The 56400-nt window shown below is 60.5% G+C and carries 55 protein-coding genes and 3 pseudogenes (1 of these 58 running past the window's edge); 26 read left to right on the top strand and 32 right to left on the bottom strand.

Translation table 11 applies throughout. The features are described 5' to 3' along the window. Positions 1 to 95 precede the first annotated feature (95 nt). The 5 genes from KGA81_RS04090 to ppx all read left to right on the top strand — a co-directional run bounded on the left by KGA81_RS04090 (position 96) and on the right by ppx (position 4554). Positions 96 to 881 (top strand): transporter substrate-binding domain-containing protein, encoded by a 786-nt coding sequence (locus tag KGA81_RS04090; protein ID WP_223544681.1) that lies wholly within the window; start codon positions 96 to 98, stop codon positions 879 to 881. 22 nt (positions 882 to 903) lie between these two features. Beyond that, a complete protein-coding gene (locus KGA81_RS04095) occupies positions 904 to 1572 on the top strand; it encodes an amino acid ABC transporter permease (RefSeq protein ID WP_223544682.1) in 669 nt (222 codons plus the stop codon). Beyond that, the gene (locus tag KGA81_RS04100; protein WP_108217176.1) at positions 1569 to 2219 is read left to right on the top strand and encodes an amino acid ABC transporter permease; all 651 of its coding nucleotides are present in this window, start codon (positions 1569 to 1571) and stop codon (positions 2217 to 2219) included. Before KGA81_RS04095 ends, KGA81_RS04100 begins: the two co-directional genes overlap by 4 nt. Beyond that, positions 2206 to 2943: an amino acid ABC transporter ATP-binding protein gene (locus tag KGA81_RS04105; protein ID WP_204929655.1), complete on the top strand. Its 738-nt coding sequence runs from the start codon at positions 2206 to 2208 to the stop codon at positions 2941 to 2943. The genes KGA81_RS04100 and KGA81_RS04105 overlap by 14 nt, the downstream gene beginning before the upstream one ends. A gap of 108 nt (positions 2944 to 3051) precedes the next feature. Further along, positions 3052 to 4554 (top strand): exopolyphosphatase, encoded by a 1503-nt coding sequence (ppx, locus tag KGA81_RS04110; protein ID WP_223544683.1) that lies wholly within the window; start codon positions 3052 to 3054, stop codon positions 4552 to 4554. 163 nt (positions 4555 to 4717) lie between these two features. Here the strand turns inward: ppx and ppk1 are convergent, their stop codons facing one another. Both ppk1 and hemB read right to left on the bottom strand, forming a co-directional pair. Beyond that, positions 4718 to 6946: a polyphosphate kinase 1 gene (gene ppk1, locus KGA81_RS04115; RefSeq protein WP_223544684.1), complete on the bottom strand. Its 2229-nt coding sequence runs from the start codon at positions 6944 to 6946 to the stop codon at positions 4718 to 4720. Positions 6947 to 6964: 18 nt separating this feature from the next. Then, positions 6965 to 7978: a porphobilinogen synthase gene (gene hemB, locus KGA81_RS04120; RefSeq protein ID WP_223544685.1), complete on the bottom strand. Its 1014-nt coding sequence runs from the start codon at positions 7976 to 7978 to the stop codon at positions 6965 to 6967. A 205-nt stretch (positions 7979 to 8183) separates the two neighbouring features. On the opposite strand from hemB, the gene KGA81_RS04125 reads away from it, so the two are divergent. Then, positions 8184 to 8819 (top strand): DedA family protein, encoded by a 636-nt coding sequence (locus KGA81_RS04125; protein WP_223544686.1) that lies wholly within the window; start codon positions 8184 to 8186, stop codon positions 8817 to 8819. Here the strand turns inward: KGA81_RS04125 and KGA81_RS04130 are convergent. Further along, complete coding sequence (locus KGA81_RS04130) at positions 8800 to 10035, bottom strand: sterol desaturase family protein (RefSeq protein ID WP_223544687.1); 1236 nt, start codon at positions 10033 to 10035, stop codon at positions 8800 to 8802. The two genes, KGA81_RS04125 and KGA81_RS04130, sit on opposite strands and share 20 nt — an antisense overlap. A 115-nt stretch (positions 10036 to 10150) precedes the next feature. Between KGA81_RS04130 and elbB the strand changes: the two genes are divergently transcribed. Beyond that, on the top strand, positions 10151 to 10819 hold the full coding sequence (gene elbB / locus KGA81_RS04135) for an isoprenoid biosynthesis glyoxalase ElbB (RefSeq protein WP_108217183.1): 669 nt from the start codon (positions 10151 to 10153) through the stop codon (positions 10817 to 10819). A gap of 119 nt (positions 10820 to 10938) precedes the next feature. Here elbB and KGA81_RS04140 read toward each other — a convergent pair whose 3' ends face one another. The 5 genes from KGA81_RS04140 to KGA81_RS04160 all read right to left on the bottom strand — a co-directional run bounded on the left by KGA81_RS04140 (position 10939) and on the right by KGA81_RS04160 (position 16900). After that, positions 10939 to 11394 carry a YaiI/YqxD family protein gene (locus tag KGA81_RS04140; protein ID WP_008048660.1) on the bottom strand — a complete coding sequence of 152 codons (456 nt, stop codon included), beginning with the start codon at positions 11392 to 11394 and terminating at the stop codon, positions 10939 to 10941. Positions 11395 to 11517: 123 nt separating this feature from the next. After that, the gene (locus tag KGA81_RS04145) at positions 11518 to 13416 is read right to left on the bottom strand and encodes a cytochrome c/FTR1 family iron permease (RefSeq protein WP_223544688.1); all 1899 of its coding nucleotides are present in this window, start codon (positions 13414 to 13416) and stop codon (positions 11518 to 11520) included. A 162-nt stretch (positions 13417 to 13578) separates the two neighbouring features. Then, positions 13579 to 14211, bottom strand: a complete 633-nt coding sequence (gene rhtB, locus KGA81_RS04150; protein ID WP_223544689.1) for a homoserine/homoserine lactone efflux protein — start codon at positions 14209 to 14211, stop codon at positions 13579 to 13581. 197 nt (positions 14212 to 14408) lie between these two features. Continuing rightward, positions 14409 to 14990, bottom strand: coding sequence for a mechanosensitive ion channel family protein (locus KGA81_RS04155; protein WP_223544690.1), 582 nt, complete (start codon positions 14988 to 14990; stop codon positions 14409 to 14411). Then, positions 14990 to 16900 (bottom strand): ATP-binding cassette domain-containing protein, encoded by a 1911-nt coding sequence (locus tag KGA81_RS04160; RefSeq protein WP_223544691.1) that lies wholly within the window; start codon positions 16898 to 16900, stop codon positions 14990 to 14992. Before KGA81_RS04160 ends, KGA81_RS04155 begins: the two co-directional genes overlap by 1 nt. Positions 16901 to 16950: 50 nt before the next feature. Between KGA81_RS04160 and KGA81_RS04165 the strand changes: the two genes are divergently transcribed. After that, positions 16951 to 17415 carry a TIGR02444 family protein gene (locus KGA81_RS04165; RefSeq protein ID WP_223544692.1) on the top strand — a complete coding sequence of 155 codons (465 nt, stop codon included), beginning with the start codon at positions 16951 to 16953 and terminating at the stop codon, positions 17413 to 17415. Here the strand turns inward: KGA81_RS04165 and KGA81_RS04170 are convergent. After that, positions 17412 to 18491, bottom strand: a complete 1080-nt coding sequence (locus KGA81_RS04170; protein WP_223544693.1) for an AlgP family protein — start codon at positions 18489 to 18491, stop codon at positions 17412 to 17414. The genes KGA81_RS04165 and KGA81_RS04170 overlap by 4 nt on opposite strands. Before the next feature lie 192 nt (positions 18492 to 18683). On the opposite strand from KGA81_RS04170, the gene KGA81_RS04175 reads away from it, so the two are divergent. Beyond that, positions 18684 to 19349: an FKBP-type peptidyl-prolyl cis-trans isomerase gene (locus tag KGA81_RS04175; RefSeq protein WP_223544694.1), complete on the top strand. Its 666-nt coding sequence runs from the start codon at positions 18684 to 18686 to the stop codon at positions 19347 to 19349. A gap of 60 nt (positions 19350 to 19409) precedes the next feature. Here KGA81_RS04175 and rsd read toward each other — a convergent pair whose 3' ends face one another. The 8 genes and pseudogenes from rsd to KGA81_RS30170 all read right to left on the bottom strand — a co-directional run. Continuing rightward, a complete protein-coding gene (gene rsd, locus KGA81_RS04180; protein ID WP_223544695.1) occupies positions 19410 to 19868 on the bottom strand; it encodes a sigma D regulator in 459 nt (152 codons plus the stop codon). Positions 19869 to 20046: 178 nt separating this feature from the next. Further along, the gene (locus KGA81_RS04185; RefSeq protein WP_223544696.1) at positions 20047 to 20598 is read right to left on the bottom strand and encodes a disulfide bond formation protein B; all 552 of its coding nucleotides are present in this window, start codon (positions 20596 to 20598) and stop codon (positions 20047 to 20049) included. Positions 20599 to 20861: 263 nt separating this feature from the next. Then, a complete protein-coding gene (locus tag KGA81_RS04190) occupies positions 20862 to 22100 on the bottom strand; it encodes a heme biosynthesis protein HemY (RefSeq protein ID WP_223544697.1) in 1239 nt (412 codons plus the stop codon). Beyond that, a complete protein-coding gene (locus tag KGA81_RS04195; RefSeq protein ID WP_223544698.1) occupies positions 22097 to 23260 on the bottom strand; it encodes a uroporphyrinogen-III C-methyltransferase in 1164 nt (387 codons plus the stop codon). Before KGA81_RS04195 ends, KGA81_RS04190 begins: the two co-directional genes overlap by 4 nt. A 16-nt stretch (positions 23261 to 23276) precedes the next feature. Next, a complete protein-coding gene (locus KGA81_RS04200; protein ID WP_223544699.1) occupies positions 23277 to 24044 on the bottom strand; it encodes a uroporphyrinogen-III synthase in 768 nt (255 codons plus the stop codon). Beyond that, positions 24041 to 24982, bottom strand: a complete 942-nt coding sequence (gene hemC / locus KGA81_RS04205) for a hydroxymethylbilane synthase (RefSeq protein WP_223544700.1) — start codon at positions 24980 to 24982, stop codon at positions 24041 to 24043. The genes KGA81_RS04200 and hemC overlap by 4 nt, the downstream gene beginning before the upstream one ends. A gap of 138 nt (positions 24983 to 25120) precedes the next feature. Next, on the bottom strand, positions 25121 to 25867 hold the full coding sequence (locus KGA81_RS04210; protein WP_108217198.1) for a LytR/AlgR family response regulator transcription factor: 747 nt from the start codon (positions 25865 to 25867) through the stop codon (positions 25121 to 25123). After that, positions 25864 to 25986: pseudogene (locus KGA81_RS30170) on the bottom strand (sensor histidine kinase); the annotation flags it as partial. The pseudogene KGA81_RS30170 and the gene KGA81_RS04210, both read right to left, overlap by 4 nt. 341 nt (positions 25987 to 26327) lie before the next feature. Between KGA81_RS30170 and argH the strand changes: the two are divergent. Then, on the top strand, positions 26328 to 27722 hold the full coding sequence (argH, locus tag KGA81_RS04215) for an argininosuccinate lyase (protein WP_223544701.1): 1395 nt from the start codon (positions 26328 to 26330) through the stop codon (positions 27720 to 27722). Between the two features lie 77 nt (positions 27723 to 27799). Here argH and KGA81_RS04220 read toward each other — a convergent pair whose 3' ends face one another. Further along, on the bottom strand, positions 27800 to 28459 hold the full coding sequence (locus KGA81_RS04220) for a glutathione S-transferase (RefSeq protein WP_223544702.1): 660 nt from the start codon (positions 28457 to 28459) through the stop codon (positions 27800 to 27802). A gap of 124 nt (positions 28460 to 28583) precedes the next feature. Here KGA81_RS04220 and KGA81_RS04225 point away from each other — a divergent pair, with 124 nt between their 5' ends. The 3 genes from KGA81_RS04225 (at position 28584) to KGA81_RS04235 (ending at position 32385) form a co-directional block, all read left to right on the top strand. Further along, positions 28584 to 28868 carry a hypothetical protein gene (locus tag KGA81_RS04225; protein ID WP_223544703.1) on the top strand — a complete coding sequence of 95 codons (285 nt, stop codon included), beginning with the start codon at positions 28584 to 28586 and terminating at the stop codon, positions 28866 to 28868. 238 nt (positions 28869 to 29106) lie between these two features. After that, on the top strand, positions 29107 to 29352 hold the full coding sequence (locus tag KGA81_RS04230; RefSeq protein WP_223544704.1) for a TIGR02647 family protein: 246 nt from the start codon (positions 29107 to 29109) through the stop codon (positions 29350 to 29352). 189 nt (positions 29353 to 29541) lie between these two features. Next, the gene (locus KGA81_RS04235; protein ID WP_223544705.1) at positions 29542 to 32385 is read left to right on the top strand and encodes a class I adenylate cyclase; all 2844 of its coding nucleotides are present in this window, start codon (positions 29542 to 29544) and stop codon (positions 32383 to 32385) included. Between the two features lie 7 nt (positions 32386 to 32392). On the opposite strand, the gene rnk is transcribed toward KGA81_RS04235, so the two are convergent. From rnk to cyaY, 3 genes are all read right to left on the bottom strand, one after another. Then, a complete protein-coding gene (rnk, locus tag KGA81_RS04240) occupies positions 32393 to 32803 on the bottom strand; it encodes a nucleoside diphosphate kinase regulator (RefSeq protein WP_007992229.1) in 411 nt (136 codons plus the stop codon). Between the two features lie 110 nt (positions 32804 to 32913). Beyond that, positions 32914 to 33165, bottom strand: coding sequence for a DUF1289 domain-containing protein (locus KGA81_RS04245; RefSeq protein WP_223544706.1), 252 nt, complete (start codon positions 33163 to 33165; stop codon positions 32914 to 32916). A gap of 4 nt (positions 33166 to 33169) precedes the next feature. Continuing rightward, positions 33170 to 33502, bottom strand: a complete 333-nt coding sequence (gene cyaY, locus KGA81_RS04250; protein WP_223544707.1) for an iron donor protein CyaY — start codon at positions 33500 to 33502, stop codon at positions 33170 to 33172. A gap of 211 nt (positions 33503 to 33713) precedes the next feature. Here cyaY and lptM point away from each other — a divergent pair, with 211 nt between their 5' ends. From lptM to KGA81_RS04280, 6 genes are read left to right on the top strand one after another with little or no spacing between them, the layout of a single operon-like run. Next, positions 33714 to 33890 carry an LPS translocon maturation chaperone LptM gene (gene lptM, locus KGA81_RS04255; protein ID WP_223544708.1) on the top strand — a complete coding sequence of 59 codons (177 nt, stop codon included), beginning with the start codon at positions 33714 to 33716 and terminating at the stop codon, positions 33888 to 33890. 9 nt (positions 33891 to 33899) lie between these two features. Next, on the top strand, positions 33900 to 35147 hold the full coding sequence (gene lysA, locus KGA81_RS04260; RefSeq protein ID WP_223544709.1) for a diaminopimelate decarboxylase: 1248 nt from the start codon (positions 33900 to 33902) through the stop codon (positions 35145 to 35147). Positions 35148 to 35151: 4 nt separating this feature from the next. After that, entirely contained in the window at positions 35152 to 35982 is an 831-nt protein-coding gene (gene dapF / locus KGA81_RS04265; protein WP_218431712.1) for a diaminopimelate epimerase, read from the top strand. A 13-nt stretch (positions 35983 to 35995) separates the two neighbouring features. Beyond that, complete coding sequence (locus KGA81_RS04270) at positions 35996 to 36721, top strand: DUF484 family protein (RefSeq protein ID WP_223544710.1); 726 nt, start codon at positions 35996 to 35998, stop codon at positions 36719 to 36721. A 2-nt stretch (positions 36722 to 36723) separates the two neighbouring features. Beyond that, on the top strand, positions 36724 to 37623 hold the full coding sequence (xerC, locus tag KGA81_RS04275) for a tyrosine recombinase XerC (RefSeq protein WP_223544711.1): 900 nt from the start codon (positions 36724 to 36726) through the stop codon (positions 37621 to 37623). Further along, on the top strand, positions 37620 to 38327 hold the full coding sequence (locus KGA81_RS04280) for an HAD family hydrolase (RefSeq protein WP_223544712.1): 708 nt from the start codon (positions 37620 to 37622) through the stop codon (positions 38325 to 38327). The genes xerC and KGA81_RS04280 overlap by 4 nt, the downstream gene beginning before the upstream one ends. A gap of 185 nt (positions 38328 to 38512) precedes the next feature. Here KGA81_RS04280 and sutA read toward each other — a convergent pair whose 3' ends face one another. The 4 genes from sutA to glnK all read right to left on the bottom strand — a co-directional run bounded on the left by sutA (position 38513) and on the right by glnK (position 41289). Then, positions 38513 to 38836, bottom strand: a complete 324-nt coding sequence (sutA, locus tag KGA81_RS04285; protein WP_223544713.1) for a transcriptional regulator SutA — start codon at positions 38834 to 38836, stop codon at positions 38513 to 38515. Between the two features lie 101 nt (positions 38837 to 38937). Further along, positions 38938 to 39363, bottom strand: coding sequence for a secondary thiamine-phosphate synthase enzyme YjbQ (locus KGA81_RS04290; RefSeq protein WP_008015517.1), 426 nt, complete (start codon positions 39361 to 39363; stop codon positions 38938 to 38940). Between the two features lie 214 nt (positions 39364 to 39577). Continuing rightward, complete coding sequence (locus KGA81_RS04295; RefSeq protein ID WP_223544714.1) at positions 39578 to 40915, bottom strand: ammonium transporter; 1338 nt, start codon at positions 40913 to 40915, stop codon at positions 39578 to 39580. Between the two features lie 35 nt (positions 40916 to 40950). Beyond that, entirely contained in the window at positions 40951 to 41289 is a 339-nt protein-coding gene (gene glnK / locus KGA81_RS04300; RefSeq protein ID WP_002555808.1) for a P-II family nitrogen regulator, read from the bottom strand. A gap of 408 nt (positions 41290 to 41697) precedes the next feature. Here glnK and KGA81_RS04305 point away from each other — a divergent pair, with 408 nt between their 5' ends. Beyond that, complete coding sequence (locus tag KGA81_RS04305; protein WP_008015521.1) at positions 41698 to 41958, top strand: accessory factor UbiK family protein; 261 nt, start codon at positions 41698 to 41700, stop codon at positions 41956 to 41958. A 434-nt stretch (positions 41959 to 42392) separates the two neighbouring features. Further along, the gene (locus KGA81_RS04310; protein WP_223544715.1) at positions 42393 to 42911 is read left to right on the top strand and encodes a Bro-N domain-containing protein; all 519 of its coding nucleotides are present in this window, start codon (positions 42393 to 42395) and stop codon (positions 42909 to 42911) included. A gap of 11 nt (positions 42912 to 42922) precedes the next feature. Here KGA81_RS04310 and KGA81_RS04315 read toward each other — a convergent pair. Beyond that, positions 42923 to 43021, bottom strand: a pseudogene (locus KGA81_RS04315) (addiction module antidote protein, HigA family); the annotation flags it as partial. Positions 43022 to 43092: 71 nt separating this feature from the next. On the opposite strand from KGA81_RS04315, the gene KGA81_RS04320 reads away from it, so the two are divergent. Further along, positions 43093 to 43263, top strand: a complete 171-nt coding sequence (locus KGA81_RS04320) for a hypothetical protein (protein ID WP_223544716.1) — start codon at positions 43093 to 43095, stop codon at positions 43261 to 43263. 127 nt (positions 43264 to 43390) lie between these two features. After that, positions 43391 to 44650, top strand: a pseudogene (locus KGA81_RS04325) (YifB family Mg chelatase-like AAA ATPase); the annotation flags it as partial. Between the two features lie 57 nt (positions 44651 to 44707). On the opposite strand, the gene KGA81_RS04330 reads toward KGA81_RS04325, so the two are convergent. Both KGA81_RS04330 and KGA81_RS04335 read right to left on the bottom strand, forming a co-directional pair. Continuing rightward, positions 44708 to 45922: an aldose 1-epimerase family protein gene (locus tag KGA81_RS04330; protein ID WP_223544717.1), complete on the bottom strand. Its 1215-nt coding sequence runs from the start codon at positions 45920 to 45922 to the stop codon at positions 44708 to 44710. A 104-nt stretch (positions 45923 to 46026) separates the two neighbouring features. Beyond that, on the bottom strand, positions 46027 to 46947 hold the full coding sequence (locus KGA81_RS04335) for a LysR substrate-binding domain-containing protein (protein ID WP_223544718.1): 921 nt from the start codon (positions 46945 to 46947) through the stop codon (positions 46027 to 46029). 157 nt (positions 46948 to 47104) lie between these two features. On the opposite strand from KGA81_RS04335, the gene KGA81_RS04340 reads away from it, so the two are divergent. Further along, entirely contained in the window at positions 47105 to 48502 is a 1398-nt protein-coding gene (locus KGA81_RS04340) for a NorM family multidrug efflux MATE transporter (protein ID WP_223544719.1), read from the top strand. Between the two features lie 27 nt (positions 48503 to 48529). Here the strand turns inward: KGA81_RS04340 and KGA81_RS04345 are convergent, their stop codons facing one another. Then, a complete protein-coding gene (locus tag KGA81_RS04345; RefSeq protein ID WP_223544720.1) occupies positions 48530 to 50203 on the bottom strand; it encodes a putative bifunctional diguanylate cyclase/phosphodiesterase in 1674 nt (557 codons plus the stop codon). Between the two features lie 264 nt (positions 50204 to 50467). On the opposite strand from KGA81_RS04345, the gene rep reads away from it, so the two are divergent. Beyond that, positions 50468 to 52477, top strand: a complete 2010-nt coding sequence (gene rep, locus KGA81_RS04350) for a DNA helicase Rep (RefSeq protein ID WP_007975144.1) — start codon at positions 50468 to 50470, stop codon at positions 52475 to 52477. 55 nt (positions 52478 to 52532) lie between these two features. Continuing rightward, positions 52533 to 53105 carry a xanthine phosphoribosyltransferase gene (locus tag KGA81_RS04355; protein WP_223544721.1) on the top strand — a complete coding sequence of 191 codons (573 nt, stop codon included), beginning with the start codon at positions 52533 to 52535 and terminating at the stop codon, positions 53103 to 53105. 104 nt (positions 53106 to 53209) lie between these two features. Here KGA81_RS04355 and KGA81_RS04360 read toward each other — a convergent pair whose 3' ends face one another. From KGA81_RS04360 to KGA81_RS04370, 3 genes are all read right to left on the bottom strand, one after another. After that, positions 53210 to 55135 (bottom strand): acetyl-CoA hydrolase/transferase C-terminal domain-containing protein, encoded by a 1926-nt coding sequence (locus tag KGA81_RS04360; RefSeq protein WP_223544722.1) that lies wholly within the window; start codon positions 55133 to 55135, stop codon positions 53210 to 53212. A gap of 249 nt (positions 55136 to 55384) precedes the next feature. Continuing rightward, the gene (locus tag KGA81_RS04365) at positions 55385 to 55807 is read right to left on the bottom strand and encodes a c-type cytochrome (protein ID WP_108217220.1); all 423 of its coding nucleotides are present in this window, start codon (positions 55805 to 55807) and stop codon (positions 55385 to 55387) included. 182 nt (positions 55808 to 55989) lie between these two features. After that, positions 55990 to 56400: the 3' portion of a cupin domain-containing protein gene (locus tag KGA81_RS04370; protein WP_008023455.1), read on the bottom strand. 138 nt of this gene lie beyond the right edge of the window; the window shows 411 of its 549 coding nt (coding positions 139–549); the start codon falls outside the window, past its right edge; its stop codon occupies positions 55990 to 55992.

Below are 56400 nucleotides of genomic sequence, written 5' to 3' on the forward strand. Positions count from 1 at the left end.
AAAACCGCGCCCTGGCATCCTCAAAACCCCATGTTGGCATGGCCCATGCTCTGTCGATCCGCAGAAATCACTTCTTGCCGATTCGGAGATTTGCCATGACCCAGCGTTACAGCGCCCTCCTCGCAGCCTTGTTCGCCAGCCTGATGCTGAGCCAGGCACCCGCCCACGCCGACGGCCTGGAGGATGTGGTCAAGCGCGGCGTCCTCAAAGTCGCTGTGCCCCAGGACTTCCCGCCCTTCGGTTCGGTCGGCCCGGACATGCAGCCCCGCGGCCTCGATATCGACACCGCGAAACTGTTGGCCGACCAGCTCAAGGTCAAACTCGAACTGACCCCGGTCAACAGCACCAACCGCATCCCCTTCCTCACCACCGGCAAGGTCGACCTGGTGATCTCCAGTCTCGGCAAGAATCCGGAACGCGAAAAGGTCATCGACTTCTCCCGCGCCTACGCGCCGTTCTACCTCGCCGTGTTCGGCCCACCAGACGCCGCCATCAAGACCCTGGACGACCTCAAGGGCAAAACCATCAGCGTCACCCGCGGCGCCATCGAAGACATCGAACTGACCAAAGTCGCCCCCGAAGGCGTGACCATCAAGCGTTTCGAAGACAACAACTCGACCATTGCCGCGTACCTGGCCGGGCAAGTCGACCTGATCGCCAGCGGCAACGTGGTGATGGTGGCGATCTCCGAGAAGAGCCCTAAGCGCGTGCCTGCGTTGAAAGTGAAGCTCAAGGATTCGCCGGTCTACGTCGGCGTGAACAAGAACGAGCCGGCGCTGCTGGACAAGGTCAACCAGATCCTCGTGACCGCCAAAAGTGACGGCGCACTGGAAAAGAACGCCCTGACCTGGCTGAAAGAACCGTTGCCGGCCGATCTCTGATTCGGCGCGCTGGAGACGTTTTATGGCTTATCAGTTCGATTTCCTGCCGGTGGTGAACAACACCGACCTGTTGCTGCGCGGTGCGCTGTTCACCCTTGAGCTGACCGCCATCGGCGCCGTGCTCGGCGTGGGGCTGGGCATCGTCGGGGCGCTGGTGCGGGCGTGGAATATCCGGCCTTTCGCGGGTTTTTTTGCGGTCTACGTCGAGTTGATCCGCAACACGCCATTTCTGGTGCAGTTGTTTTTCATCTTCTTCGGCTTGCCGTCCCTGGGCGTGCAGATTTCCGAATGGCAGGCGGCGGTGCTGGCGATGGTCATCAACCTCGGTGCCTATTCGACCGAGATTATCCGCGCGGGTATCCAGGCAATCCCCCGGGGTCAATTGGAAGCCGCGGCGGCGTTGGCGATGACACGTTTCGAAGCCTTCCGTCACGTGGTGCTGCTGCCGGCGCTGGGTAAGGTCTGGCCAGCCCTGAGCAGCCAGATCATCATCGTGATGCTCGGCTCGGCGGTGTGTTCACAGATTGCTACTGAAGAGCTGAGCTTCGCGGCCAACTTCATTCAATCGCGCAACTTCCGCGCTTTTGAAACCTACGCCCTGACCACGCTGCTGTACCTGTGCATGGCGCTACTGATCCGCCAGTTGCTGAACTGGATCGGGCATCGGTTTATCGCGAGGGACAGCCAATGAGCGATTTCACCTTCTGGGACATCGTGCGCAACCTGCTCACCGGCCTGCAATGGACGCTGGCGCTGTCGCTGGTGGCGTTCATTGGCGGCGGGCTGATCGGCTTGCTGATCATGGTCATGCGCATCTCGGATAAATCCCTGCCGCGCAGTTTCGCTCGCACTTACATCGAACTGTTCCAGGGCACGCCGCTGTTGATGCAGCTGTTCCTGGTGTTTTTTGGCGTGGCTCTGGCCGGGGTGGAGATTTCGCCGTGGATGGCGGCGGCAATCGCACTGACGCTGTTCACCAGCGCTTACCTGGCGGAGATCTGGCGCGGTTGCGTCGAGTCGATTCCCAACGGCCAGTGGGAAGCCTCATCAAGCCTGGCACTGAACCCGCTGGAGCAACTGCGCTACGTGATCTTGCCGCAAGCCCTGCGTATCGCCGTGGCGCCGACCGTGGGCTTCTCCGTGCAGGTGGTCAAAGGCACCGCCGTCACCTCGATCATCGGTTTCACCGAACTTACCAAGACTGGCGGCATGCTCGCCAACGCCACCTTCGAACCCTTCATGGTCTACGGCCTCGTCGCTCTCGGCTATTTCCTGCTCTGTTATCCCTTGTCGCTCAGTGCGCGCTACCTGGAAAGGAGACTGCATGCCTCTGCTTAGAATTTCCGCCCTGCATAAATACTACGGCGATCACCATGTGCTCAAAGGCATCGACCTGAGTGTCGAGGAAGGCCAGGTGGTGGCGATCATCGGCCGCAGCGGTTCGGGCAAATCGACCTTGCTGCGCACCCTCAACGGCCTGGAGTCGATCAACGACGGCGTGATCGAAGTCGACGGCGAGTACCTCGACGCCGCCCGCGCCGACCTGCGCAGCCTGCGGCAGAAGGTCGGGATGGTGTTTCAGCAGTTCAACCTGTTCCCGCACCTGACCGTGGGCGAGAACGTCATGCTCGCGCCGCAAGTGGTGCAGAAAGCACCAAAAGCCAAGGCCGCCGAACTGGCGCGGCAGATGCTGGAGCGGGTCGGGCTGGGGGAGAAGTTCGATGCCTTCCCGGATCGGCTGTCCGGTGGTCAGCAACAGCGGGTGGCGATTGCCCGTGCTCTGGCGATGTCACCGAAAGTGCTGCTGTGCGATGAAATCACCTCGGCCCTGGACCCGGAGCTGGTCAATGAGGTGCTGAGCGTGGTCCGACAACTGGCCAGGGAAGGCATGACGCTGATCATGGTCACCCACGAAATGCGCTTCGCCCGGGAAGTGGGGGACAAGCTGGTGTTCATGCACCAGGGCAAGGTGCATGAAACAGGCGATCCGAAGGTGTTGTTCGCCAATCCGCAGACGGCGGAGCTGGCGAATTTCATCGGGACGGTTGAGGCGGCGGGCTGACCCCCCCCCGCCACAGGGTTGTGTTGGATCAAGGCTTTGAACACTGCGCGTTGGCGCCAGCCTTTGATCGTGGCACGATGTCGGGGTTATCGACCGAGACTCCTGACCATGCCGCAATCCCAAGCCAAGAATCTGTCCCTGATCGCCGCAATCGACCTGGGCTCCAACAGCTTTCACATGGTCGTGGCCAAGGCCCAGAACGGTGAAATCCGTATTCTCGAACGTCTCGGGGAGAAGGTTCAGCTGGCCGCCGGCATCGACGAAGAGCGCCATCTCAATGAAGAATCGATGCAGCGCGGGCTCGACTGCCTCAAGCGCTTCGCCCAACTGATCAGCGGTATGCCCACCGGCGCCGTTCGCATCGTCGGCACCAACGCCTTGCGTGAAGCCCGCAACCGCGCCGAATTCATCCGTCGCGCGGAAGAAATCCTCGGCCACCCGGTGGAAGTCATTTCCGGTCGTGAGGAAGCGCGCCTGATCTACCTCGGCGTGTCCCACACCCTCGCCGATACCCCGGGCAAGCGCCTGGTGGCCGACATCGGCGGCGGCAGTACCGAATTCATCATTGGCCAGCGCTTCGAACCGCTGCTGCGCGAAAGCCTGCAGATGGGCTGCGTCAGCTACACCCAGCGCTATTTCAAGGACGGCAAGATCACCCCGGCCCGTTACGCCCAGGCGTACACCGCGGCGCGACTGGAGATCATGAGCATCGAACACGCCCTGCACCGCCTGACCTGGGATGAAGCCATCGGCTCCTCGGGCACCATCCGCGCCATCGGTCTGGCGCTGAAGGCTGGCGGTCACGGCACCGGCGAGGTCAATGCCGAAGGCCTGGCCTGGCTCAAGCGCAAACTGATCAAGCTCGGCGATGTCGAGAAAATCGATTTCGAAGGAATCAAACCGGATCGCCGGGCGATTTTCCCGGCCGGCCTGGCAATCCTCGAAGCGATCTTCGACGCCCTCGAACTGCAACGCATGGATCACTGCGAAGGCGCCCTGCGCGAAGGCGTGCTCTATGACCTGTTGGGCCGTCATCATCACGAAGACGTGCGCGAGCGCACCCTCACTTCGCTGATGGAGCGCTACCACGTCGATCAAGAACAAGCGGTACGGGTCGAGCGCAAGGCCCTGCATGCGTTCGATCAGGTGGCCGCAGACTGGGATCTGGAAGACGGCGTCTGGCGCGAACTGCTCGGCTGGGCGGCCAAGGTCCATGAAGTGGGCCTGGACATTGCTCACTATCAGTACCACAAGCACGGCGCCTACCTGATCGAGCACTCCGACCTCGCCGGGTTCTCCCGCGAAGACCAGTTGATGCTCGCGCTACTGGTGCGTGGCCATCGTCGCAATATTCCCAAGGACAAGTTCGCCGAGTTCGGCGACGACGGCATCAAGCTGATTCGCCTGTGCGTGCTGCTGCGCTTTGCGATCCTGTTCCACCACATCCGTGGCACCCAGCAAATGCCACAGGTGGAACTGAACGCCTATGGCAATAGCCTGGAAGTGGTATTCCCGGAGAACTGGCTGGACGAAAACCAACTGACCCAGGCCGACTTCGAAATCGAAGCGCAATGGCTGACCCGGGTCGACATCGTGTTGAGCGCTCGCTGAAATTGAAAAAGGCCTTCTTCCGAAGGCCTTTTTTGTCTGCGATTCTGCAATCGCCACTAACCCTGTGGGAGCGAGCTTGCTCGCGATGGCGGCCGGTCAATCAACACATCATTGCCTGACACTCCGTCATCGCGAGCAAGCTCGCTCCCACAGGTTGCAGCCGTTACCGGACAGCCAGAATCGGGCTGCCCAAACGCTCCAGTAACGTAGCCTGGGCGCTGCGCGGGTTCTGGTTGCCGGTCGGTGTGTTACGGATGTAGCGACCGTCCGACTGCAGGCTCCAGCTATGGGTGTTATCGGTCAGATACAACTCCAGCTCTTTCTTGACCCGCATGATCAGCTTCTTGCCTTCCACCGGGAAGCAAGTCTCGACGCGCTTGTCGAGGTTGCGCTCCATCCAGTCGGCACTGGACAGGAACATCTGCTCCTCGCCACCGTTGAGGAAGTAGAAGACCCGGGTGTGTTCCAGGAAGCGGCCGATGGTCGAACGCACATGGATGTTGTGGGAGACCCCGGCGATGCCCGGCCGCAGGCAGCACATGCCACGCACCACCAGATCGATGCGCACACCTGACTGGCTGGCCTTGTACAGTGCACGGATGATCTTCGGATCGGTCAGCGAGTTGAACTTGGCGATGATGTGCGCCGGTTTGCCATCGAGGGCGAACTGGGTTTCACGGGCAATCATGTCGAGCATGCCCTTCTTCAGCGTGAACGGCGCGTGCAGCAATTTCTTCATGCGCAGCGTCTTGCCCATGCCGATCAACTGGCTGAACAGTTTGCCGACGTCTTCGCACAAGGCATCGTCGGAGGTCAGCAGGCTGTAGTCGGTGTACAGGCGGGCGTTGCCGGCGTGGTAGTTACCCGTGCCGAGGTGCGCGTAACGCACGATTTCACCCGCCTCGCGACGCAGGATCAACATCATCTTGGCGTGGGTCTTGAAGCCCACCACGCCGTAGATCACCACCGCACCGGCCGCTTGCAGACGGCTGGCCAGTTGCAGGTTGGACTCTTCGTCGAACCGCGCACGCAATTCGATCACCGCCGTGACCTCTTTGCCGTTACGCGCCGCATCCACCAGCGCATCGACGATTTCCGAGTTGGCACCGGAACGGTACAGCGTCTGGCGCACCGCCAGTACGTGCGGATCCTTGGCGGCCTGGCGCAGCAGGTCAACCACCGGGGTGAACGACTCGAACGGGTGCAGCAGCAGGATGTCCTGCTTGCTGATCACGCTGAAAATGTTCTCGCTGTTCTGCAGCAGTTTCGGAATCTGCGGGGTGAACGGCAGGTATTGCAGTTCGCGCTGGCTGTCGAGGCCGGTGATGCTGAACAGCCGCGTCAGGTTCACCGGACCGTTGACCTGATACAACTCCGACTCGCTCAGGTTGAATTGCTTGAGCAGATAGTCGGACAGGTGTTTCGGGCAGGTGTCAGCCACTTCCAGACGCACTGCGTCACCGTAACGACGGGAGAACAACTCGCCGCGCAAGGCACGGGCCAGGTCTTCTACATCTTCGGAGTCCAGCGCCAGGTCGGCGTTCCGGGTCAGGCGGAACTGGTAGCAGCCCTTGACCTTCATACCCTGGAACAGGTCATCGGCGTGGGCGTGGATCATCGACGACAGGAACACATAGTTGTCGCCTGCGCCGCCGACTTCTTCCGGCACCTTGATGATGCGCGGCAGCAGGCGTGGCGCCGGGATGATCGCCAGACCGGAGTCGCGACCGAAGGCGTCGATACCTTCGAGCTCGACGATGAAGTTCAGACTCTTGTTCACCAGCAACGGGAACGGGTGCGTCGGGTCGAGGCCGATCGGGGTGATGATCGGCGCGATCTCGTCGCGGAAATAGCGGCGGACCCAGGTTTTGAGCTTGGTCGTCCAATTACGGCGACGGATGAAGCGGACCTGATGTTTCTCCAGCTCCGGCAACAGAATGTCGTTGAGGATCGCGTACTGACGGTCGACGTGACCGTGCACCAGTTCGCTGATGCGCGCCAATGCCTGATGCGGTTGCAGTCCGTCGGCACCGGCCTGTTCACGGGCGAACGTGATCTGCTTCTTCAGGCCGGCGACACGAATTTCGAAGAACTCGTCCAGGTTGCTGGAGAAGATCAGCAAAAACTTCAGCCGCTCCAGCAATGGGTAGGACTCGTCCAGCGCCTGTTCCAGCACGCGGATGTTGAACTGCAGTTGCGAGAGCTCGCGGTGGATGTACAGGCTGCTGTCATCCAGACCGGGAATGGCCACCACTGGCGCTGGCGCTGGCGCAGCGGTTTCGACGACCGGTGCAGGCGGAGCTGGCTCCAGCTCCGGCGGGGTCTCGTCGACTTGCTCCACCACAGGTTGAGCGTCTTTTACGGCAACTTCAGTGAGTACTTCGGTATTCATCGAATGTTCCTGGGAGGGCTATTTTTGCTCTCGTAACAATTGAGCGGCACGAACGGCAAAGTACGTCAGGATGCCATCAGCCCCTGCACGTTTGAAAGCGGTCAGGGACTCGAGGATAACCCCTTCGCTCAACCAGCCATTCTGGATCGCCGCCATGTGCATGGCGTATTCGCCGCTGACTTGATAAACAAACGTCGGCACTTTGAATTCTTCTTTTACCCGGCACAGGATGTCCAGGTACGGCATGCCTGGCTTGACCATGACCATGTCTGCACCTTCTGACAAGTCCGCCGCCACTTCGTGCAGGGCTTCGTTGCTGTTGGCCGGGTCCATCTGATAGGAGGCCTTGTTGGCCTTGCCCAGGTTCAGCGCCGAACCGACCGCATCGCGGAACGGGCCGTAATAGGCGCTGGCGTACTTGGCCGAGTAGGCCATGATCCGCACGTTGACGTGACCGGCCAGCTCGAGGGCTTCGCGGATCGCCTGGATGCGGCCGTCCATCATGTCCGATGGCGCCACGACCTGGGCGCCGGCTTCGGCGTGGGACAGCGCTTGCCTGACCAGTGCGTCGACGGTGATGTCGTTCTGCACGTAGCCTTCTTCATCAAGGATGCCGTCCTGGCCGTGGGTGGTGAACGGGTCCAGGGCGACGTCGGTGATCACACCCAGCTCAGGGAATTGCGCTCGCAGCGCACGGGTGGCGCGCTGGGCGATGCCTTGCGGGTTCCACGCTTCTGCGGCGTCCAGGGACTTGAGTTCCGCTGGCGTCACCGGAAACAGTGCCAGCGCCGGAATCCCCAATTCGACCCACTTGGCTGCTTCTTCCAGCAACAGGTCGATGGTCAGGCGTTCGACGCCCGGCATCGAAGCCACCGATTCACGACGGTTTTCACCGTCCAGTACGAATACCGGCAGGATCAAGTCATCGACGGTCAGGACGTTTTCACGGACCAGACGACGTGAGAAATCGTCACGACGGTTGCGGCGCAGGCGGGTTGCGGGGAACAAACGGTTGGCGGGGGTAAAGCTCACGGCAGACTCCTGAGCCCGCAGACGTGCGAGCGTGACAGTTATAAGCGGCCATTATGACGAACGTATGACAGTTATGTGCACGCTGCGACAGGTAGCCGCATTCCATTGTCGTTGTAGGAAATGTTCACGTCGAGACACATTTGGACACTTTCCTGAATGTGTCCGAAGGGGTAGGCTGCGCGTTCATTTCGCCAGCACCCAGACAATGCTCCAACAATTTCTGCATGACTTCGGCTATTTTGCCCTTTTCCTAGGCACGTTCTTCGAAGGCGAAACCATTCTGGTGCTCGCGGGTTTCCTCGCGTTCCGTGGATACATGGACATCAATCTGGTGGTGGTCGTGGCCTTCTTCGGCAGCTATGCCGGCGACCAACTGTGGTACTTCCTGGGACGCAAGCATGGTCGCAAGCTGCTGGCGCGCAAACCGCGCTGGCAATTGATGGGCGACCGGGCGCTGGAACACATTCGCAAGCATCCCGACATCTGGGTGCTGAGCTTCCGCTTCGTCTACGGTTTGCGCACGGTCATGCCGGTGGCCATCGGGTTGTCGGGTTATCCGCCGGGCCGCTACCTGCTGCTCAACGGAATTGGCGCGGCGATCTGGGCCGCCGCATTGGCGGCGGCCGCGTACCATTTCGGCGCCGTGCTCGAAGGTATGCTCGGCAGTGTGAAGAAGTACGAACTCTGGGTGCTCGGCGCCCTGCTGGTCCTGGGATTCGTGCTATGGCTGCGCCGGCGCTTCAAGAATGCCCGCCTGGCCAGGCAGGTCTACGCCGACGAGCAAGCAGCCATGAAGGCCGAACGCGCCAAAATCGAAGACCCTACGACGCCAATCGAGTAATGCGGTTTCTGCAACAGTAGAGACCGATGCCGCTCAACAGGCTGTAACTGAGCAGGCCGACCCAGCCCACCGCGCTGGCTGGCCACAACCCCACCATCGGGGCCAGCCATACCAAGGGCAGATTCGACGCCAGCCGCATCCACTCCAGCTTCAACGCCCACGGGCGATTCTCCAGGGCCACGCCCAGCACAAACAGACCGAACGCCACCGCTCCCCAGCCCAACACCAGGGCAGTGACCGGCAGCTTCGGCTCAAGATTCATCAAGTAGCTGCCCAGCGCGATGTAGACGCAGAACTGCAACAAGACGTAGCGCTGCTGACGCCCGTCCAGCGGCACCTCGAATTTGCGGAACTGGCTCAGGTCCGGCTTGTTCATCGGGTATTTGGCCGCCACGTCCGCCGGGCGCCAGCCGGTACGCATAAACCAGATCCGCAGCTTGTCCCGGGTACTTTCGGTACGCCGTGCATCTGCCCACAACTGCGCGTAGAACTGCACGTTTGCCCACACGGGATTCCAGCTCGCCAGCGGTGTGGTCACACCGAAGATCACCGGCTCGTTGTCGTCTTCCTCCTGGAACGAGCCGAACAGTCGGTCCCAGATAATGAACACGCCACCGTAGTTGCGATCCATGTAGAGAGCGTTCTGTGCGTGGTGAGCCCGATGATTGGACGGCGTGACAAAGAACCATTCGAACCAGCCAAGCTTGGGAATGTGCCGGGTGTGCACCCAGAACTGGTAGAGCAGGTTCAGCGCCGCGACGCTGACGAACATCAGCAGCGGCACGCCGAACACGGCCATCGGCAGATAGAAGATCCAGCTCAACAGGAATCCGGTACTGGTCTGGCGCAACGCCGTGGACAGGTTGTAGTCCTCACTCTGGTGATGCACCGAATGGGCGGCCCAGAGGATATTGCGCTCATGGCCCATGCGATGCAGCCAGTAGTAGCACAAGTCATAGAAGACAAAGGCGAACACCCAGACCCACACGCTGTCGACCGACAGTTCGAACAGCGCCAGGTACTTGAGGGCGAACGCGTAGGTCACCAGCCCCACGCCTTTGGTCAGCAGCCCTGTGGTGGTCGACAGCACGCCGGTGCTGATGCTGTTGATCGCGTCCGCCACCCGATAATTACTGACCCCGCGCCAACGGTCGGCCAGCAGTTCGATGGCGATCAGCACAAAGAAAAACGGCACTGCATACAGAATGAAGTCCATGACGCGCCCTGACCGGAATCTTGAGGACAGATGCTATGTGTAGCCGTGAATTAACCCTATGGCAACGAGTGACAAATTAGTGGACATTTAACGCCATGAATCTGGAGAAAAGCCCATGAGCAAAAAAGTTGCAGTGATCCTTTCCGGTTGTGGCGTGTACGACGGCGCCGAGCTCCACGAGAGCGTCATCACCCTGTTGCGCCTGGACCAGCGTGGTGCCCAGGTGCAGTGTTTCGCACCGAACATTGCGCAGTTGCATGTGATCAATCACCTGACCGGCGAAGAAATGCCTGAATCGCGCAACGTGCTGGTGGAGTCGGCACGGATAGCCCGGGGCAACATCAAGGATATCCGTGATGCGAACGTCGATGAGTTCGATGCGCTGATCGTGCCCGGCGGCTTCGGCTCGGCCAAGAACCTGTCCAATTTCGCCATCGAGGGCGCTGGCTGCACCGTTCAACCGGATGTCCTGGCACTGACCGAAGCCTTCGCCGAGGCCGGAAAACCGGTGGGGTTGATGTGTATATCCCCTGCCCTGGCGGCAAAGATCTACGGCCCAGGCGTCACCTGCACCATCGGCAATGACACCGACACCGCTGCCGCGATGAACAAGATGGGCGCCACCCATGCCGATTGCGCGGTCAGTGACATCGTCGAGGACAAGGCACGCAAACTGGTGAGCACACCGGCTTACATGCTGGCGCAGAGCATCAGCGAAGCCGCATCGGGGATCAACAAGCTGGTCGACCGGGTACTGGAACTGACCCACGAAGACGACGCCTGACACTATTCAAAACTGTGGGAGCGAGCTTGCTCGCGATGGGGCCAGCACATTCAACATAGATGTTGCCTGTAAGGCCGCTATCGCGAGCAAGCTCGCTCCCACAGGGTTCGCCACTGGTCTTAAGAATTGCGGGCCAGCCGTGTGAGGATCCGGTCCAGCGCATTGGCAAACGCCTGCTTCTCACGGTCGCCGAACGGCGCTGGCCCCCCACCCATTTGCCCCTGTTCGCGCAAATCGGTGAACAGGTTGCGCACCGCCAGCCGCTCTCCCATGTTCTGCGCATCAAACTCCTTGCCCCGCGGATCGAGCGCCGCCACGCCCTTCTTCACCAGACGATCGGCCAGCGGCACATCGCTGCAAATCACCAGCTCACCGGGCACCGCGTGTTCCACCAGATAATCGTCCGCCGCATCCGGACCGCTCGGCACCACGATCAACTTGACCAGTGCCAGCCCCGGTTTGGTCTGCGGCTGTCCCGCCACCAGCACCACTTCGAACTGGCGCTTGAGGGCGAACTTCACCACCAGATCCTTGGCTGCCCGCGGACAGGCATCGGCATCGATCCACACACGCATTGAATTTTCCTCTGTTGAAAAGCATCGTCGGAACGCCGCCCGGGGCAAGCCACGCTCCCACAGGTTAACGCTAAACCTGTGGGAGCGTGGCTTGCCCGCGAAAGTGGGCGCAGCGAATGCTCTTTAAGAAACCTGCACCCGCTGCCTATCAACCACCCGGCTACGACCATACAACACGACAATCGCAATGATCGCCACAGCCTGGGCACTCAGCGAATACGCATCGGCATGGATCCCCAACCATTCAAAGTCAAAGAACGGCACCGGTCGAGTGCCGAAGATCCCGGCCTCTTGCAGCGCTTTGACGCCATGCCCGGCAAACACCACCGACAAGGCGCACAAAAGACCGGCGTTGATGCTGAAGAACAGCGCCAGCGGCAGTTTCGCCGAACCGCGCAAAATCACCCAGGCCAGGCCGACCAGCAGCACCAGCGCCGTGGCCGCACCGGCCAGCACCGCGTTATGCCCCGCGGGCCCCGCCTGCAACCACAGGGTTTCGTAGAACAGAATCACTTCGAACAGTTCGCGATACACCGAGAAAAACGCCAGGGTCGCAAAGCCGAAACGCCCACCGCCACCCACCAGGCTGGTCTTGATGTAATCCTGCCAGGCCGCCGCGTGACGACGGTCATGCATCCACACGCCCAGCCACAACACCATGACACTGGCAAACAAGGCTGTCGCGCCTTCCAGCAATTCGCGCTGCGAACCGCTGACATCGATCACATAGGCTGCCAGCGCCCAGGTACCCAGCCCCGCCACAAACGCCAGCCCCCAACCGGCGTTGACGCTGCGCACCGCCGCCTGTTGACCCGTGTTGCGCAGGAAAGCCAGGATCGCCGCCAGCACCAGAATCGCTTCCAGACCTTCACGCAGTAGAATCAGCAGGCCGGAAATGTAACTCAGCGACCAGCTCAAACCCTCGTTGCCCAACAGGCCGGCCGATGCCCTCAACTTGTCCTTGGCCACGTCCAGGCGCTGCTCGACCTCGCTCATCGGCAGGCCATCCTGCAATGACTGACGGTAGGCCATCAGGGACTTCTCAGCGTCTTTGCGCACGTTGGCGTCAATGTTATCCAGCGAGCTCTCAACCAGCTCGAAGCCTTCCAGATACGCCGCTACCGACAAGTCATAGGCCTGATCATGCTCACCGGCACGATATGCCGCGATGCTCTTGTCCAGCGTGGCTGCGGTGTAGTCGAGCAGTTGCGCCGGGCCACGCTTGACCTGTGGCGGTTGCGCGCGCTGGGCACGGAAGGTCGCGGCGGCTTGCGGGCCTTCGGCGGCCTGTACTTCGGCCGGGGTCTGACGAGCCAGGTCGGCGATGTTGTAGGTCTTTTCAGCCTTGGCCGTCGCCGGGTCGACACTGAAGCTGGCGATATAGGTGGCCAGGTCCCAACGCTGACGATCATCGAGTTGATCGGCAAAGGTCGGCATGTCAGTCCCTTCGACGCCCAGGCCCAAGGTGCTGTAGACCGCGTAGAGGCTCAACCGATCCAGTCGTGTGGCATCACGCAAGTTGGATGGCGGTGGCGTCATGCCGACACCTGCCGGGCCGTCGCCAGCTCCTGCATCGCCATGGCAGACCGAGCAATGCTGAGCGTACAGCGGCGCGCCACGCGCCGGGTCCGGCGTAATCACCGGGGCCTGACTGACTTCATAGGCCACAGCCAGCTTCGCCCCCAGTTGCCGGGCCTGGCGAGTGACCTCGGTACCCTCCTGACGGGCGTCGATGGAATTTCCCAACGCAGCCAGGCTTTGCTCCAGCGCGGCTTTTTCCGGCTTGGCCGGCAGGGCTGCAATCAGACTTCCCAGCGTCTTGAGCGATTCTTGCTGCGCGCGAAATCCGGCCTGGTCCGTGATGCTGCCCGCCTGCACTGTGTCCGGGTAATCCGCGCCGATGTAATCGAGCAAGTGCAGCGCCTGCGGCGCACCTTCGGCAGGGGCGGCCAGCAGTTGAACGCTGCACGCCGCGAACAGTGGCAGCAACAGCCAGGCCAGGAAACGGGAGGGGGCAATCATGAATGAATCTCAGTTTGAAAAACGAAGTTACATATTGTTAACGCCCAACAGGTTTCGCTCAAGCTTTGTTGGGGCTTCCTGCGAAATCGCGGGCTCTCCAAGTGACTGATACCCCAATGAAAAAGGCGACCTCATGGGTCGCCTTCCTGGATTTCCGTCGGATCAGACTGCGGCTTTTCGCAGCGTCGCCATGAACGCGGCCGCCCCGATGAACAACCCGGCAAAGGTCCGGTTCATGCGTTTTTGCTGTTTCGGTGTACGCAACAGGCGCAGCACCCTGGACGCCAGACCGGTGTAGCCAGCCATGACGATCAAGTCGACGCAGATCATGGTCACGCCGATCACCAGATACTGAATCAACAGCGGAGCATGGGGATCGATGAACTGCGGCAACACCGCCAGCATGAACACCAGCGCCTTGGGGTTACTGATGTTCACCAGGAAACCACGGAACACCAGGGCCATCGGCTTGCCGATCTGACGCACTGCCGCGTCATCGCTCATATCGCTAGGCAGCGCACGCCATTGCTTGATCGCGAGGTAGACCAGGTACGCTACGCCGAACCATTTGATCGCATAGAAGGCTGTGGCCGACGCCGTCAGAATCGCGCCCACACCCGCGCCGACAATGGCGATCTGCACTGCAAGGCCCAATTGCAGACCCAGGGCGTTCCAGTAGCCGCGCCAGAATCCGTATTGCAGACCGCTGGACATCGACGCAATGGCGCCGGCACCGGGGGACAGGCTGATCACCCAGCAGGCGGCAAAAAAAGCCAGCCATGTTTGAAGCTCCATTGCACACCTCGACTCAGACTCGTGACAGACGTCTAAGCTAATGCGGCTTTGACTGGATGACTACCGATTTTTTACAGGAGATGGCGATTGCCAACAGCCAAAAGCAAAGATCGCAGCCTTCGGCAGCTCCTACATTGGAATGCGTTTCCCTGTAGGAGCTGCCGAAGGCTGCGATCTTTAAATCTTGAACTGGCTTACTACTTTTCAAACCCGCTGGAAGGAAACACATCCGTGCCGCGCCAGCGCCGAACAGAACGCTGGAAGAACAGGCTGTTGGGCACCTGGACCATCGCACTGCCGGTGCCGAGCTCTTCGGCCTCGATCAATGTGGTGTAAAGCAGGTTGATCGCCACCACCCGACCTTTGACACCGGGCTTGTCGGTGGTGTCCACCAGCTCGACCACGTCGCCGATACGGAACGGGCCGACGGTAAAGATCAGGATCGCGCACAGCAGGTTCGACAGCACGCTCCACATGGCGAAAAACGCCACCGCCGCGACCGCAACGAAACCGGACAACGCGGTCCAGAGCACCGTGGCCGATACACCGAGTCGCTCCAGCACGAAAATCAACGCACTGCCCATGATCAGCCAGCGCAGGCCCCCGCGCAGCGGCATCAGCAACTGCGGCGGAAACGGGTAGCGCTCACCGAGACGAGTCAGGCATTTGGCAACAAAGCGCTGGGCGATGTAACCGGCGAACAGGATCAGCAGGATTTGCACGCCAAGCCAGATCGGCTCGACCCACACCGCCGGCAACGGCAGCTTGAAGGCGTCCATCAGGACAGCGCCTCCAGCTCCGCCTGCATGCTTTCCAGCAATTCCAGAGCTTCCATCCACGCTTCTTCCAGTTGCGCCTCACGCACCTTCAACTTGGCCTGTTCGGCCAGCAGATCACGCAAGTCGTTCTTGCGTGCCGGTTCGTAGATGTCACTGTCGCCGAGGCTGGCATCGATTTTCGCCAGCTTTTCGTGAAGCTTGCCCAGCTCGGTTTCAAGCTTGTCAGCTTCACGCTTGTGCGGCGCCAGTTGCTGGCGCAACGCAGCAGCGGCCTGACGCTGGGCTTTCTTGTCGGTCTTGTCCGGGTTGGCTGGGGTGTTGCTGACCGGTGCATTGCGCTGACGGTAGTCCACCAGCCAACGGGTGTAGTCCTCCAGGTCACCGTCGAACTCCTCGACCTTGCCGTCCGCCACCAGATAGAAATTGTCGGTGGTGCTTTTGAGCAAATGCCGGTCGTGGGAGACCACCAGCACCGCACCACTGAATTCCTGCAGCGCCATGGTCAGCGCCAGACGCATTTCCAGGTCCAGGTGGTTGGTCGGTTCGTCGAGCAGCAGCAGGTTCGGCCGGTCCCAGGCAATCAATGCCAAAGCCAGACGCGCCTTCTCGCCACCGGAGAAGTTCAGTACCGGCTCGTCGATTCGCGCACCACGGAAGTCGAAACCGCCGAGAAAGTCGCGCAAGGTCTGCTCACGCTCGGTCGGTGCCAGGCGCTGCAAGTGCAGCAACGGGCTGGCCTTGGAATCCAGAGAATCGAGTTGATGCTGGGCGAAGTAACCGACCACGGTGTTCTCGCCACGGGTCAAGCGGCCGGCCAATGGCGAGAGCTCACCGGCAAGGTTCTTGATCAGGGTCGATTTACCCGCGCCGTTAGGTCCGAGCAGACCGATTCGCGCACCCGGCGTCAGTTGCAGCTTGACCTTCTCCAGCACGGCTTTGTCGCCGTAACCCAGGCGGGCATCAGACAAGTCGATCAGCGGGCTGGAGATTTTCTGCGATTCACGGAAGACGAAGTCGAACGGCGAATCGACGTGGGCAGCAGTCAGCTCTTCCATCCGCTCCAGCGCCTTGATCCGGCTCTGGGCCTGACGGGCCTTGGTGGCCTGGGCCTTGAAGCGGGCGATGTAGCTTTCCATGTGCGCACGCTGTACTTGCTGCTTCTCGTAGGCCTGCTGTTGCTGGGCCAGACGTTCGGCACGGGCGCGCTCGAAGGCGCTGTAGCCACCGCGGTACAGGGTGATCTTGCGCTGATCGACGTGGGCCACGTGATCGACCACGGCATCGAGGAAGTCGCGGTCGTGGGAAATCAGCATCAAGGTGCCCGGATAGCTCTTGAGCCATTCCTCAAGCCAGATGATGGCGTCGAGGTCCAGGTGGTTGGTCGGTTCGTCGAGCAGCAGCAGGTCCGATGGGCACATCAAGGCCTGCGCCAGGTTCAGACGCATCCGCCAGCCACCGGAGAAATCCCCGACCTGACGATCCATCTGCTCATTGGTGAACCCGAGACCGGCCAGCAACTTGCGCGCCCGGGCGTCGGCGGTGTAACCGTCGGCGCTGTCGAGTTCGGAGTGCAGGCGGGCCTGTGCGGCACCGTCATGGGCCGCTTCGGCTGCCGCCAGGTCGCGTTGCACCTGGCGCAGGCGCAGGTCGCCATCGAGCACGTAGTCGACCGCCAGGCGTTCGAGGGTGTCGACCTCCTGGCGCATGTGGGCGATACGCCAGTCGGCCGGCAGGAAGCAATCACCCGAGTCTGGGTGCAGCTCGCCCCGAAGCAAGGCGAACAGGCTCGATTTGCCGGCGCCGTTGGCACCGATGAGGCCGGCTTTCTGGCCGGCGTGCAGGGTCAGCTCGGCGTCTTCTAGCAGACGTTGCGGGCCACGCTGTAAAGTCAGGTTCTGAAGTCGAATCATAATGGCGGCGGAGTCTACCAGCTTCGCTCGCAACTGGCGCGAGTAGCACTATGTCCTCTGACCTGTGGAGCTTTTCCCTGACCATTTACACCCGCCCTGGCGTTGAGCAGGCATGCCTGCAATTGCAGTCGGCGGGGGTCAATGTGTGCCTGTTGCTGTGTGGTGCGTGGCTGGGACAGCGAGGTGTGGCCTGCGATGAACAGCGCTTGCAGCAACTGCGCAGCGTGGCCGTCTCGTGGGACACCGATGTCGTGCGGCCGCTACGGGCCTTGCGTACACAATGGAAAACCGCGGCCACGGAAGACGCTGACTTGCATACGCTGCGTGAACAAGTGAAGGCACTGGAGCTGGAAGCCGAACGGCATCTGTTGTTGCGGCTGGAGAGAGCGGCGCAGAGTTGGCCGCAAGGTGCCGAGACCGATCTATCGGCCTGGCTGGAAGGTGCGACGGCGGAGGCCGCCCACCTGCACCGCGACGCGCTGCATCAGCTGCGCGTCGCGGTAACCGGCACTTAGGAAGCGCTGGCCGGGGTAGTTACAGCACTCGAAGTTGCGGCAGGTGTAGGTGCTGGCGCGACTGTCGAGGTAGTGGCTGCCGGAGCAGGTGCTGCTGGCGCAGCCGGAGCGACTGGCTTGGCAACCGATGCGGTGGCTGGCTTGGCGGCAACCGGCTTTTTCGCTGCAGGCTTGGTCGCTGGTTTTGCAGCGGGTTTTGCAGCAGCCGGTTTGGCAGCAACTGGCTTGGCTGCGGCCGCTGGTTTCGCTGCAGCTGGTTTTGCAGCTGGTTTAACCGCAGGTTTGGCAGCCGCTTTTACCGCAGGTTTTGCCGCTGGCTTGGCTGCTGCTTTTGCAGCGACAGGTTTTGCAGCCGGCTTGGCAGCAGGTTTCGCCGCGGCGGTCCGGGCAGCCGGTTTAGCGGCGGCGGTTCTAGCCGCAGCTGGTTTGGCAGCAGCGGCTTTTGCAGCGGCAGGTCGTGCAGCGGCTGGTTTGGCAGCCGTGGTTTTAGCCGCAGGTTTTGCGGCGCTGGCAGCAGCCGGTTTTCTCGCAGCGGGTTTTGCAGCAGGTTTGGCTGCGGCAGTTTTCGCTACTGGTTTGGCAGCTGCCGGTCTTGCAGCAGCAGGCTTGGCCGGTGCTTTTGCAGCAGCCGGTTTGGCAGCGGCTTTCTTCGCAGGTGCCGCAGCAGGTTTGGCTGCGCGCAGGGACAACGCCTTGACGACAGCCTCTTGTACACGACCGACGCCCTGGGCCAGTTTCAGGCTTTCCTGAGCATCGCGCTTGAGTTGCAGAATGTAGCTGCGGGTTTCCGATTGACGATTCTTGAGGGCATCGAGCAGCTCTTCAAGTTCGGCCACTGCGTCCTTGGCCTTGGCTTGTGCCTTGGCTTTTCCAGCCGTCGCAGCGTCCTGCAATTTGGTGCGGGATTTGTGCAGTTTTTCTTGCGCTTTTCCACGCTGCTTTTCCAGTTTGGCGAGCAGTTTTTCAGCATCAGCCAAGGCTTCGGAACAAGCGGTTTCCAGATGCTCGAGCAAGCTTCTCGAGAGTTGTTGGAGCAGGTGCAATGGAGTGTTTACTGGCTTCTTGTTGGCCGACATGGTTTACCTCCTGGCTGAAGTGAGTGCGGCTCATACTAGACCTCTGCAGCAACCGCCGCTAGGGCATGTTGACACTATCGAAAGCCGTGCGTTGCAAAGGATCGAAAAACTTCTGCGTCGACGCAAAAGCAGTTCAGCGTTGCGCGCATTCTCACTGGCATAATCGCCCGCAATTCAGGTCGGAGAGTGCCCATGTCGCGCTACCTTTTTTTATCGCTGTGCGTGTTTTTTTCGGTGGCCCAAGCCGCCGCAACGACACAGGAAAATGAAGCCCACGATCTCGCTTACAGCCTGGGCGCGAGCCTTGGCGAACGCTTGCGCCAGGAGGCTCCCGACCTGCAACTCCAGGCACTGGTCGATGGATTGCAGCAGGCCTATCAGGGCAAACCGCTGGCGCTGAAGGACGAGCAGATCCAGCAGATATTGACCGAGCATGAAGCCCGGATCGCCATGCAGTCAGCCGAGCCGCAAAGCGAAATGGCGCTGGAAAAGGAACAGCGTTTTCTCGCCACAGAAAAAGCCAAGCCCGGCATGCGCGAACTGGCTGATGGCGTGCTGCTGAAGGAGTTGACGCCAGGCACTGGCGCCAAGGCCGGACCGAACGGCAAAGTGCAGGTGCTGTACATCGGTCGCTTGCCCGATGGCACGGTGTTCGATCAGAACAGCCAGCCACAATGGTTCAGTCTCGACAGCGTGATCGCCGGATGGCGCAGCGCATTGCAAAACATGCCGGTCGGAGCGAAATGGCGACTGGTGATCCCGTCGGCCCAAGCCTATGGCGCCGACGGTGCCGGCGACGTGATCGCACCGTTCACCCCATTGGTGTTCGAGGTTGAATTGCGTGGCGCAACCAACTGACAGCGGAAATGAAAAACGGCGTGCATTGGCACGCCGTTTCGGGGTCTTGCAGGAAGTGCTTCAGGCCTGAACCGGATCGGTTACCTTGTGAGCGGTATGCAGCACTTCGATCAGGCAGTCCTCCAGCTCGAAGCGTTCATGCAACAGGCCACCCAGCTCCTTGAACTTCTCTGCAACGCATTTGCCTTCGTCGCAAAGGTCATTGAACGCAAGCAGCTTTTCAGTGATGACATCGATGCGCGGGTAGATGGTCTCGGCGAGCTCCAGGCCACGCTTGTCGTTGAAGGCCTTGGCCTCCCCCGTCAATTGCTCGTAGATCTCGAAATGCCCGGCCGATACATAATCGACCAGTACGCCGCAGAATTCCTGCAAAGGCTTGCGGTTCTCACCCAGCGCCTCAGGCTTTGCGCCGAGAGCGTCATAGGCCCCGATCAGTTCGTGTCGCTCCTGCAACCAGCGATCGATCAGCAGGTGCACTCCACCCCAGCGTTCCTGAGCATTCTGACAACTTTCGAGCATGGTGATCTCTCTTCCCTTGTGGGTCAGCTGCTCAATGCCCGTCGCCCTCTTGTTACGTCGGGGGCGATTTCAGGCAGAGCGTCATCGAGCAACATAATTCCAATGACACATGCGGGCCAGATTATGCCCGCACGACACTGGCTTCAAGGTACGCAGGAGATAAAGTTCATACAAGTGTTTAATCGCCCGCAAAGGCCCGGTGCGACGACTCGCCGCCAAGTGGTCGCTGATAGCGGGTCCAGACCAGTCGCAACGACTGGTAAACGGCCAGAATCATCATCGCGACGAAGAACAACAGGCTCCACTCGGTGAGACTCAGATCGAACAGCGTCCAGGAAATTTCCACACAATCGGCAGCGCCCTTGAACATTTGCTGTACGACGGATAGCCACGGGGAACTGGTCAGCAGGTCCGCCAGATGGGTCGAGCACCCCGCTGCCTGTTCCGTCGGAAGGCTTTGCAGCAGGACCTGTCGCCACGCCGTGACAGTGCCCGCGAGGCTGCAACAAAGACTGAGCAGCCAATACAGAACGTTTCCGATGCGACCGGGGCCATGGACCGAAGCCAACAGGCAGACACCGGCAAAGAGCGCCATGCAAAACCGTTGCAACAGACACAATCCACAAGGTCGCAGGCCGACTGAATATTCCAGGTAGTAGGAAACGCCCATCGCCAGGGCGCCCGCAATGAAAGCCATGAAAAACAAGGAGCGTGAGCAGGCCAAAGACATGGCTTTTCCGTAAAAGTAGTGACAGGCCATTACGGTAGAGGAAAGCGCGACGGCCTTACAAGGCAAGTGCCCACAGAGACTTCAGCACAGGTGTAGGGAAATCCCGACGCAAGCGAGAGGATAAAATGTAGTCCTCTGTAGGACTTTGCCTTCGACAAGATGCGGCAACTGAGTTTTAACTCATCATCGTACTGCGGCGAGGGCGATCGCTCCTTCGCCGCAGGTCATCGCTCAGACGCCGGAACCCGGCGCCAGCGAACAGATCAAGCGCGGACTGGCACTGGCAGAGGGGCCGCAAGCAAGCGTTCATCCAATAACCCCAGGCCTTCCTGAAACAGCTGGTTACTGCGCTCGGTATCGCCCATTTGTGCCAGCAAGCGCGCCAGTTCCGCACAGGCTTCCGGATTGCGTTGTACACGCAGGCTGCTTTCCAGATAGTCCCGGGCCTTGCCCCACAAACTGTTTTGCAGGCATAGACGACCCAGTGTCAGCAGCAGGCCCGGATCGGCCGGATGGTCCTTGAGCCAGCCTTCGGCGGCCTGCAACTGGCGGGCCGGATCATTGCCGCGAACCAGTCCGTAGAGTCGTGCCAGATGACTGTCGTAGTTGCGCTTGAGAGCAGTACGCAACACTTCTTCGGCCTCGACCTGAGCCCCCAATTGCCGCAGTTGCTCGGCATACGCGAGCACCAGTTGCGGCTCCTGACGCTGTGCCGAGGTCAGTTGTTGCCAGGCACGTTCAAGCGATTGCAGCCCCACCGTTCCGTCTTCTTCCCGTTGCGCTGCCAGAATCAGGTTCGCCCCCCAAGCCCGACGCTCCAGCTCGGCGAGCTCGGCCGCCGGCAGGACTTTGTCTTTGCGCAGCTCCGGCAGCAGGCGAATCACTGCCGACCAGTCACCGCGCTGCTCGAGCAAGCGCTGCAACTGCCGCAGGGTCTGTGCGTTATGAGGATGGCGTTCACGCATGGCTTGCAAGGTAGCGAGGGCACCTTCGGTATCACCGCGATCGGTCTGCAACTGAGCGTGGCTCAAGGCGATAGCCAACTCGGCCTGAGGCTGACGCTCCAGCGCGCGCTCCAGCAGGTTGTCGCTTTCTTCGTAATTGCCGAGTTCGTTCGCGGCACGGGCAGCGCCGAGGTAATAAAGCAGCGGCTGGCGCTCGGCTTCGGCAACCCGATGCAAGTGCCGTTGCGCGCTGGCCCAGCGGCCCTCGGCCAGGTCCAACTGACCGTGTTCGATCGCCACCTGCAACCGACGGCTGCGGTTGCGCCGCGACCAGGGATTGACCACGCCACTGGAGGCCATCACCAGCTCGACCAGCGACTTGATGCCCCAGATCACCAGCCAGAGCACAGCCACCAGCGCCAAGGTAGCCCACAGGCTCGACTCATAGCGAAAGGTCTTGTAGGCAATCAGCACGTAACCGGAATGTTCGGCAATCGCCAGCCCCAGCGCAGCGGCAGCGGCGATCACGAGGAACACGATCACATAGAGGCGTCTCATGGCGTGGCCTCCGGCGTAGCGTTCGCGGCAGGCCTGGTCAGTGGCTTGACCGAATCCTCGGCGTTGACGTTGCGCCGCTCGAGGTACCCCTGCACTGCGCTCAAGGTGCCGGTCATGTCTGGAGTGACGACGGTGACGGGTTGCGTCCTCAACTCGGCCACCTGCTCAAGCATCACTTTGCTTTGTGCGTTGTCCGGGTTGAAGTTGCCCTTGAGGATGTCCCGCGCTTCGTCCAGCACTTGGGAGTAAACCGCCGCCTGGCCATTGAGTGCGGCCCACTGCGCTTGCTCCAGCGCCAGGCTCAGGGCCAGGCGCACCTGACTCAGGCTCTGGCCGGCCAGCAATGGACGAACGTTTTTGTCGGCATTGAAATCGATACGGATGTAGCGCGAAATCTGATCCCACCATTGCGCCCAGCGACTGGCACCGTCGCCATCGGCGGTCAGGCCCAGCAACGAATCCCCACGGTCCTTGTACTCCGGTGCCAACTCGGTGAGGCTGGCCACTTGATCACGCAGCGCGCCCAGACGCAGGAACAGCCCGGTGCGATCCGGTTGTTCGGTACTGCGCAAGGCGATCAGGGTCTTGGCCACCTGCTCGCGAGCAGCAAAGGAACCCGGGTCGTTTTGCTCGCGCAGGATCTCGTCGGCACCCTGGACCAGCGCCTGGGCACTGCTGATGTCCTGCAAGGCGGACAGTCGCAGGCTGGCCAGACGCAGCAGGTGCTCGGCCTCGGCCAGACGCCAGTCCTTGCGGCTGGCACCGAGAACGGTTTCCAGCCGTTGGTTCAACCGCTGCTGATCACCTTGCAGCTGAATGACCAGACGGCTACGTGCTTCCAGTTCATCGGCGGGAGGCAATTGCGCCAGGCGTGCGCTCAGGCGCTCCTCATTGAGCTTGAGGTTTTGCGCCTGGTCATTCAACGCCTGCATCTGGCTCAGTTGCTGTTGATTAATGGCTTGCAGGTGATGTACCTGCCAGACACCCCAACCGCCCACCGCGACACCGGCCGCACCCAACAGCAGCGCAATGATTGCCAGACCATTGCCCCGACGCTGCCCGACAGCAGGTGGCGGCGGCGGCATTTCATCAACAGGAGCATCAACAGGTGCATCGAGCACCCGTCGCGAGTCGTCTTTAGGCAAGGCTGTTTCGCTCACGTATCCATCCTTTGCATTATAAAACGGGTACGGGATGCTCCCGTAACGCCGTCAGCAAGGCCGCGGCACTCGCACCGCGACAATCCACAACTGTTTTGGCCCCGGCGGCACGCGCCAGCTCGGCAACCCTGGAGCTTGGTACAAACAACGGCAACTGCGCCAACTGCGGCCAGGCGTTGCCGGCCAATTGATGCAGGTGCTCAAAACCTTGTCCACTGCTGACCACCAGCCCGTTCAGGCGTTCCGCCCGGATCCGCTCCGGCAGCTCTGTCGGCGGGTAAATCGGCAATGCCCGGCGGTACAGTTCAAGATACTCGACACTAGCACCAAGCTCACGCAAACGCTCCGCCAGCAACTCGCGCCCGCCCTCCCCGCGCAGGATCAACACTCGCGCATCGGGATGTGCGATAGCCTCGCGTAGTCGGGATAATTCGAGCAAGGCTTCACTGTCATCGCCTTCTGCCGGGAAGCTCACGTCCAATCCGTGATCCTCGAGGATCTGCGCAGTCGCCGCGCCGACGCTGAACCACTTCACACCGGGCGGCGCTGGCCAATACCGCTGGAGCAGATCGACGCCGATCCGGGCGGCTGGCTTGCTGATCACAATGACCGCGCAGAACTGATCCAGTGCCAGAATCACCTGGCGCATTGTGTCAGTGACCGCAATCGGCATGATGTCCAAAAGCGGCAGACTGTTACTGAATATCCCCTGCTCAGCCAAAAGACTGCTCAGCGCCGCCGACTCATCGGCGGGACGCGTCAGCAGCAAGCGCCAGCCGATCACTCGTGACCAGCCTCGCCATAGACCGCTTTGAGAATGGCGTCGGCCCCTTGGCTGAGAAGGTCTTCGGCGACTCGCACACCCAGCGCTTCAGCATCGCCGCGAGGAGCACGGGCCTCTGCGCTGAGCAGCAGACCACCCTTTGGATCGCCCACCAGCCCGCGCAACCACACCTGCTCACCTTCCAGCACGGCGTAGCAGGCAATCGGCACCTGGCAGCCACCATTGAGGTGCTTGTTGAGAGAACGTTCGGCGGTCACGCGGGTGGCGGTGTCCTGATGATGCAGCGGCGCCAGCAGAGCATGGATTTCACGGTCGGCGCTGCGGCATTCGATACCCACCGCGCCCTGACCACCGGCTGGAAGGCTGTCGTCGACACTGATGGCCGAGGTGATGCGATCTTCAAATCCCAGGCGGATCAGGCCGGCAGAGGCAAGGATGATGGCGTCGTATTCGCCGGCATCGAGCTTGGCCAGGCGCGTATTGACGTTGCCGCGCAGGAAGCGGATTTCCAGGTCCGGGCGACGGGTCAGCAATTGCGCCTGGCGGCGCAGGCTGGAGGTACCGACGATGCTGCCGCGGGGCAACTCATCGAGGCTGGCATAGGTGTTGGAAACGAACGCATCGCGCGGGTCTTCCCGCTCGCAGATGCAGAACAGGCCAAGGCCTTCAGGGAAGTCCATCGGCACGTCCTTCATGGAGTGCACGGCGATGTCGGCTTCATTGTCCAGCAGCGCGGTTTCGAGCTCCTTGACGAACAGGCCCTTGCCACCGATTTTCGACAGCGGTGAGTCAAGCAGCTTGTCACCACGGCTGACCATGGGGACGAGGGTGACCAGCAGGCCCGGATGCGCCACTTCAAGACGGGCTTTGACGTATTCGGCCTGCCACAGGGCAAGAGCGCTTTTGCGGGTGGCGATGCGGATCTGACGAGAGGACATGGATCAATCCGTACTGAATAGATACGGCGGATAATAACATCTCAGCCAAATTCACTTTGACTTGTATCAGATACTACTCGGCCTCCCTGGCCCCGGATGTCCGGCAATCGGGTGTGAAGTTCGCCTTCGAACAGCTGTTTAAAGCTGTTGCATCATTTTGCGCACGCCGGCCACATGGCGCCGGCTGACGATCAGCGCATCACCGTTGAGACCTTTGAGAAACAGCTGAAAATGTCCCAAGGGGGTGCGCTGCAGTCGCTCGATACGCTCGCGGGCGACCAGTGCATTGCGATGTATACGCACGAAGCGGTCACCGAATTCGTCCTCGAGGGCCTTGAGCGGCTCATCGAGCAGCACTTCGCCGCCTTCGTGGCGCAAGGTCACGTATTTGTGGTCGGCTATGAAGTACACCACCTGATCCAGCGGAATCAGCTCAATCCCTTTACGGGTCCGGGCGCTGATATGGCTACGCGGGCCGCTGCCGCTTTCGGCAGCAGGACGGGTCAGGGCGGCGAGCTGGGAACGATTGGGGCGCTCGGCTCTTTTTAATGCGTCATGTAATTGTTCAGTTCTCACAGGTTTCACCAGATAGCCTACGGCGCTGGCCTGTAAGGCTTCCACGGTAAATTCATCGGGCCCGGCGCAGAACACTACGGCGGGAGGGGTTTCACGTTCGCACAATCGCGCAGCCACTTGCAGGCCATCGAGGCCGGGCATGCGGATATCAAGCAGCACGATATCCGGTTTATGGCTGTCGATCAGCGCCAACGCCTCTTCGCCATTCGTGGCACTAGGCTCCATGACACTGTACCCCTCGAGTTCGCCAACCATTCGGCTCAGGCGCTCGCGGGCCAAGGGTTCGTCATCAACGATCAGGACATTCATATTGCGCTGGATTCCTGCGTGAGTCTCGCACAAGGATAGCGTAGACAGGTGAAGTGACGTCCGTCACCGCGATCCACGCTAAGACTAGCGCGAGCGTCAAAAAGTGCCGTTGGTCCGGCGGCTAAATTTTCATTTGCCGGGCGATTGGCGGCCCAGGCCCGCATCGGCGGCACATCGCCACAGGGTTTTCTGTTACGCAATCTGAATACCCCTCTGCTTTTATAATCAGCGGCTGCAACGAAAAGTGCGCTGATCCTACTGTCCAACTGTAGACGGTTGCCGGGACGATACAGCTCAATTGGAAAATATCGTTCCGCAAAAATGTACGGAGCTTGCCCAAGCCTGGACTCGCCCCCCCAAAAAAACCTGTCGACCAGTGTCAGCGACAGGATTGGCAACCCTGTTATTATCCGCGCCAGCGTTCCACGCCTTCTTACTTCAAGCCGATACGAGCGAATTCATGAGCACTGACAAGACCAATCAGTCCTGGGGCGGCCGCTTCAGTGAACCCGTCGACGCCTTCGTCGCCCGCTTCACCGCCTCCGTCACCTTCGACCAGCGCCTGTATCGCCACGACATCATGGGCTCGATTGCCCACGCCACCATGCTGGCCAAGGTCGGCGTGCTGACCGATGCCGAGCGCGACAGCATCATCGATGGCCTGAAGACCATCCAGGGTGAAATCGAGGCCGGCCAGTTCGACTGGCGCATCGACCTCGAAGACGTCCACATGAACATCGAGGCGCGGCTGACCGACCGCATTGGCGTGACCGGTAAAAAACTGCACACCGGCCGCAGCCGTAACGATCAGGTCGCCACCGACATCCGTCTGTGGCTGCGTGACGAGATCGACCTGATCCTGGCTGAAATCACCCGCCTGCAAAAAGGCCTGCTGGAGCAGGCCGAGCGCGAAGCGGCCAGTATCATGCCGGGGTTCACCCACCTGCAGACTGCACAGCCAGTGACGTTCGGGCACCACATGCTGGCCTGGTTCGAAATGCTCAGCCGCGACTACGAACGCCTGGTCGACTGCCGCAAGCGCACCAACCGCATGCCGCTGGGCAGCGCCGCACTGGCCGGCACCACCTACCCGATCGATCGTGAATACACCGCCCAACTGCTGGGTTTCGACGCGGTTGGCGGCAATTCGCTGGATAACGTCTCCGATCGCGATTTCGCCATCGAATTCTGCTCGGCCGCCAGCATCGCGATGATGCACCTGTCGCGCTTCTCCGAAGAGCTGGTGCTGTGGACCAGCGCGCAGTTCCAGTTCATCGATCTGCCCGACCGTTTCTGCACCGGCAGCTCGATCATGCCGCAAAAGAAAAACCCGGACGTTCCGGAGCTGGTGCGTGGCAAGACCGGTCGCGTATTCGGTGCGCTGATGGGCCTGCTGACCCTGATGAAAGGCCAGCCTCTGGCCTACAACAAGGACAACCAGGAAGACAAGGAACCACTGTTCGACGCCGCCGACACCCTGCGCGACTCGCTGCGGGCCTTTGCCGACATGGTTCCGGCGATCAAGCCCAAGCACGCGATGATGCGCGAAGCGGCGCTGCGCGGGTTCTCCACCGCCACCGACCTGGCCGACTACCTGGTGCGTCGCGGCCTGCCATTCCGTGACTGCCACGAAATTGTCGGTCATGCCGTGAAGTACGGTGTGGACAGCGGCAAGGACCTGGCGGAAATGAGCCTGGAAGAGCTGCGCAAGTTCAGCGACCAGATCGATCAGGACGTGTTCGCCGTGCTGACCCTCGAAGGCTCGGTCAATGCCCGTAACCACATCGGCGGTACTGCGCCGGCGCAGGTGCAGGCTGCCGTGACTCGTGGTCAGGCGTTGCTCGCCAGCCGCTAAAAGCTAAAAGCATCGCGGGCAAGTCGGATCGACGCACTGACTTGCCCGCGATGACATTCGCAAGAACGCTACAAAACCTACTTCTTGCTGGCGACCATCGCCATGAACGCCGGCATCGCTGCCTCTCTGTCCGCCGCAATTCGCTGAACGTTGGGGTTCTGTCCCAGACGCTCCAGCAGCGCCTTGGCCGCCGGCATATCTGCCAGCAGATCAATCCCGAACACCTTCTGCCCGACCGCACTGGCCAGTGACACGCTGTACAGGAAGTACAGATCGGCAATGCTCAAGCTTTCTCCAGCCACATAAGGGGCGAATTTTCCGTGCCTGGCCAGGGAGGCAAACCCCAGTAGCAACTCAGCCTTGCTCTTTTCCTTAATCGCCTCCGGCACCGTCATGCCAAAAAATGCTTCCGGAAAGCAGGCACGCGCCGGCAGTTCGATGTACAGCTCGATTTCCTTGGCCAACGCCAGCACCTGTGCGCGCTCGAACGGCTCATTCGGTAGCAGCGGCTTGCCCTTTTGGGCTTGTTCGATGTACTCGAGAATCACACTGGTTTCGTTGATGTAGCCCTGCTCGACACCCAGCACCGGAACCTTGCCCCGCGGGCTGATCGCCAATGACTCTGGGGTCTGGGTCGGGACGAACATGACCTCCTCGAATGGCAGGCCTTTTTCCAGCAACGCCAGTTTGACCATGTTGTAGTAGTTGCTGACACAAAATCCATAAAGTTTAAACATCACATAGCCTCCAGGCCGTGCGGGGTGGGCGGTGTCTGTTTATAGAACGCTCAAGGCGTTCCTGCCAGCAGCATCACGCCGATGAATGCGGGTAAACTGGCCGCCTTTCCTTGAGGAGCCTGCCATGAGCGAGCCAACCGATATCGACAACGACGAAGAAGAGTTCGCCGAAAGCACCCTGATCCAGGCCATCGAAAACCAGATCGAAAGCGACAACCCGCCAGCGGCCAAGGCGACGTTCAACAAGCTGACGCTGGTGGGTTACGAGCGGGAAGAAATCCTCAACTTGATGGCGCACGTTTTGGCGGTAGAAATCGACGCGATCCTCGAAGAAGACCGCCCGTTCAACACCCAATGGTATGAAGCTGCCCTGCGCGCATTGCCCGAGTTGCCGCCCGAAAAGCAGTAAGATCAAAAGATCGCAGCCTTCGGCAGCTCCTACCGGGTACGCATTCCCATGTAGGAGCTGCCGAAGGCTGCGATCTTTTTTTGCGGTCTACACCGGATACCACCCTCGCTGCCCGCACCTGCCACCAGGGATTGTTCCCCGAGGCGAAAAAAACCCTGCTACGGGCACTGGACATGCCGGACAAGCGGGTTCACCTTAGGGGCGCTGTCGTCCAATTCCTAGAAAGTCTGGAGTCCTTATGTCGCTTACCCCTGAGTTGGTTGCCGAACTGGAAGTCCTCGCACTCTTCAACCTGGACAGTTCCCAGGAAGGCCTGAAAATTCATCAGACCGCTGCCCCGAAACACATTGCCGCCGCCAAACGCCTCTTTGAAAAAGAACTGACCGACCAGCCTGATGGCGGTTACCTGACCAGCCTGGGTCGTGACGCCGCGCAAAATGTGCAATCCGCGCTGACCATTCTTAACGCCGAAGCAACAGCCTGAATTCTGCCGCATCGCCCACGGAGACCCCGACCCAGGGATTTCCGCGGGCACACCCCCTGATTTCTGTCTCCAATCGATAGACATCTGACGCCAGAAAAAATCAGCTTAAAGGTCCTCGCCTCAAGGCGCTAAACTGCCCCTCATCCGAAGAGCCCCACGTCCGAGCCCTGCGAGCCGGTTTGAGCTGACATGACGCGCACCCATGAAATCCGCCCCGATCTGGAAGAGGGAATTGACCGCAAGGTTCTCAGCCAGCTGCGCGCACGCTTTCTGAAACTCAACGAAGGACGCATGGCCCGCGCCATGGAAGGGTTGTCGACCCGCCAGCAAGGGGTCCTGACCTTGCTGCCGCTGTTTTTCCACGTCAACCATCCGCTGTTGCCCGGCTACGTTTCCGGCAGTACGCCGGCCGGGCTGTCGAACTTCGAACCGGATGCCAATGTCCTCACTGAAGCCCAGCGCCTGACCCGCTCGTTTTCCTACAAGCCGCGCCACGGCAGCAACCCGCCGAGACCGATTCACGGACTGTTCCTGATGGGCAGCCTCGGCACCCTGGCACAGGCCGACCAGAGCGACATGGATGTGTGGGTCTGCCATGGGCCAGACCTGACCGAAAACGAACTCGCCGAGCTGCGCAAGAAATGCCAGTTGCTTGAAGCCTGGGCCGCCGGCCAAGGTGCGGAAGCGCATTTTTTCCTGATCGACCCGAGCCGTTTTGTCCGTGGCGAGCGCGATACTCAGCTGAGTTCGGAAGATTGTGGAACCACCCAGCACTACCTGTTGCTGGACGAGTTTTACCGCACCGCGATCTGGCTGGCCGGACGCACACCGATCTGGTGGTTGGTGCCGGTCTATGAAGAGTCGAGCTACGACCGCTACACCCATGGCCTGACTTCCAAACGTTTCATCCGTGCCGATGAAACCCTCGACCTCGGCAATCTGGCCTACATCCCGCCCGGCGAATTTATCGGTGCCGGACTCTGGCAGTTGTACAAGGGCATCGAGTCACCCTACAAATCAGTGCTCAAGCTGTTACTGACCGAGGTTTATGCCAGTGAGCACCCCAGGGTTCATTGCCTGAGCCTGCGCTTCAAACAAGCGGTATTCGCCAACCGGCTCGACCTCGACGAGCTGGACCCGTATGTCGTGGTGTACCGGCGCATTGAGGAATACCTGGTCGCCCGCAACGAACCGGAACGGTTGGAGCTGGTGCGTCGTGCGCTGTACCTGAAGGTCAATCGCAAACTGACCGGCAGCCGCCGCACCCAGAGCTGGCAACGCTCGTTGCTCGAGCGCCTGGCCCGCGAATGGCAGTGGGACCAGCGCCAACTGGCCCTGCTCGACAGCCGCAGTCAGTGGAAAGTCCGCCAGGTCAGCTCCGAGCGGCGGGCGCTGGTCAACGAACTGAACTACAGCTACCGCTTCCTCACCCAGTTTGCCCGTCACGAACAAACCGTCAGCCGCATCAACAAGCGCGACCTGAGTGTCCTCGGCCGTCGCCTGTACGCCGCATTCGAGCGCAAGGCCGGCAAAGTCGAGTTCATCAACCCCGGTATCGCCCCGGACCTGGCTGAAGACATCCTGACGCTGGTGCATGCCCCGAACAGGAAAGAACCGGGGCAGAGCCAATGGGGCTTGTACAATGGCAGCCTGACGGCACTGGAGTGGGAACATTTCGCACCGATCAAACGCAGCCGCCACTTGCTGGAACTGCTGACCTGGTGCCACCGCAACGCAGTGATCGACAGCAGTACCCGCCTGGCCCTGCACCCCGGCACCAGCGACTTGAGCGAATTCGAACTGTTCAACCTGCTTGGCAGCCTGCAACAGACCATCGCCCTGCCCTTGCCCACCGTCGCCGAAGAACCGCTGCTGCGCGCCAGCGTGCCGAGTGAAGTGCTGATTCTGGTGAATGTCGGCATTGACCCGCTCAAGCACCATCGCGACCTGAACATCCTGATGACTACCGAGCGCACCGACTCCCTGAGCTACGCCGGTGTCCGGGAAAACCTGGTGCTGACCCTGGACCAGGTCACGCTCAACAGCTGGAATGAAGTGCTGGTCGGTCGCTATGACGGCCCTCACGCCCTGCTCGACTGCATCCGCGACTACCTCAATAACCTGCCGGCCGGGCCACATCAGCCGAAGCTGAGGGTGCGTTGCTTCTGCCATAACCGCGCGCAGTTCATTGCCCAACGGGTCGAGGAAATCCTCGATACCGCGCAGAACCTGCTGCTGAGCCGGCTCAATCATCGCTACCTGATCCAGGTCCAGCAGCACTACCACGTGCTGGAGCTGGTGTCGGGCCAGGTCCGGCACGTCGCACTGTCCACGCTACCGGCATTGATCGATTACCTGGGCGAGGAAATGGCCAGCTACAGCCCGCTGCACCTGGATCCGAAGGCACTGGAAGACCACGACCTCGCGCTGTTCCTGCCGACGGGCCAGCCGGACTGCATACAAGTGTTCTATCGGGTCAATGAAAATCAGGCCGATCTGTACGTGCTCGATGAGTTCAATGCCCTGTGGCAGCAACGCCTGCCCTGGCACGACGAGCAAAGCCTGCTGGTACCGCTGCAGCGTTTCCTGCAATCGATCCAGTACCGTCGCGATGCCCTGTTGCCAATGGATACTGTCCATCCCTTGAAACTCGACACCCTGTATTGCCAGTTGCTGCCGTCAGGCCCTGGCCGGGCGCGCCGCATCGAGGCCCGGCCGGTACCGCAGACACCGGTGGACAAGCCGTTCTACGACGTGCAGGCGATCGTCGGCAAAGCCGCACCGGGCCAGGTGCAGGTCACGCTGTATTGCAATCAACGGGAGTTTTCCGAGCTGGAACATGGCGACCAGCTGTTCAGCGTGGTCGCCCGGGAAATCGTCGGGCAGCGACGGGAGAGCGAACGCTACCGCTGCTACATCACTGACCTCGACCTGTCAGGCCTGCTCGGCGAAGGGCAGAGTTCCACTCATCTGTACCTGCGCTACAAGGCTGATCTGGAGCACGCATTGAACGAGGCGTTCGATCAGGTCTGAGGGGGTGTCACTCGGGGAACGCGCCGCCATTGGCCGGCTGCGATTCGACTTCCAGCAGCGTCAGCTTCAGGGTCTTGCCGCCCGGCGCCGGCCAATCGATATGCTGACCAACTTTCAAGCCGAGCAGTGCACTGCCCACCGGCGCCAGGATCGAGACCTTGCCTTCGTCGGCATTCGCATCCTTGGGGTACACCAGGGTCAGGTGGTAGTCCTTGCCACTGCCTTCTTCACGGCAATGCACGCGAGAATTCATGGTCACGACATCCGCCGGCACTTCATCGTGACCGACCACGGTATCGGCGCGATCCAGTTCGGTTTGCAGCGCAATAACGCCCGGCAGCGTCTCGTCCAGGCTATCGATCAGACGCTCCAGACGCTGGACATCCAGACGGGTAAGGGTGATGGAAGGTGCGGTCATGATCTGGGCAGACTCCTTTCTTCTGCACGAAAAAAGCAAAACCCCGCCAGAAAAAGGCGGGGTTTTCATCAGCCTCGGTGGGTTGAGGCGTTTCCGGACACTATCACAGCTCAAAAAATATACAAGCCGCCACGCGGCGGCGTAGGAGCGCCGGCCTTGCGATTCGAAGCCTGCGCGCAAATCACGCGCCGACGATCGTCATCGGCCGAACGCCATTCGCGGATGTCTTCGACATGACGAAAGCACCCCAGACAGACTTTCTGCTCATCCAGCCGGCAAACTCCGCTGCACGGCGATGGCACCGCCGGGCTGACGTTGCTGTAGAGCGGCTTGGGCGCACGGACAGGCGCAGGCTGGGTCACGATCTCACAGGCCTTCGAAATCAAACTCGACACCGGCCTGTTGCTTGACGATACGCTCGAGCATTTCACCCAACTGCTCTTCACTCTTGTCGCACATCCAGCGCTCGCTTTCTTCGTCGTAGTCGAAGTGGAAACCGCCGGAAACCGCTGCCAGCCACAGCTGACGCAGCGGCTCCTGGCGACTGAAGATCAACTGGCTGCCGTTCTCGAACTTGACGGTCAGCACACCGGCCGAGATTTCGAGGTCGATATCCAGGTCACTCTCGTCAAAGATGTCCTCCAGAGTTTGCTGGGTGGCATCGACCAGGTCATGGAAACGCGCTTCGGACAAACTCATTACGGCAACCTCAAAAAGTGTCTGATCAGGCTCAAGCGCCGCAAGATACGACCGAGCCCCGTCGATTGCAAAGGATAACGACCAGTTACCCTGCCTGTAGGCTCGATGTGCATGCGGCCGAGCCCCGCCGGACGGGCGGTCCGCTGCATAGGCAAGCTGCCGGGTGGCCGGTATACTCCGGCGCAATTAATGCATTTTCAAGGATTTCGCCATGAAGCGCCTGATCTCTTCCCTTGCTGCGATCGCCGCGGTTGCCTGCCTTGTGTCGGCCTGTGGTCAAAAAGGCCCGCTGTACCTGCCTGACGAAAATCAGGACCCTGCCGAGCAGGCCATCTCGTCGCAACAACAGCCTGCCTCGAAAGCACACAAGCACGACGTCTACCAATAAGGGAACCTCATGGACGCTTTTAACTACCGTGACGGTGAACTGTTCGCGGAAGGTGTTGCCCTGTCTGCCATCGCCGAGCGCTTTGGTACACCGACCTACGTTTACTCCCGCGCGCACATCGAAGCCCAATACCTGGCTTACGCCGATGCACTGGCCGGCATGCCGCACCTGGTGTGCTTCGCGGTCAAGGCCAACTCCAACCTGGGCGTACTGAATGTCCTGGCGCGTTTGGGTGCCGGTTTCGACATCGTCTCCCGTGGCGAACTGGAGCGTGTACTGGCCGCTGGCGGCAGCGCCGACAAGATCGTGTTCTCCGGCGTCGGCAAGACCCGTGACGACATGCGTCGCGCCCTGGAAGTCGGCGTGCACTGCTTCAACGTCGAATCCACCGACGAGCTGGAACGCCTGCAAGTGGTCGCCGCCGAACTGGGCGTTCGCGCGCCGATTTCGCTGCGCGTGAACCCGGACGTCGATGCCGGCACCCACCCGTACATTTCCACCGGTCTCAAAGAGAACAAGTTCGGCATCGCCATCGCCGACGCCGAAGACGTGTACGTGCGTGCCGCGCAACTGCCTAACCTGGAAGTGGTCGGCGTCGATTGCCACATCGGCTCGCAACTGACCACCCTGCCGCCGTTCATCGACGCTCTCGACCGCCTGCTGGGCCTGGTCGACCGCCTCGGCGATTGCGGCATCTATCTGCACCACATCGATCTCGGTGGTGGCCTGGGCGTGCGATACAAGGACGAGGAGCCACCACTGGCTGCCGACTACATCAAGGCCGTGCGCGAGCGTCTCGACGGTCGTGACCTGGCGCTGGTGTTCGAGCCGGGCCGCTTCATCGTCGCCAACGCTGGCGTGCTGCTGACCCAGGTCGAGTACCTCAAGCACACCGAGCACAAAGACTTCGCCATCGTCGACGCCGCCATGAACGACCTGATCCGCCCGGCGCTGTATCAAGCCTGGATGGACGTCACTGCCGTGCGCCCGCGCGCCTCTGCTGCTCGCGCCTACGACATCGTCGGCCCGATCTGCGAGACCGGCGACTTCCTGGCCAAGGATCGTCAACTTGCACTGGAAGAAGGCGACCTGCTCGCCGTGCATTCAGCCGGTGCCTACGGGTTTGTCATGAGTTCCAACTACAACACCCGCGGCCGTACCGCAGAAGTGTTGGTGGACGGTGATCAGGCATTTGAAGTGCGTCGCCGCGAGACGGTAGCCGAGTTGTTTGCTGGCGAAAGCCTGCTGCCGGAGTAAAACCATGCTGCTGCGTTTTACCAAGATGCACGGCCTGGGCAATGATTTCATGGTTCTCGACCTGGTCAGCCAGCACGCACATATTCTCCCCAAGCATGCCAAGCAATGGGGCGACCGGCACACCGGCATCGGTTTCGACCAGTTGCTGATCGTCGAGGCGCCAAGTAACCCGGACGTGGACTTCCGCTATCGGATCTTCAACTCCGACGGTTCCGAAGTGGAACAGTGCGGTAACGGCGCGCGCTGCTTCGCCCGCTTCGTACTCGACAAGCGCCTGACCGCAAAACGGCAGATCCGCGTCGAGACCAAAAGCGGCGTCATCGAACTGGACGTGCGAAACGACGGCCAGATCAGCGTCAACATGGGCGCCCCGCGTCTGGTGCCGGCGGACATTCCGTTCCAGGCGCCGGAGCAGGCCAAGAGTTATCAGGTCGACGTCGACGGCACCCCGGTCGATCTGGCTGCCGTGTCCATGGGCAACCCCCATGCCGTACTGCGGGTCAGCGATATCAACAATGCACCGGTGCATGAACTGGGGCCGAAAATCGAACATCACCCGCGCTTCCCGGCACGGGTCAATGTCGGTTTTCTCCAGGTCATCGACCGCAGCCGCGCGCAGTTGCGCGTCTGGGAGCGTGGAGCCGGGGAAACCCAGGCTTGCGGAACCGGCGCCTGTGCCGCCGCAGTGGCCGCGATCAGCCAGGGGTGGATGGATTCACCGCTATTGATCGACCTGCCTGGCGGGCGCTTGTCCATCGAGTGGGCAGGCCCTGGCCAACCGGTGATGATGACCGGCCCGGCAGTACGCGTATATGAAGGACAAGTGCGTCTTTGAGTGAGCGAAATCCATGACCGACAAGCCTCAGGTACCCGCACGACAAGCTGACGAATCACCGTCCGAAAGCCTGGAGGCGGCGGCTGTTGCCGCGTACCTGGAGGCTCATCCGGACTTTTTCGTCGAGCATGAAGAACTGCTCCCGTCCCTGCGTATTCCCCATCGGCGCGGCGATACCGTGTCGCTGGTGGAGCGTCAGATGACCATCCTGCGCGACCGCAACATTGAACTGCGTCATCGCCTGTCGCATTTGATGGACGTGGCCCGGGACAACGACCGGCTTTTCGAAAAGACCCGTCGCCTGATTCTGGCATTGATGGATGCCGCCAGCCTGGAAGACGTGGTGATGTGCGTCGAAGACAGCCTGCGCCAGGAATTCCAGGTGCCCTTCGTCAGCCTCATCCTGCTCGGCGACAACGCCATGCCGGTGGGCCGCTGGGTCACCCACGCCGAAGCACAAGTGGCCATCGGTGGTTTACTCTCGGAAGACAAATGCGTCAGCGGCAGCCTGCGCGAGCATGAACTGGACTTTCTGTTCGGCGAAGAACAGCGCAAGCAGATCGGCTCCACCGCAGTCGTTGTCATCAGCCACCAAGGCATCCACGGCATCCTGGCCATTGCCAGCCGTGATCCGCAACACTACAAAAGCTCGGTGGGCACCCTGTTCCTGAGCTACATCGCTGAAGTCATGGGTCGCGTGCTGCCACGGGTCAACAACTCCCTGCGCTCGGTACGCTGAACATGGAACGGCAACTGGACGCTTACTGCGAACACCTGCGCAGTGAGCGGCAAGTGTCGCCGCACACGCTGTCGGCCTACCGCCGCGACCTCGATAAAGTGCTGGGCTGGTGCGTCAAACAGAACATCGGCAGCTGGACGGCGCTGGACATCCAGCGCCTGCGCAGCCTGATTGCCCGTTTGCACGCCCAGGGCCAATCGTCCCGCAGCCTGGCGCGATTGCTGTCTGCCGTTCGCGGGCTCTATCATTACCTGAACCGCGAAGGTCTGTGCGACCACGATCCGGCCAATGGTCTTGCGCCGCCCAAAGGCGAACGCCGCCTGCCGAAAACCCTCGACACCGACCGCGCCCTGCAACTGCTTGAAGGCGGGGTTGAAGATGACTTTCTGGCACGTCGGGACCAGGCGATTCTGGAGCTGTTCTATTCCTCCGGGCTGCGGTTGTCGGAGTTGACGGGGCTCAATCTCGACCAGCTCGACCTGGCTGACGGTATGGTCCAGGTACTCGGCAAAGGCAGCAAGACCCGTCTTCTGCCGGTAGGAAAAAAGGCCCGTGAAGCCCTGGAACAGTGGCTGCCACTGCGGGCCATGGCCAACCCGGCGGACGATGCAGTGTTTGTCAGTCAACAAGGTCGCCGTCTCGGTCCGCGGGCGATCCAGGTGCGGGTCAAGGCTGCCGGCGAACGCGAATTGGGGCAAAACCTGCATCCGCACATGCTGCGGCACTCCTTCGCCAGCCATTTACTGGAGTCCTCCCAGGACCTGCGCGCGGTGCAAGAACTGCTCGGACACTCGGACATCAAGACCACGCAGATCTACACCCACCTGGACTTCCAGCATCTGGCAGCGGTTTACGACAGCGCCCACCCACGGGCCAAACGCATGAAAGGCGACGATTCATGAGTATTCAGTTGATCACCTTCGACCTCGACGACACCCTGTGGGATACCGCCCCCGTGATCGCCAGCGCCGAAGCCGTTTTGCGTGAATGGCTGACCGAGCACGCGCCCTACCTTGGGGCAGTGCCGGTGGAGCATCTGTGGGCTATTCGCGAGCGTGTATTGAACAACGAGCCAAGCCTCAAGCACCGCATCAGCGCCCTGCGTCGGCGGGTGCTGTTCCATGCGCTGGAAGAGTCCGGTTACCGGCATGACGAAGCGTCGGATCTGGCGGACAAGGGTTTTGAAGTGTTTCTGCACGCTCGCCATCAGATCGATGTGTTTCCGGAGGTCGAACCGACCCTGGAAGTCCTCGCCAACCATTACACCCTCGGCGTGGTCACCAACGGCAACGCCGATGTGCGTCGGCTGGGGCTGGCGGACTACTTCAAATTTGCGTTGTGTGCCGAAGACATCGGCATCGCCAAACCCGATGCGCGACTGTTTCATGAGGCATTGCAGCGCGGTGGCGTGACCGCTGAAACGGCGGTGCACATTGGCGATCATCCAGGCGATGACATTGCCGGTGCGCAGCAGGCGGGAATGCGGGCAATCTGGTTCAACCCGGCGGGCAAGGTCTGGGAAGCCGAACGGTTGCCGGATGCGCAGATTCGCAGCCTGACCGATTTGCCGGCGTTGCTGGCGAGTTGGAACAAGGCCTCGGCCTGACACAGAACCTGTGGGAGCGAGCTTGCTCGCGATGAGGGCTTAACATTCAAAATAAATGTTGCCTAACACTCCGCCATCGCGAGCAAGCTCGCTCCCACAGGGATCACCACAAGTTTCAATTTTTTGTTTCAGGCATGAAAAAGCCCGCAGCGACGGCGGGCTTCTTCAGCAAGCGGACAGCAGGCTCAGATAGGCCGGCTGCCGTACTTGTTGTCCGGCTTCTTGGGCGGATCGGCGACCACATTGGCCTCCACTTCCTGCACCTTGCCGCCACGAGCCAGGAATTCTTCCATGGCCTTGGCCAGGGCGTCGCGTTCCTTGTTCTTGGCTTCGACACTCGGCAGCTCATCGACCGATACCGCAGCCTTGGCCTTGCCTTTGGCGGTCGGAACCGGCGCATCACCACCGTCGTCTTCAGCGACGTCTTCCGCCACTGCTTCCAGACCTTCTTCGGTTTCGTCTTCGTCGCCTACTTCGAGGTCGTCGTTTTCCAGATCATCGTCGCTCATGTTCTACCTCATGACTTGCGAAAAGCAGATTAGTTATAGCCCAGCTTTGCCCTCTGTCGAAGGCTGCCGGAAAAAAATCAACAGCCGCTGCTGACCAGCGGCTATGCCTCTTCACCGTGCACGGTGGCGAGGACTTTACGGGCACCGCCATGATCACGGTGCTCGCCCAGGTAAACACCTTGCCAGGTCCCCAACGCCAGCCGGCCCGCCGAAATCGGCAAACTGAGCTGACAGCCAAGCACGCTGGCCTTGAAGTGCGCCGGGAGGTCGTCCAGGCCTTCGTCGTTATGCTCATAGCCGTCTGTTCCTTGTGGGATCAGACGATTGAAAAATCGTTCGAAGTCGCGACGTACCGCCGGATCAGCGTTCTCGTTGATGGTCAACGACGCCGAGGTATGCTGCAGCCACAAATGCAAAAGACCGACCCGACACGCCTTGAGTTCAGGAAGGCCGGCGAGTAACTCGTCCGTTACCAGATGAAAGCCCCGGGGCCTCGCTCGCAAGGTAATCAGAGTCTGTTGCCACATACAGTTCTCCGCTCGTTCGGGGCGCATTCTAGCGCGCTCTGGGAAAAAACAAAGGCCCTAATATTCCTTCAATCCTGTAAGCCTTCGACCGCACAAAAACACCCGGCGCAAACATCGCAAAACCTGTAGGAAAAAACCTTTCAGCTCAGCTTTCAATGACAAATTCCAGACAAAAAAATGCCCGGCAAGCCGGGCAGGTTTTTTATGCGCTTGCTTACAAGTTGTAGCCGCGTTCGTTGTGAAGCGCCAGATCGATGCCGACCGCTTCTTCTTCTTCGCTGATGCGCAGGCCCATGACCGCATCCAGCACCTTGAGGATGATGAATGTGGCGATCGCGGTGTAGATCACCGTGAAGCCCACGCCCTTGCACTGAATCCACACTTGTGCGGCGATGTCGGTGACGGTGCCGAAGCCACCCAGGGACGGCGCGGCGAACACACCGGTCAGGATTGCGCCGAGGATACCGCCGATACCGTGTACGCCGAAGGCGTCCAGGGAGTCGTCATAACCAAGCTTGCGTTTCAGGGTGGTCGCGCAGAAGAAGCACACCACACCCGCTGCCAGACCGATTACCAGCGCGCCCATCGGGCCAACGGTGCCAGCGGCCGGGGTGATTGCCACCAGGCCGGCAACCACGCCCGATGCGATACCCAGTGCACTAGGTTTGCCGTGGGTGACCCACTCTGCAAACATCCAGCCCAGCGCCGCAGCGGCGGTAGCGATTTGCGTCACCAGCATCGCCATACCGGCGGTGCCGTTGGCCGCAGCGGCGGAACCGGCGTTGAAACCGAACCAGCCGACCCACAGCATGCCCGCGCCCATCAAGGTGTAACCGAGGTTGTGCGGCGCCATCGGCGTGGTCGGGAAGCCTTTGCGCTTGCCCAGCACCAGGCAGGCAATCAGACCGGCCACACCGGCGTTGATGTGCACCACCGTGCCGCCGGCGAAGTCCAGAACACCCCAGTCCCACAACAGGCCGCCGTTACCGGACCAGACCATGTGCGCAATCGGCGCGTAAACCAGGGTGAACCACACGCCCATGAAAACCAGCATCGCGGAGAACTTCATCCGCTCGGCGAAAGCGCCGACGATCAACGCCGGGGTGATGATCGCGAAAGTCATCTGGAAGGTGACGAACACCGCCTCAGGGAACAGCGCCGCAGGCCCGGTCAGGCTGGCTGGCGTGATGCCGGCGAGGAATGCCTTGCCCATGCCGCCGACGAACGAGTTGAAGTTGATGACGCCCTGCTCCATGCCCGTGGTGTCGAACGCGATGCTATAGCCATAAATGACCCACAGCACGCTGATCAGACCGGTAATGGCGAAGCACTGCATCATCACGGAAAGAATGTTTTTCGACCGAACCATGCCACCGTAGAACAGCGCGAGGCCGGGAATGGTCATGAACAGCACCAAGGCTGTAGAGGTCATCATCCAGGCGGTATCGCCGGAGTTGAGGACGGGGGCCGCCACTTCGTCTGCCGCCAAGGCAAGGCTGGGCATTACGATGGACAACAGGGCTCCTAGCCCTGCGAATTTACGCAGAGTCATATTGTTTTCTCCTGGGGCGTTGGGTTTGTGGCGGCTTAGATAGCGTCGGTATCGGTTTCGCCGGTACGGATGCGAATCGCCTGTTCCAGATTGACCACGAAGATCTTGCCGTCACCGATCTTGCCGGTGTTGGCAGCCTTGGTGATGGCCTCGATTACCCGGTCCAGATCCTTGTCGTCGATGGCCACATCGATCTTCACCTTGGGCAGGAAATCGACCACGTACTCCGCGCCGCGATACAGCTCGGTGTGACCCTTCTGCCGACCAAAGCCTTTGACCTCAGTGACGGTAATGCCCTGCACGCCGATCTCGGACAACGACTCGCGTACGTCGTCCAGCTTGAACGGCTTGATGATGGCAGTGACTAGCTTCATGAAAACTCTCTCCCGAATTGGTGGACTTGCCCCAGGAAAACAAACCCGACTCAAGTCTAAGCGCAGTGCCTGGCTTTGTAACGCATCGTCGGCCCTGACCTGCCTGTCCGACGCCCCTCACGAAACACTCCCCCGCTTCGCTTGGCGCACTGCGTTCGTCACAGGGACTGCATCAGTGCATGGGTCATCAGGGTCTAAGCAGAAAGCTTGCCATCTCCACAAAAACTACTGTTTTCAAGCCTTTACCCGCAGATGACTGCTATTTCGCAACAACACCCGACGCGATACGCACAACAACGGTGCGATACCGTCCGTCCCCGTGCGCGAAAAGCGTGCATCCCTGGCCCGCGCAAATGACTATAGACACTGCGTGATACACTGCCCGGCATTGTTTCCAGGACATTGCCCATGCTCGCGCCAAAAGATTTCCTCGACGCCCTCACCGGCACCGCCTCCCGCCTCTTCAGCGGCGACACGCCTCTGCCGAAAGCTGAAATCGAAAGCCAGTTCAAAATGTTGCTGCAGAGCGGCTTCAGCAAACTGGATCTGGTGAGCCGGGAAGAATTCGATAGCCAGATGGTTGTACTGGCGCGCACGCGGGCGCGGCTGGAGAGCCTTGAAGCGAAAGTCGCCGAGCTTGAAGCGAAGCTCAATCCACCAGCCGAGTAACACCACGATCCCTGTGAGAGCGGGCTTGCCCGCGATTGAAGGTCGGCATGACCTTACGCTTCACCTGTAGGAGCCGCCGAAGGTTCGGGCCGCGTTCGGACGATCTTTTGATCGCAAGCCCCGCAACAATCCCGGCAACGTCCTACAAAACATCACACCGCCGTCCGATTGCGTCGCCAGGTATCCGGTCTCTAAGCTCATCCCCAGCTGAATATTCAGCACCGGGTTTGGCGACCTGGATAGCATCCGACGCACTGCGACCACATTCGAATCAGGGAATTATCCCATCTCGAATTATGGCGGCTGTGCGTGGGAGACCTTCAGGTCTGCCGGTTTGTCCGGATGCACCGGTTCGCCAACCCGCGCGCAGCTGCCACCCTTTCGTTTGGCGACGAACAGAGGCAGCTTCCTTCATACGCATCCGGAGTTGCAAAATGGAAGAAAGCTATCTAATCCCCCACGTCTTCACCCGCCACAAGCTCCACCTCCACGCCCTCCTGATACAAAACCAACCCTGGTTCAGCGCCCGCGACCTGGGCCGACTGCTACGCATCTACCTCAACGACCGCCAACTCCGAAAACTCGATCCCGACCAATACCAAACAGCCAGAACCCTAATCCACGGACACATCGAAAACACCCTGCTGATCAGCGAATCCGGCGTCTACGCCATGCTCGTCTATCACTACTGCCCCGAGTACCGAGCGTTGCGTGAATGGCTCACCCACGAAGTCGTTCCCGTCCTGCGAGACGCCCAACACCCCACCACAACCGAACGCCCGCAACTGAGCCTGCTCAACTGGCCGGAAATGTCGTTGAGCCTGCTGCACTGGAACAACCAACCGTGGATTCGGTTGCAGGATGTGCCGCATCTGATGACAGAGCGGGAGCAGGCAAGACGCCCGGTAAAACCGTGGTGGAAACGGGCTTCACTCGTCTTGCAGTCGCTTTGAATATTTAACGTTCAACCACGCTCGATCTGGGCTGAGCGCAACTCGTAGGTCGATTGCAGATTCAGCCAGAACTCGGGGGTGGTGTTCAGGTGGATGGATAGCTTTTGCGCCGGACAATCGACTTGTCATTTACCTGGACGATTAATAGTATCGATCTCACTCCCAGGCACAGGAGGTGTCCATGATTCAAAGAAAGCGAAAAGCCAAGCTTTTACTCATCATTCAATATCATGCTGAAGCACTTCGGCTAGGCGGCAAGATTTCAGCCAATCAACAACGATTTCTTGATGTCGCTGCCGCTCACGGCAAAGACCTTGAACCTCCGGGCTTACTTGCCGGTAAAAGAGCCTGAAACTGTCTACCAAAGAACCGCCTGAATGGCGGTTTTTTTCTGCCCGTCCGTCCGGCGATAGCTCGCAACATCCTCTAAAACCAACGCATACAGCCAGTGTCCATAGATAATCAACTAACCTGTACTTGGTCGATTCGACCTGGCGATTGCCCTGGGGATTCTCTCGGCCAGCGTGCAGGTGCCGACGCTGACTCTGGATGATGTGGAGTGTCTGGGGGAGCTGGCGCTTTCCGGTGCAGTGCGGCCGGTCCGCGGGGTGCTGCCGGCGGCATTGGCGGCGCGCAAGGCCGGGCGCTGGTTGATGGTGCCGCAGGCGAATGCCGAGGAGGCCTGCCTGGCGTCGGGGTTGAAGGTCATCGCAGTGGACCATCTGCTGCAGGCAGTGGCGCATTTCAATGGGCACACACCCATCGAGCCTTACGTTTCCAATGGTTTGCTCCACGCCAGCAAACCCTATCCCGACTTGAACGAAGTTCAGGGGCAAATGGCAGCCAAACGCGCACTGCTGATTGCGGCAGCGGGTGCGCATAACCTGCTGTTCAGCGGGCCACCGGGCACAGGCAAGACGTTATTGGCGAGCCGATTGCCAGGGCTGCTGCCACCCCTGGCCGAGAACGAAGCACTGGAAGTCGCGGCGATTCAATCGGTCGCCAGCTGTGTGCCATTGAGCCATTGGCCACAGCGCCCCTTCCGACAACCGCACCATTCCGCCTCTGGACCGGCACTGGTGGGCGGCGGTTCGAAACCGCAACCCGGCGAAATCACCCTCGCCCACCATGGCGTGCTGTTCCTCGATGAACTCCCGGAATTTGATCGCAAGGTACTGGAGGTACTGAGAGAGCCACTGGAATCCGGCCACATCGTGATTTCCCGCGCCAAGGACCGCGTACGCTTCCCGGCACGTTTTCAATTGGTCGCCGCGATGAATCCCTGCCCCTGTGGATATCTTGGCGAACCGAGCGGCCGTTGCTCCTGTACACCGGACATGGTTCAGCGCTATCGCAACAAATTGTCGGGGCCACTGCTGGATCGTATTGATCTGCACCTGACGGTTGCTCGCGAAGCCACTGCGTTAAATCCTGCGTTGAAACCCGGCGACGACACTGCCACTGCCGCCGAGCTGGTTGCCGATGCACGAGAACGGCAACAAAAGCGCCAAGGCTGTGCCAATGCCTTTCTCGACTTGCCGGGCCTGCGCAGACACTGCAAGTTATCCATAACAGACGAAACGTGGCTGGAGACGGCGTGTGAACGACTGACCTTGTCACTGCGAGCGGCCCATCGACTGCTCAAAGTAGCGCGCACTCTTGCGGACCTTGAGCAAGTCGATGGCATCACCCGTGAGCATTTGGCCGAAGCGCTGCAATATCGGCCGACAAGCCAGTAGCTCAAATTTGTAAGTTTTTTTCGACCAATAAGCGGCTTTTCGAAAAGATGGCGAAAATCAACCCTTGGTAAGGTCAACCAACGGCGTCTGCCGCACCTCAGTCTCCCGCCCACCCTGAATCTCGCTCACCTGCTTCAGCGCCTTATCCACAGCCGCCTTATCCGCCAGCAAGCTGTAGCTGATACGGAACTGCTTCTGCTCCGTGGGCTCAATCGTCGGCACCAGGTTCAGTGGCCGCTGATACCGGCGGTTGTAGGAAAAACTCGTTCCCGGCTCCAGCCCCGTGACATAGCCCTGGCCTTGGGTATCGGTGTTTTTCCACAGGGAGAACACCGGCAGTGTTTGCGTGTTGAAGCCGACCGAGACACCCAGGCTGCCGGCCTTGTTATGCAGCACGGTCAACGTATCGCCCTTGGCATCGGCATACGGCACTACGTTGTAAACCGTTTCGTCGTAGTCCTTGGTCGGTGCGCGATAGGTTTGCCAGTCCGGCAAATCGCTTTTGGCTTTATCATTGAACGGCGACACCTGTTTCACCGGCGCGGCGAAGCGGGCGCCCTGCTCCAGGAATGGCGTGCTGAAGTTGCTGTGATACAGCGCCTGGTATTCCTTCGGATAGTCGCCGTTGTTGGTCAGGGTGTCGTTGAGGGCGAACGCTACGCTGCCGGGCTCGGTGACCAGTTCGGTCGCGACCGAGAAGTCGACTTTCTTGAAAGCCTGCTCCTTCAGCTCGCCGCGCAGGCTGATGGCGTACGGCGGTTTTTCATCGATGTGCAGGGTGACTTTGTTGGCCGGGATATTGGCAGCGCGACCGTGCAGGGTCAGCAGTTCGCCGTTGTCGATGCCGGGGTGGCCGACCCATTCATAGCCGCAGCGGGTGACCAGCTCATTGAAGCCTTCCAGCCAGCCCAGGCCACCACGGCCGTTGAGTTCGATGAAGGACGGATTGACCACTTCCTTGACTGGCGAATCCCAACCCATGCGCACGTTACCCACCGAGGCCTGCAGGACGTTCATGCCGCGAGTTGGAACTACCGAAAGTTTCATCGTGCCGTTATCGATGTCGACGATGCTGACGCCTTCCTGCCGACCGCCATGCAAGGTGCGCAGGGTCACGCTGAAAGGTTTGTCGGTTTTTACGCCGAGTTGCTGGCTGGTGATCTGCCAGTTCTGGGCGGCTTTATCGGTGTCAAGCAGGACGTAATCCCAGGCCAGGGCTTGGGAGGCAGCGGACAGTGCGCTGAGGGCAACGAAGAGTTTGAGCGGGGTCATGGCAGCAGCCTTTCTTGGATTTGTGCCATTTTTATAGACTTGAAGAAACGTTTCAGCAAGCTTAAAAATCAAGAAAGCGACAGAAAATGCAAGAGATAGTCGATTCAGCCCAGGCGTTCGACATCCGGTAACTCCATGGCCCGGACCTCGCCTTGCAGGAAATCGCTGAGGCGACGCAAACGCTCACCGCCGGGGCGGGTTTTTGGCCAGACCAGGTAATAATGCTCACCACTGGCGACGGCGGTCGGCCACGGCAAACTCAGACGTCCCTGCGCAACATCCTCCGCCACCATCAGCAAATCGCCCATGGACACGCCGTAACCTCGAGCGGCAGCGATCATGCCCAGCTCCAGCGTATCGAACACTTGCCCGCCCTTGAGCGAGACTTGATCGGTCAGGCCCATGCGTTCCAGCCAGTTGCGCCAGTCACGGCGGTCCGGAGTCGGATGCAACAGCTCGGTACTGGCCAGACGTGCAACGTCCCACGGTTGATCCTTCAGAAGATTCGGCGCGCCCACCGGGATCAGCTCTTCGGGAAACAGGCAAGTAGCCTCCCAGTCCGGTGGAAAATGCCCGTTGCTGAGAATGACCGCGCAGTCGAAGGGTTCGTGGTTGAAGTCCACCGTATCGACGTCCATCCAGGCGCTGGTCAATTGCACTTCGTTCCCCGGTCGCAGGTGCCGAAAACGACTGAGCCGCGCCAACAGCCAACGCATGGTCAGGGTCGACGGGGCTTTCATGCGCAGGATGTCGTCCTCGGCGCGCAAGGTATTGCAGGCCCGTTCAAGGGCAGTGAAACCTTCGCGTATGCCGGGCAGGATCAGCCGCGCCGACTCGGTCAGTTGCAGGTTGCGCCCGCTGCGATGAAACAGCCGACAGGAGAAATGCTCTTCGAGCGTACGAATGTGTCGGCTGACTGCACTTTGAGTGATCGACAGTTCTTCGGCGGCGCGAGTGAACGAGCTATGCCGCGCCGCCGCTTCGAATGCTCGAAGGGCATACAAGGGAGGAAGACGACGAGACATCAGGAAAGCTCCTACAGCGCGATTGCTTCAACTTATCGGAAACTCTCTCACATGAGTTTTAATCATGCCACCCATCCTTTTTATCCCTTTGTGCAAACCCCGCAGAGCGCCGAGAATCGACGCTTCCTGTTTTCTCTGACAATCGAGCGTGATGATCATGCAGCATCCAGCACGTACTGAACTCCGGGCCATCCTGCGGCTGGCAGGGCCGCTGATTGCCTCGCAGCTGGCGCACATGCTGATGGTCCTCACCGACACCCTGATGATGGCGCGCCTGAGTCCCGAAGCACTGGCCGGTGGCGGGCTCGGTGCGGCGACCTATTCGTTCGTGTCGATTTTCTGCATCGGCGTGATTGCGGCGGTCGGCACACTGGTGGCGATCCGTCAGGGTGCCGGCGATATTGTCGGGGCTACCCGGCTGACCCAGGCCGGGTTGTGGCTGGCATGGCTGATGGCGCTGGCCGCCGGTTTGCTGCTGTGGAACCTCAAACCAGTGCTGCTGCTGTTCGGCCAGACCGAAAGCAACGTCCAGATGGCCGGGCAGTTTTTGATCTTCCTGCCGTTCGCCCTGCCCGGCTACCTGAGCTTCATGGCCCTGCGCGGATTCACCAGTGCCATTGGCCGTGCGACACCGGTGATGGTTATCAGCCTGGGTGGAACCGTGGCCAACTTCCTGCTCAACTATGCGCTGATTACCGGGATGTTCGGCCTGCCGAAACTCGGGCTGATGGGTATCGGGCTGGTCACGGCGATTGTCGCCAACCTCATGGCACTTGCACTGGCGTGGCACATTCGGCGGCATCCGGCTTATGAGGCCTATCCGTTGCGTCAGGGCCTGTCGCGGCTGAACCGCCAGTACCTGAAGGAGCTGTGGCGCCTGGGCTTGCCGATTGGTGGCACCTACGCGGTGGAAGTCGGGCTGTTTGCCTTCGCCGCATTGTGCATGGGTACCATGGGCAGCACGCAGTTGGGGGCGCACCAGATTGCGCTGCAAATCGTTTCGGTGGCATTCATGGTCCCGGCGGGTATTTCTTATGCCATCACCATGCGCATCGGCCAGCACTATGGTGCCGGGCAACTGCTGGATGCGCGGCTGGCCGGGCGAGTCGGTATTGCCTTCGGAGCGGCGGCGATGCTGTGTTTCGCCATGGTCTTCTGGCTGTTGCCGAACCAGTTGGTCGGCCTGTTCCTCGATCACAACGACCCGGCGTTTCGCGATGTCATCAACCTTGCCGTGAGCCTGTTGGCGGTGGCGGCCTGGTTCGAGCTGTTCGATGGCGTGCAAACCATTGCCATGGGCTGCATTCGCGGACTCAAGGATGCCAAGACCACTTTCCTCGTCGGCCTGGGTTGCTATTGGCTGGTCGGCGCACCGGCGGCGTGGTGGATGGCGTTCCATTGGCAGTGGGGGCCAACAGGTGTCTGGTGGGGCCTGGCCCTGGGGCTGGCGTGCGCGGCGGTGAGCCTGACGCTGGGGTTTGAGTGGAAGATGAAGCGGATGATTCGACGGGAGCCAGCGCAAAAGAACGGTTTCACCGTCGCTCAGCCGGATTGAGCCAGCTCCTGCAAGGTGCGGTGGTGGTTAAACCACCACTTCGAGCACCGGCTGCTGACGGGAATCAAACATCAGATATTCCACCAACTCGGCCAACGGCAATGGCTTGCTGATCAGATATCCCTGCACCTGATCGCATTCAAACCCACGCAGCAGATCCAGTTGCTCCGGCGTTTCCACACCTTCGGCGACCACCTCGAGGTTGAGGTTGTGCGCCAGGTTGATCATCGCGTGGACCAGCTTGCGGTTTTCCTCACGCAGTTCCATGCCGCCGACAAAGCTCTTGTCGATCTTCAGCAAGGTGATCGGCAGACTGTTTAGGTGCACGAAGGACGAGAAACCGGTGCCGAAGTCGTCGAGGGAGAAGCGCACACCCAGACGCCCGAGAGCGTCCATGGTCTGCTTGACCAGATCGCTGCGGCGCATCACGGCGGTTTCGGTCAGTTCGAATTCCAGCCACTGCGCCTCGACGCCACGCTCGGCAATCAGGCGACTCAGGGTCGACAGCAACTGACTGTCCTGGAACTGCCGGAACGACAGGTTGATTGCCATGTGCAACGGTGGCAATCCCAGCTCAAGCAGCGCCTGCATGTCGCGCAAGGCCCGGGAAATCACCCAGTAGCCCAGCGGGACGATCAGACCACTTTGCTCAGCCAGCGGCACGAACTCACTCGGCGGCAGCAAACCGCGCTCGGCATGCCGCCAGCGCACCAGGGCTTCGAGGCCGACGATTTGCCCGTCTGCGAGGTTCAGCCGTGGCTGGTAGTGCAGCTCCAGCTCATCGCGGCGCAACGCCCGGCGCAGCTCGGTTTCGAGGTCGGCAATGCTGCGGGCATTACGGTTGATGCGCTCGTTGAAAATGTGAAAGGTGCAGCCTTGGGTACTTTTGGCCTGCTGCATGGCGATATGTGCGTGCCACATCAGCGGATCCGCATCGGTCTGGGCCCGGGCGTAGGCGATGCCCAGGCTGGAACCGATCAGCAGGCTTTCGCCGTCGACCCAATAAGGCTCGGCTAATGCTTCGCTGATGCGTTCGGCCATCCACTCGGCACGCTGGGGAGCGCGACGTGTGTCGATCAGCAAAGCGAATTCATCGCTGCCCAGGCGCGCCAGTTGATCACCAGCCTCGAGCTGGCTCTTGAGCCGCGCCACCACTTGCAGGATCAAACGGTCACCGGCCTGATGGCCAAGGGCATCGTTGGCATAACGAAAGTTGTCGAGGTCGAGATGACCGAGGGCCAGGCCGCGCCCGTCGTTTTCCGCCAGCCGCGCGGTCAGCAGGGTCTGGAAACCCTGGCGATTGGCGATGCCAGTGAGCGGATCTTGCTCGGCCAGGCGTTGCAGAGTGTTTTCCAGGACGCCACGCTCGCGCACATGGCGCAGACAGCGGCGCAACATGCCGGTATCGAGCAGATCGCGCACCAGCCAGTCACTCACACCGTCAGGCGAGGTCAGCGGTTCATGGTCGAGCAGCAACACCGTCGGCAGGCTGCAACGGCCCGGCGCCGGTTGAAGTTGCGGGATGGTCAATAACACCGCGCTGCGGTTGTCATCGAACAGGCTGCTGACCGACTCCCAACTCGGCGCACTGATGAGCACGGCCGAGTTCCCCATAGGAGCCAGACACTCGCGCAACAACGCTGCCCACGCTGGCTCTTGAGCCAGTAGCAGCAAACGCAAGGGTTCGACAGGCGTAGACAAGCTAGCTCCCTAGACTCTGCAAAGATGTAGGCGACGGGCATTATGCCGTTCCGATAACTAATGACAATGACATCAGTTATCAAATCGGGCCCTTTGCATCTGGAATTACGAACATTAGCCGCAAATTCATTACGCATCCTGCGTGAAAGTAACAAAACCGGCAATTACAGATAGCGTGGTACGTCACAAGTCGGACAGAGCAGCACAATTTGCTGAGCCTGTTAAAATGCCGGCCCATTTTGTGACTGACTCCTGAATTTACCTATGTCCCGACTCAATCCCCGGCAGCAAGAAGCCGTGAGCTACGTCGGCGGCCCTCTTTTGGTGCTCGCCGGCGCCGGCTCCGGCAAGACCAGCGTGATCACGCGCAAAATCGCGCACCTGATCCAGAACTGCGGCATTCGCGCCCAGTACATCGTCGCCATGACCTTTACCAACAAGGCTGCCCGCGAGATGAAGGAACGGGTTGGCACTCTGCTGCGTGCCGGTGAAGGTCGTGGGCTGACGGTCTGCACGTTTCACAACCTGGGCCTGAACATCATCCGCAAGGAACACGTGCGGCTGGGCTACAAACCGGGCTTCTCGATCTTCGACGAGACTGACGTCAAAGCCCTGATGACCGACATCATGCAGAAGGAGTACTCGGGCGACGACGGCGTCGACGAGATCAAGAACATGATTGGCGCCTGGAAAAACGACCTGATCCTGCCGGCCCAGGCCCTGGAAAACGCGCGCAACCCCAAGGAACAGACTGCCGCCATCGTCTACACCCACTATCAGCGCACGCTCAAGGCGTTCAACGCAGTGGACTTCGACGACCTGATCCTGCTGCCGGTGAAGCTGTTCGAAGAGCACGCCGACATCCTGGAAAAGTGGCAGAACAAGGTGCGCTACCTGCTGGTCGATGAATACCAGGACACCAACGCCAGCCAGTACCTGCTGGTGAAAATGCTCATCGGTAAACGCAACCAGTTCACCGTGGTAGGTGACGATGACCAGTCGATCTACGCCTGGCGTGGTGCCCGCCCGGAAAACCTGATGCTGCTCAAGGAAGACTACCCGTCCTTGAAAGTAGTGATGCTGGAGCAGAACTACCGCTCCACCAGTCGTATCCTGCGCTGCGCCAACGTGCTGATTTCGAACAACCCCCACGAATTCGAAAAGCAGCTGTGGAGTGAAATGGGTCACGGCGACGAGATCCGTGTGATCCGTTGCCGCAACGAGGATGCCGAGGCCGAACGCGTGGCCATGGAAATCCTCAGCCTGCACTTGCGCACCGATCGCCCCTACAGCGATTTCGCGATTCTTTATCGCGGCAACTACCAGGCCAAGCTGATCGAACTGAAGTTGCAGCATCACCAGGTGCCGTATCGCCTGTCCGGCGGCAACAGCTTTTTCGGACGCCAGGAAGTGAAAGACCTGATGGCCTACTTCCGCCTGATCGTGAACCCGGACGACGACAACGCCTTCCTGCGGGTGATCAACGTGCCGCGCCGCGAGATCGGCTCGACCACGCTGGAGAAGCTGGGCAACTATGCGACCGAGCGCAAGATCTCGATGTACGCCGCCACCGACGAAATCGGCCTGGGCGAGCATCTGGACTCGCGTTTCACCGATCGCCTGTCGCGCTTCAAACGCTTCATGGACAGGGTGCGCGAGCAGTGCGCCGGCGAAGACCCGATCTCGGCCCTGCGCAGCATGGTCATGGACATCGACTACGAGAACTGGCTGCGCACCAACAGCTCCAGCGACAAGGCCGCCGACTACCGCATGGGTAACGTCTGGTTCCTGATCGAGGCGCTGAAGAACACCCTGGAGAAAGACGAAGAAGGCGAGATGACCGTCGAGGATGCCATCGGCAAACTCGTGCTGCGCGACATGCTCGAGCGTCAGCAGGAAGAGGAAGACGGCGCCGAAGGCGTGCAGATGATGACCTTGCATGCCTCCAAGGGCCTGGAGTTCCCCTATGTGTTCATCATGGGCATGGAGGAGGAAATCCTCCCGCACCGCTCCAGCATCGAAGCCGACACCATCGAAGAAGAACGTCGCCTGGCCTACGTGGGCATTACCCGCGCGCGCCAGACTCTGGCCTTCACCTTCGCTGCCAAGCGCAAGCAGTACGGCGAGATCATCGATTGCGCGCCGAGCCGCTTCCTCGATGAACTGCCGCCGGACGATCTGGCCTGGGAAGGCAACGACGACACGCCGACCGAAGTCAAAGCCGTGCGCGGCAACAACGCATTGGCGGATATACGCGCGATGTTAAAGCGCTAGAATTGACCACTTTTATATGACCTTCGGCGCACAGGCGCCAACAGAGGACAGCTTCATGGATGCCCTGCACAAGAAAATTCGCGAAGAAGGCATCGTGCTTTCCGACCAGGTCCTGAAAGTCGACGCCTTTCTGAACCACCAGATCGACCCGGCCCTGATGAAGCTGATCGGCGACGAATTCGCCACGCTGTTCAAGGATTCGGACATCACCAAGATCGTCACCATCGAAGCCTCGGGCATCGCACCGGCGATCATGACCGGCCTGAACCTCGGCGTGCCGGTGATTTTCGCCCGCAAGCACCAGTCCCTGACCCTGACCGAAAACCTGCTGTCGGCGACCGTGTACTCGTTCACCAAGCAGACCGAAAGCACCGTCGCGATCTCCCCGCGCCACCTGACCAGCAGCGACCGTGTGCTGATCATCGATGACTTCCTGGCCAACGGTAAGGCGTCCCAGGCACTGATTTCGATCATCAAACAGGCCGGCGCTACCGTGGCGGGCCTGGGCATCGTGATCGAGAAGTCATTCCAGGGCGGCCGTGCGGAGCTGGACTCGCAGGGTTATCGCGTAGAGTCCCTGGCTCGTGTGAAGTCGCTGGCTGGCGGCGTTGTGACCTTCATCAAGTAACGCCACACCGCAATTCCCCTGTAGGAGCTGGCTTGCCAGCGAAGAGGCCATCACATCCAACATCTTTGTTGTTTGTCGCACCGCCTTCGCTGGCAAGCCAGCTCCTACAGGGGATCGGTAGCCTTGAGGCCGGTCAGTAGCAAGCGCTGAAACAGGTCTTCCATCAAGCCTTCCGGGTTGGCCAGTTGCATGCGCTGCAGATGCTCCGGGAACGCTGCCGCCTCCGGCGCATCCAGCGCTGCCTTGCCCAATTCCAGCACCTCGCTCAGCTTGAACTTGCTCTTGAGCCAGTTCAGCGCCCGCAACAGATCACGCTCGACCTCGGTGAAATCACAGCCCAGCGGATACTCCGCAAACAGCTGCGGATGCCGTGCCTGAATCGCCTGTAACCGCTGCGGACTGTTATCGGTAAAGCGCGGATCCAGACGGAAGTCCCTGGGCAATTTGCCGACGTTCTGCGCCTGCTCGATCAATCCCGATTGAAAACGCGAGTCGCTGATATTGAGCAAGGCCTCGATCACCGCCGCATCGGTCTTGCCGCGAAGATCGGCGATGCCGTACTCGGTGACCACGATGTCCCGCAAGTGCCGGGGAATCGTGCAGTGACCATACTCCCAGACAATGTTCGAGCTGACGTCGCCGCCGGATTCACGCCAGCTGCGCAGCAACAACACCGATCGCGCGCCTTGCAGTGCATGGCCCTGAACCACGAAGTTGTACTGCCCGCCTACGCCGCTGAGCACACGTCCGTCTTCGAGCTGATCCGCCACGGCGGCCCCCAGCAACGTCACGGTGAAGGCCGTGTTGATGAATCTCGCATCGAGGCGCTGCAAGCGTTTGAGTTCTTCCTGGCCGTACAGCTCGTTGATGTAGCTGATGCGGGTCATGTTGAACTCGAGCCGCTTGCCCTGGGTCAACTCCCGCAGGCGTTCATAGAAACTGCGTGGCCCGAGGAAAAAACCGCCATGCACCGAGATGCCGTCGGTTTGCGCGGCTTCGTCGAGAGTGCCGGCATTGGCCCGCTGCTGGGTCGCCACGTCCGGGTAAACCTTGCGCCGCACGATCCCGGCATCGGCCAATACCAATAAGCCGTTGACGAACATTTCGCTGCAGCCATACAGGCCTCTGGCGAGCGGTTCGATGCCGCCCTCGCGCTCGATCAGTTGCACCCAGTGGCTGAGGTTTACGTCCGCCAGCAAAGCCCTGTACCCGTCGTTGTCAGCCTGCCGCGCCAGCAGCGCCGCCGTCAGCGCATCACCCATGGAGCCGATGCCGATCTGCAGGGTGCCGCCGTCACGCACCAGCGTGCTGGCGTGCAGGCCGATGAAATGGTCCTGACACCCCACTGGCATGTTCGGCGTGGAGAACAGCGTGGTGTTGTCCTTCTGGTCGATCAGCATGTCGAAGGTGTCGATGCCGAGCTCCGCATCGCCGGGCATGTAAGGCAGATCGTTGTGCACCTGGCCGACCATCAGGATGGTTTCGCCGGCGGTGCGGCGCCTGGCGATCATCGGCAGCAGGTCGAGGGTGATGTCCGGGTTGCAGCTCAGGCTCAAGCGGTCGGGATGTTCGGCATCGATGGCCACCAATTGCGCCACCAGGTTCAATCCGGCGGCGTTGATGTCTCGCGCCGCATGGCTGTAGTTGCTGCTGACGTAGTCCTGCTGCGCCGTGGCACTGTTGAGCAGACTGCCGGGCTGCATGAAGAATTGCTGGATGCGGATGTTGCACGGCAGCTGGTCGCGACGCAGGTCGGCGAGGAAATCCAGCTCGGGATAATCGCCGAACACCCGTTCGAGAAAGGGTTCGAGGAAGCGCTTTTGCAATCCGTCGCCCAGGGGCGGGCGGCCCAGGCACAACGCGGTGTAGATCGTCAGTCGTCGCTCGGGCAACTGAGCAATACGTCGATACAACGCGTTGACGAAGTGATTGGGTTTGCCCAGGCCCAGGGGCAGGCCCATGTGAATGTGGAGCGGCAACCGTGCCAGGACGTCATCGACCGCCTGCTCGATAGAGCACAACTGAACCATCGGATCCTCCCTCACGTTCCATGAATTGGGGTTGCTCCGAGCTTGCCGGGTCTTTGCCGCAATGAACAGCCCTGTAGGAGCGAGCTCGCTCGCGAAGGATTCACAGACGCCGCGGGGTATCAGGTTCGCCGCGTTATCGTTGGCGACCATCGCGAGCAAGCTCGCTCCTACAGGGATCAGCGGCGTTTATCGAGATCGCAGGCACAAAAAAGCCGCTCGAAAGCGGCTTTTCAGCAGGAAGACTCAGGCTTATTTCAGGCCGGACATCTTCTGGATGGCGCCTTTGAGCTCGGCGTCGGAGCAATCGGCGCAGGTGCCTTTTGGCGGCATCGAATTGATACCGGTAATGGCTTTGGCCAGGATGCCATCGAGGCCGCCCTGGTGATCGGCACGCTCTTTCCAGGCAGCGGCATCACCGATTTTCGGCGCGCCCAACAGGCCTGAACCGTGGCAAGCATTGCAATGTTTTGCAATCACTTCATCCGGAGTTTTTGCACCGCCACCGCCGCCAGCGGCAGTGGCTACTTCCATCCCTTTGCACTCTTTACCCTGAACACAAACCTGGCCGACTGGCTCAAGGCGTTTGGCGATTTCGTCGTTGGTCGCAGCCTGAGCGCTGACACTGACTGCCCATAGGGCCAATACGGTTGCTGGTGCAGCCAGCATTTTCATAATTAGGTTCACGCGTTCACCCTCAATGGTGGCTAGTCACGCCTACGGCCACGGTTCGCAGGCGGGCGCAAGTATAGCGGTAAGCCCGTCGCACTGAAACAACCCCAAAGTCGGAAGGGTCTTAGGCTGCGGCAGAAAAACGAGCCGGGCGTCTCTGCGATGCTGGCAGGACGCCTCTTTTCTTAGAAATTCGCCGGTGTGGCTGCGCTGATTAGTCGCGCCGGCACATCGAACGGATTACGAAAACGGTGTGGCTTGGTACTTTCAAAGTAGTAGCTATCGCCGGCTTCGAGGACAAAAGTTTCGAGGCCAACCACCAGTTCCAGTTTTCCTTCGACCAGGATGCCGGTTTCCTCGCCTTCATGGGTGAGCATCTCGTCACCGGTGTCAGCGCCTGGCGGATAGATTTCATTGAGGAATGCAATAGCCCTGCTCGGATGGGCACGCCCGACCAGTTTCATGGTCACGGCGCCATCGGAAATATCGATCAGCTCGTTGGCCTTGTAGACGATCTGGGTCGGTTTTTCCTGCAGGATTTCTTCGGAAAAGAACTCGACCATGGACATGGGAATCCCGCCCAACACCTTACGCAG

The sequence above is a fragment of the Pseudomonas sp. A-B-19 genome (assembly GCF_019947515.1).
In the GTDB taxonomy this organism is placed as follows: domain Bacteria; phylum Pseudomonadota; class Gammaproteobacteria; order Pseudomonadales; family Pseudomonadaceae; genus Aquipseudomonas.

Coding starts and splice junctions, on each gene's coding strand:
- KGA81_RS04090 (WP_223544681.1), top strand. CDS start 96: ATGACCCAGCGTTACAGCGCCCTCCTCGCAGCCTTGTTCGCCAGCCTG.
- KGA81_RS04095 (WP_223544682.1), top strand. CDS start 904: ATGGCTTATCAGTTCGATTTCCTGCCGGTGGTGAACAACACCGACCTG.
- KGA81_RS04100 (WP_108217176.1), top strand. CDS start 1,569: ATGAGCGATTTCACCTTCTGGGACATCGTGCGCAACCTGCTCACCGGC.
- KGA81_RS04105 (WP_204929655.1), top strand. CDS start 2,206: ATGCCTCTGCTTAGAATTTCCGCCCTGCATAAATACTACGGCGATCAC.
- ppx (WP_223544683.1), top strand. CDS start 3,052: ATGCCGCAATCCCAAGCCAAGAATCTGTCCCTGATCGCCGCAATCGAC.
- ppk1 (WP_223544684.1), bottom strand. CDS start 6,946: ATGAATACCGAAGTACTCACTGAAGTTGCCGTAAAAGACGCTCAACCT.
- KGA81_RS04125 (WP_223544686.1), top strand. CDS start 8,184: ATGCTCCAACAATTTCTGCATGACTTCGGCTATTTTGCCCTTTTCCTA.
- KGA81_RS04130 (WP_223544687.1), bottom strand. CDS start 10,035: ATGGACTTCATTCTGTATGCAGTGCCGTTTTTCTTTGTGCTGATCGCC.
- elbB (WP_108217183.1), top strand. CDS start 10,151: ATGAGCAAAAAAGTTGCAGTGATCCTTTCCGGTTGTGGCGTGTACGAC.
- KGA81_RS04140 (WP_008048660.1), bottom strand. CDS start 11,394: ATGCGTGTGTGGATCGATGCCGATGCCTGTCCGCGGGCAGCCAAGGAT.
- KGA81_RS04145 (WP_223544688.1), bottom strand. CDS start 13,416: ATGATTGCCCCCTCCCGTTTCCTGGCCTGGCTGTTGCTGCCACTGTTC.
- rhtB (WP_223544689.1), bottom strand. CDS start 14,211: ATGGAGCTTCAAACATGGCTGGCTTTTTTTGCCGCCTGCTGGGTGATC.
- KGA81_RS04155 (WP_223544690.1), bottom strand. CDS start 14,990: ATGGACGCCTTCAAGCTGCCGTTGCCGGCGGTGTGGGTCGAGCCGATC.
- KGA81_RS04160 (WP_223544691.1), bottom strand. CDS start 16,900: ATGATTCGACTTCAGAACCTGACTTTACAGCGTGGCCCGCAACGTCTG.
- KGA81_RS04165 (WP_223544692.1), top strand. CDS start 16,951: ATGTCCTCTGACCTGTGGAGCTTTTCCCTGACCATTTACACCCGCCCT.
- KGA81_RS04170 (WP_223544693.1), bottom strand. CDS start 18,491: ATGTCGGCCAACAAGAAGCCAGTAAACACTCCATTGCACCTGCTCCAA.
- KGA81_RS04175 (WP_223544694.1), top strand. CDS start 18,684: ATGTCGCGCTACCTTTTTTTATCGCTGTGCGTGTTTTTTTCGGTGGCC.
- rsd (WP_223544695.1), bottom strand. CDS start 19,868: ATGCTCGAAAGTTGTCAGAATGCTCAGGAACGCTGGGGTGGAGTGCAC.
- KGA81_RS04185 (WP_223544696.1), bottom strand. CDS start 20,598: ATGTCTTTGGCCTGCTCACGCTCCTTGTTTTTCATGGCTTTCATTGCG.
- KGA81_RS04190 (WP_223544697.1), bottom strand. CDS start 22,100: ATGAGACGCCTCTATGTGATCGTGTTCCTCGTGATCGCCGCTGCCGCT.
- hemC (WP_223544700.1), bottom strand. CDS start 24,982: ATGTCCTCTCGTCAGATCCGCATCGCCACCCGCAAAAGCGCTCTTGCC.
- KGA81_RS04210 (WP_108217198.1), bottom strand. CDS start 25,867: ATGAATGTCCTGATCGTTGATGACGAACCCTTGGCCCGCGAGCGCCTG.
- argH (WP_223544701.1), top strand. CDS start 26,328: ATGAGCACTGACAAGACCAATCAGTCCTGGGGCGGCCGCTTCAGTGAA.
- KGA81_RS04220 (WP_223544702.1), bottom strand. CDS start 28,459: ATGTTTAAACTTTATGGATTTTGTGTCAGCAACTACTACAACATGGTC.
- KGA81_RS04225 (WP_223544703.1), top strand. CDS start 28,584: ATGAGCGAGCCAACCGATATCGACAACGACGAAGAAGAGTTCGCCGAA.
- KGA81_RS04230 (WP_223544704.1), top strand. CDS start 29,107: ATGTCGCTTACCCCTGAGTTGGTTGCCGAACTGGAAGTCCTCGCACTC.
- KGA81_RS04235 (WP_223544705.1), top strand. CDS start 29,542: ATGACGCGCACCCATGAAATCCGCCCCGATCTGGAAGAGGGAATTGAC.
- rnk (WP_007992229.1), bottom strand. CDS start 32,803: ATGACCGCACCTTCCATCACCCTTACCCGTCTGGATGTCCAGCGTCTG.
- cyaY (WP_223544707.1), bottom strand. CDS start 33,502: ATGAGTTTGTCCGAAGCGCGTTTCCATGACCTGGTCGATGCCACCCAG.
- lptM (WP_223544708.1), top strand. CDS start 33,714: ATGAAGCGCCTGATCTCTTCCCTTGCTGCGATCGCCGCGGTTGCCTGC.
- lysA (WP_223544709.1), top strand. CDS start 33,900: ATGGACGCTTTTAACTACCGTGACGGTGAACTGTTCGCGGAAGGTGTT.
- dapF (WP_218431712.1), top strand. CDS start 35,152: ATGCTGCTGCGTTTTACCAAGATGCACGGCCTGGGCAATGATTTCATG.
- KGA81_RS04270 (WP_223544710.1), top strand. CDS start 35,996: ATGACCGACAAGCCTCAGGTACCCGCACGACAAGCTGACGAATCACCG.
- xerC (WP_223544711.1), top strand. CDS start 36,724: ATGGAACGGCAACTGGACGCTTACTGCGAACACCTGCGCAGTGAGCGG.
- KGA81_RS04280 (WP_223544712.1), top strand. CDS start 37,620: ATGAGTATTCAGTTGATCACCTTCGACCTCGACGACACCCTGTGGGAT.
- sutA (WP_223544713.1), bottom strand. CDS start 38,836: ATGAGCGACGATGATCTGGAAAACGACGACCTCGAAGTAGGCGACGAA.
- KGA81_RS04290 (WP_008015517.1), bottom strand. CDS start 39,363: ATGTGGCAACAGACTCTGATTACCTTGCGAGCGAGGCCCCGGGGCTTT.
- KGA81_RS04295 (WP_223544714.1), bottom strand. CDS start 40,915: ATGACTCTGCGTAAATTCGCAGGGCTAGGAGCCCTGTTGTCCATCGTA.
- glnK (WP_002555808.1), bottom strand. CDS start 41,289: ATGAAGCTAGTCACTGCCATCATCAAGCCGTTCAAGCTGGACGACGTA.
- KGA81_RS04305 (WP_008015521.1), top strand. CDS start 41,698: ATGCTCGCGCCAAAAGATTTCCTCGACGCCCTCACCGGCACCGCCTCC.
- KGA81_RS04310 (WP_223544715.1), top strand. CDS start 42,393: ATGGAAGAAAGCTATCTAATCCCCCACGTCTTCACCCGCCACAAGCTC.
- KGA81_RS04320 (WP_223544716.1), top strand. CDS start 43,093: ATGATTCAAAGAAAGCGAAAAGCCAAGCTTTTACTCATCATTCAATAT.
- KGA81_RS04330 (WP_223544717.1), bottom strand. CDS start 45,922: ATGACCCCGCTCAAACTCTTCGTTGCCCTCAGCGCACTGTCCGCTGCC.
- KGA81_RS04335 (WP_223544718.1), bottom strand. CDS start 46,947: ATGTCTCGTCGTCTTCCTCCCTTGTATGCCCTTCGAGCATTCGAAGCG.
- KGA81_RS04340 (WP_223544719.1), top strand. CDS start 47,105: ATGCAGCATCCAGCACGTACTGAACTCCGGGCCATCCTGCGGCTGGCA.
- rep (WP_007975144.1), top strand. CDS start 50,468: ATGTCCCGACTCAATCCCCGGCAGCAAGAAGCCGTGAGCTACGTCGGC.
- KGA81_RS04355 (WP_223544721.1), top strand. CDS start 52,533: ATGGATGCCCTGCACAAGAAAATTCGCGAAGAAGGCATCGTGCTTTCC.
- KGA81_RS04360 (WP_223544722.1), bottom strand. CDS start 55,135: ATGGTTCAGTTGTGCTCTATCGAGCAGGCGGTCGATGACGTCCTGGCA.
- KGA81_RS04365 (WP_108217220.1), bottom strand. CDS start 55,807: ATGAAAATGCTGGCTGCACCAGCAACCGTATTGGCCCTATGGGCAGTC.